At 37.4% G+C, this 55685-nt stretch carries 52 protein-coding genes; 35 read left to right on the forward strand and 17 right to left on the reverse strand.

Translation table 11 applies throughout. The features are described 5' to 3' along the window. Positions 1-382: 382 nt before the first annotated feature. The 5 genes from ACTB0Y_RS14015 to ACTB0Y_RS14035 all read right to left on the reverse strand — a co-directional run bounded on the left by ACTB0Y_RS14015 (position 383) and on the right by ACTB0Y_RS14035 (position 6446). A complete protein-coding gene (locus tag ACTB0Y_RS14015; RefSeq protein WP_463207460.1) occupies positions 383-1690 on the reverse strand; it encodes a DUF2059 domain-containing protein in 1308 nt (435 codons plus the stop codon). A gap of 208 nt (positions 1691-1898) precedes the next feature. After that, positions 1899-2480, reverse strand: a complete 582-nt coding sequence (locus tag ACTB0Y_RS14020; protein WP_463207461.1) for a hypothetical protein — start codon at positions 2478-2480, stop codon at positions 1899-1901. A gap of 114 nt (positions 2481-2594) precedes the next feature. Next, on the reverse strand, positions 2595-3392 hold the full coding sequence (locus tag ACTB0Y_RS14025; RefSeq protein ID WP_463207462.1) for a DUF4384 domain-containing protein: 798 nt from the start codon (positions 3390-3392) through the stop codon (positions 2595-2597). A 164-nt stretch (positions 3393-3556) separates the two neighbouring features. Beyond that, on the reverse strand, positions 3557-3829 hold the full coding sequence (locus ACTB0Y_RS14030) for a hypothetical protein (protein WP_463207463.1): 273 nt from the start codon (positions 3827-3829) through the stop codon (positions 3557-3559). 7 nt (positions 3830-3836) lie between these two features. Continuing rightward, entirely contained in the window at positions 3837-6446 is a 2610-nt protein-coding gene (locus tag ACTB0Y_RS14035; protein WP_463207464.1) for a hypothetical protein, read from the reverse strand. A 192-nt stretch (positions 6447-6638) separates the two neighbouring features. Between ACTB0Y_RS14035 and ACTB0Y_RS14040 the strand changes: the two genes are divergently transcribed. From ACTB0Y_RS14040 to ACTB0Y_RS14050, 3 genes are read left to right on the forward strand one after another with little or no spacing between them, the layout of a single operon-like run. Beyond that, positions 6639-7391, forward strand: a complete 753-nt coding sequence (locus ACTB0Y_RS14040; RefSeq protein WP_463207465.1) for a polysaccharide biosynthesis/export family protein — start codon at positions 6639-6641, stop codon at positions 7389-7391. Then, positions 7392-9824, forward strand: a complete 2433-nt coding sequence (locus ACTB0Y_RS14045) for a GumC family protein (RefSeq protein WP_463207466.1) — start codon at positions 7392-7394, stop codon at positions 9822-9824. A gap of 57 nt (positions 9825-9881) precedes the next feature. Beyond that, complete coding sequence (locus ACTB0Y_RS14050) at positions 9882-11777, forward strand: Na+/H+ antiporter NhaC family protein (protein WP_463207467.1); 1896 nt, start codon at positions 9882-9884, stop codon at positions 11775-11777. A 5-nt stretch (positions 11778-11782) separates the two neighbouring features. Here ACTB0Y_RS14050 and ACTB0Y_RS14055 read toward each other — a convergent pair whose 3' ends face one another. Beyond that, positions 11783-13462, reverse strand: a complete 1680-nt coding sequence (locus tag ACTB0Y_RS14055) for a T9SS type A sorting domain-containing protein (protein ID WP_463207468.1) — start codon at positions 13460-13462, stop codon at positions 11783-11785. A gap of 256 nt (positions 13463-13718) precedes the next feature. Between ACTB0Y_RS14055 and ACTB0Y_RS14060 the strand changes: the two genes are divergently transcribed. The 15 genes from ACTB0Y_RS14060 (at position 13719) to ACTB0Y_RS14130 (ending at position 28157) form a co-directional block, all read left to right on the forward strand. Next, positions 13719-14258, forward strand: coding sequence for a TetR/AcrR family transcriptional regulator (locus tag ACTB0Y_RS14060; RefSeq protein WP_463207469.1), 540 nt, complete (start codon positions 13719-13721; stop codon positions 14256-14258). A 17-nt stretch (positions 14259-14275) separates the two neighbouring features. Beyond that, the gene (locus ACTB0Y_RS14065) at positions 14276-14485 is read left to right on the forward strand and encodes a hypothetical protein (RefSeq protein WP_463207470.1); all 210 of its coding nucleotides are present in this window, start codon (positions 14276-14278) and stop codon (positions 14483-14485) included. A gap of 16 nt (positions 14486-14501) precedes the next feature. After that, a complete protein-coding gene (locus ACTB0Y_RS14070; protein WP_463207471.1) occupies positions 14502-15044 on the forward strand; it encodes an outer membrane lipoprotein-sorting protein in 543 nt (180 codons plus the stop codon). 35 nt (positions 15045-15079) lie between these two features. Then, positions 15080-16297 (forward strand): ABC transporter permease, encoded by a 1218-nt coding sequence (locus ACTB0Y_RS14075; protein ID WP_463207472.1) that lies wholly within the window; start codon positions 15080-15082, stop codon positions 16295-16297. Between the two features lie 28 nt (positions 16298-16325). Next, positions 16326-17549, forward strand: coding sequence for an ABC transporter permease (locus tag ACTB0Y_RS14080; protein WP_463207473.1), 1224 nt, complete (start codon positions 16326-16328; stop codon positions 17547-17549). Between the two features lie 30 nt (positions 17550-17579). Further along, positions 17580-18272: an ABC transporter ATP-binding protein gene (locus tag ACTB0Y_RS14085; protein ID WP_463207474.1), complete on the forward strand. Its 693-nt coding sequence runs from the start codon at positions 17580-17582 to the stop codon at positions 18270-18272. Positions 18273-18295: 23 nt separating this feature from the next. Beyond that, positions 18296-19465: a hypothetical protein gene (locus ACTB0Y_RS14090; protein ID WP_463207475.1), complete on the forward strand. Its 1170-nt coding sequence runs from the start codon at positions 18296-18298 to the stop codon at positions 19463-19465. 111 nt (positions 19466-19576) lie between these two features. After that, positions 19577-20293 (forward strand): glutamine amidotransferase, encoded by a 717-nt coding sequence (locus ACTB0Y_RS14095; RefSeq protein ID WP_463207476.1) that lies wholly within the window; start codon positions 19577-19579, stop codon positions 20291-20293. 84 nt (positions 20294-20377) lie between these two features. Continuing rightward, on the forward strand, positions 20378-20920 hold the full coding sequence (locus ACTB0Y_RS14100) for a thioredoxin family protein (protein WP_463207477.1): 543 nt from the start codon (positions 20378-20380) through the stop codon (positions 20918-20920). 63 nt (positions 20921-20983) lie between these two features. After that, entirely contained in the window at positions 20984-21556 is a 573-nt protein-coding gene (locus ACTB0Y_RS14105; protein ID WP_463207478.1) for a nitroreductase family protein, read from the forward strand. Between the two features lie 156 nt (positions 21557-21712). Beyond that, positions 21713-21934 (forward strand): hypothetical protein, encoded by a 222-nt coding sequence (locus tag ACTB0Y_RS14110; RefSeq protein ID WP_463207479.1) that lies wholly within the window; start codon positions 21713-21715, stop codon positions 21932-21934. 3 nt (positions 21935-21937) lie between these two features. After that, positions 21938-22675, forward strand: coding sequence for an SIR2 family NAD-dependent protein deacylase (locus tag ACTB0Y_RS14115; protein WP_463207480.1), 738 nt, complete (start codon positions 21938-21940; stop codon positions 22673-22675). Between the two features lie 288 nt (positions 22676-22963). Beyond that, positions 22964-24058: a 6-phosphofructokinase gene (locus ACTB0Y_RS14120; RefSeq protein WP_463207481.1), complete on the forward strand. Its 1095-nt coding sequence runs from the start codon at positions 22964-22966 to the stop codon at positions 24056-24058. A gap of 13 nt (positions 24059-24071) precedes the next feature. After that, positions 24072-26381 carry a patatin-like phospholipase family protein gene (locus ACTB0Y_RS14125; protein ID WP_463207482.1) on the forward strand — a complete coding sequence of 770 codons (2310 nt, stop codon included), beginning with the start codon at positions 24072-24074 and terminating at the stop codon, positions 26379-26381. Between the two features lie 135 nt (positions 26382-26516). After that, positions 26517-28157, forward strand: coding sequence for an AMP-binding protein (locus tag ACTB0Y_RS14130; RefSeq protein ID WP_463207483.1), 1641 nt, complete (start codon positions 26517-26519; stop codon positions 28155-28157). A 62-nt stretch (positions 28158-28219) separates the two neighbouring features. Here the strand turns inward: ACTB0Y_RS14130 and ACTB0Y_RS14135 are convergent, their stop codons facing one another. Then, positions 28220-29632: an OmpP1/FadL family transporter gene (locus tag ACTB0Y_RS14135; RefSeq protein ID WP_463207484.1), complete on the reverse strand. Its 1413-nt coding sequence runs from the start codon at positions 29630-29632 to the stop codon at positions 28220-28222. 112 nt (positions 29633-29744) lie between these two features. Then, positions 29745-31085 (reverse strand): hypothetical protein, encoded by a 1341-nt coding sequence (locus tag ACTB0Y_RS14140; RefSeq protein ID WP_463207485.1) that lies wholly within the window; start codon positions 31083-31085, stop codon positions 29745-29747. A gap of 156 nt (positions 31086-31241) precedes the next feature. Between ACTB0Y_RS14140 and proS the strand changes: the two genes are divergently transcribed. The 7 genes from proS to ACTB0Y_RS14175 all read left to right on the forward strand — a co-directional run bounded on the left by proS (position 31242) and on the right by ACTB0Y_RS14175 (position 38528). Then, on the forward strand, positions 31242-32717 hold the full coding sequence (gene proS, locus ACTB0Y_RS14145; protein WP_463207486.1) for a proline--tRNA ligase: 1476 nt from the start codon (positions 31242-31244) through the stop codon (positions 32715-32717). 138 nt (positions 32718-32855) lie between these two features. After that, positions 32856-33551 carry a hypothetical protein gene (locus ACTB0Y_RS14150; protein WP_463207487.1) on the forward strand — a complete coding sequence of 232 codons (696 nt, stop codon included), beginning with the start codon at positions 32856-32858 and terminating at the stop codon, positions 33549-33551. Between the two features lie 19 nt (positions 33552-33570). After that, positions 33571-35220: a dipeptidyl-peptidase 3 family protein gene (locus tag ACTB0Y_RS14155; protein ID WP_463207488.1), complete on the forward strand. Its 1650-nt coding sequence runs from the start codon at positions 33571-33573 to the stop codon at positions 35218-35220. A 166-nt stretch (positions 35221-35386) separates the two neighbouring features. Continuing rightward, complete coding sequence (gene panB, locus ACTB0Y_RS14160) at positions 35387-36202, forward strand: 3-methyl-2-oxobutanoate hydroxymethyltransferase (protein ID WP_463207489.1); 816 nt, start codon at positions 35387-35389, stop codon at positions 36200-36202. A 15-nt stretch (positions 36203-36217) separates the two neighbouring features. After that, positions 36218-36901 (forward strand): RluA family pseudouridine synthase, encoded by a 684-nt coding sequence (locus ACTB0Y_RS14165; protein WP_463207490.1) that lies wholly within the window; start codon positions 36218-36220, stop codon positions 36899-36901. Beyond that, the gene (locus tag ACTB0Y_RS14170) at positions 36898-38154 is read left to right on the forward strand and encodes a choice-of-anchor L domain-containing protein (protein WP_463207491.1); all 1257 of its coding nucleotides are present in this window, start codon (positions 36898-36900) and stop codon (positions 38152-38154) included. Before ACTB0Y_RS14165 ends, ACTB0Y_RS14170 begins: the two co-directional genes overlap by 4 nt. A 167-nt stretch (positions 38155-38321) precedes the next feature. Beyond that, positions 38322-38528: a hypothetical protein gene (locus tag ACTB0Y_RS14175; RefSeq protein ID WP_463207492.1), complete on the forward strand. Its 207-nt coding sequence runs from the start codon at positions 38322-38324 to the stop codon at positions 38526-38528. Here ACTB0Y_RS14175 and cdd read toward each other — a convergent pair. Next, positions 38493-38972, reverse strand: coding sequence for a cytidine deaminase (cdd, locus tag ACTB0Y_RS14180; RefSeq protein ID WP_463207493.1), 480 nt, complete (start codon positions 38970-38972; stop codon positions 38493-38495). The genes ACTB0Y_RS14175 and cdd overlap by 36 nt on opposite strands. A gap of 302 nt (positions 38973-39274) precedes the next feature. Between cdd and ACTB0Y_RS14185 the strand changes: the two genes are divergently transcribed. Further along, complete coding sequence (locus ACTB0Y_RS14185; protein WP_463207494.1) at positions 39275-40213, forward strand: glucosaminidase domain-containing protein; 939 nt, start codon at positions 39275-39277, stop codon at positions 40211-40213. A gap of 193 nt (positions 40214-40406) precedes the next feature. On the opposite strand, the gene ACTB0Y_RS14190 is transcribed toward ACTB0Y_RS14185, so the two are convergent. The 7 genes from ACTB0Y_RS14190 to ACTB0Y_RS14220 all read right to left on the reverse strand — a co-directional run bounded on the left by ACTB0Y_RS14190 (position 40407) and on the right by ACTB0Y_RS14220 (position 47439). Continuing rightward, positions 40407-41282, reverse strand: coding sequence for a PepSY-like domain-containing protein (locus ACTB0Y_RS14190; protein ID WP_463207495.1), 876 nt, complete (start codon positions 41280-41282; stop codon positions 40407-40409). Positions 41283-42052: 770 nt separating this feature from the next. Then, complete coding sequence (locus ACTB0Y_RS14195; protein ID WP_463207496.1) at positions 42053-43126, reverse strand: S41 family peptidase; 1074 nt, start codon at positions 43124-43126, stop codon at positions 42053-42055. Beyond that, a complete protein-coding gene (locus tag ACTB0Y_RS14200; protein WP_463207497.1) occupies positions 43119-43988 on the reverse strand; it encodes a hypothetical protein in 870 nt (289 codons plus the stop codon). Before ACTB0Y_RS14200 ends, ACTB0Y_RS14195 begins: the two co-directional genes overlap by 8 nt. A gap of 88 nt (positions 43989-44076) precedes the next feature. Continuing rightward, a complete protein-coding gene (locus ACTB0Y_RS14205) occupies positions 44077-45012 on the reverse strand; it encodes a C40 family peptidase (protein WP_463207498.1) in 936 nt (311 codons plus the stop codon). Continuing rightward, the gene (locus ACTB0Y_RS14210; RefSeq protein WP_463207499.1) at positions 44996-45679 is read right to left on the reverse strand and encodes an ABC transporter ATP-binding protein; all 684 of its coding nucleotides are present in this window, start codon (positions 45677-45679) and stop codon (positions 44996-44998) included. Before ACTB0Y_RS14210 ends, ACTB0Y_RS14205 begins: the two co-directional genes overlap by 17 nt. Further along, the gene (locus tag ACTB0Y_RS14215) at positions 45666-46607 is read right to left on the reverse strand and encodes a hypothetical protein (RefSeq protein WP_463207500.1); all 942 of its coding nucleotides are present in this window, start codon (positions 46605-46607) and stop codon (positions 45666-45668) included. The genes ACTB0Y_RS14210 and ACTB0Y_RS14215 overlap by 14 nt, the downstream gene beginning before the upstream one ends. 25 nt (positions 46608-46632) lie before the next feature. Then, complete coding sequence (locus ACTB0Y_RS14220) at positions 46633-47439, reverse strand: hypothetical protein (RefSeq protein ID WP_463207501.1); 807 nt, start codon at positions 47437-47439, stop codon at positions 46633-46635. Between the two features lie 172 nt (positions 47440-47611). Here ACTB0Y_RS14220 and ACTB0Y_RS14225 point away from each other — a divergent pair, with 172 nt between their 5' ends. After that, positions 47612-47845 carry a hypothetical protein gene (locus ACTB0Y_RS14225; RefSeq protein WP_463207502.1) on the forward strand — a complete coding sequence of 78 codons (234 nt, stop codon included), beginning with the start codon at positions 47612-47614 and terminating at the stop codon, positions 47843-47845. A 443-nt stretch (positions 47846-48288) separates the two neighbouring features. Here ACTB0Y_RS14225 and ACTB0Y_RS14230 read toward each other — a convergent pair whose 3' ends face one another. After that, positions 48289-49089: a hypothetical protein gene (locus ACTB0Y_RS14230; RefSeq protein WP_463207503.1), complete on the reverse strand. Its 801-nt coding sequence runs from the start codon at positions 49087-49089 to the stop codon at positions 48289-48291. 511 nt (positions 49090-49600) lie between these two features. Here ACTB0Y_RS14230 and ACTB0Y_RS14235 point away from each other — a divergent pair. The 8 genes from ACTB0Y_RS14235 to ACTB0Y_RS14270 all read left to right on the forward strand — a co-directional run bounded on the left by ACTB0Y_RS14235 (position 49601) and on the right by ACTB0Y_RS14270 (position 55349). Beyond that, a complete protein-coding gene (locus tag ACTB0Y_RS14235) occupies positions 49601-50659 on the forward strand; it encodes a hypothetical protein (protein ID WP_463207504.1) in 1059 nt (352 codons plus the stop codon). 18 nt (positions 50660-50677) lie between these two features. Next, positions 50678-51184, forward strand: coding sequence for a hypothetical protein (locus ACTB0Y_RS14240; RefSeq protein ID WP_463207505.1), 507 nt, complete (start codon positions 50678-50680; stop codon positions 51182-51184). Beyond that, complete coding sequence (locus tag ACTB0Y_RS14245) at positions 51185-51391, forward strand: hypothetical protein (RefSeq protein WP_463207506.1); 207 nt, start codon at positions 51185-51187, stop codon at positions 51389-51391. A 254-nt stretch (positions 51392-51645) separates the two neighbouring features. Next, positions 51646-52395 carry a hypothetical protein gene (locus ACTB0Y_RS14250; protein WP_463207507.1) on the forward strand — a complete coding sequence of 250 codons (750 nt, stop codon included), beginning with the start codon at positions 51646-51648 and terminating at the stop codon, positions 52393-52395. A 29-nt stretch (positions 52396-52424) separates the two neighbouring features. Further along, positions 52425-53183, forward strand: coding sequence for a hypothetical protein (locus tag ACTB0Y_RS14255; protein WP_463207508.1), 759 nt, complete (start codon positions 52425-52427; stop codon positions 53181-53183). A gap of 76 nt (positions 53184-53259) precedes the next feature. Further along, positions 53260-53919: a hypothetical protein gene (locus tag ACTB0Y_RS14260; RefSeq protein ID WP_463207509.1), complete on the forward strand. Its 660-nt coding sequence runs from the start codon at positions 53260-53262 to the stop codon at positions 53917-53919. Next, positions 53912-54484 (forward strand): hypothetical protein, encoded by a 573-nt coding sequence (locus ACTB0Y_RS14265; RefSeq protein WP_463207510.1) that lies wholly within the window; start codon positions 53912-53914, stop codon positions 54482-54484. Before ACTB0Y_RS14260 ends, ACTB0Y_RS14265 begins: the two co-directional genes overlap by 8 nt. Then, positions 54474-55349 carry a helix-turn-helix transcriptional regulator gene (locus ACTB0Y_RS14270; RefSeq protein ID WP_463207511.1) on the forward strand — a complete coding sequence of 292 codons (876 nt, stop codon included), beginning with the start codon at positions 54474-54476 and terminating at the stop codon, positions 55347-55349. The genes ACTB0Y_RS14265 and ACTB0Y_RS14270 overlap by 11 nt, the downstream gene beginning before the upstream one ends. Positions 55350-55685: the final 336 nt, after the last annotated feature.

The following is a 55685-nucleotide window of genomic DNA, read 5'->3' on the forward strand; positions in this document are numbered from 1 at the left end:
ACAGCCATAATTTTAAACACCGCCCATATGTTAGAAAAACAAAAGTAGTCCCCCAATTGTAAAAAACAAAATCATAATGCACTCAATGGAAGTTATTTATGCGTTTGTGTTTTCAAGTTGGGTTAAAAACTTTATGGCCAGATACAGAATCGGTTTTCAACAAAATTGTTGAATCCTATACCAGAAAGGTCGTTGGGTGTGATGATATCGCAGATGCCATGGCTTTAGCATTATCCGCCATTTTTTATTATCCAGATTATTATCTTGTACTTCCTGAAGTGCATAACTCACAGCAATCAGAATACCAATCGAAAATTGTTGTACCACAAAAAAAGCTACCCCAATTTTTGAGGTAGCTTTAGTTCATTTATTTGCTTTTTATCTAAAAGTTTGTCGTAATGTTATGTTTATAAAGCTTATAAGTATCCCTTTCTCCGGAATTTTTTCCTTTGTAATAAATCATTCCGTTCACCATAGACTCTTTATTGGAGCTGTATTTATCTATTTCCAGTGGTTTGTCAAGCTCCAGTTTAAGTTCATGTTCACCTTTTCCGCTAAAGGTCCGGTTAATGTTATTGAATGAAATGGGGGCCAGGTTATCATATTTAAGCACAATGCTTTCAATCGTAAATGGACTCTCATATTTTGATGCAATATTGAATGTAATTGTAATGTCTTTTGCCAAAGTATCTTCAATTGTTTCTGCATTCATTAGTATGTCAGAGTGCATGTAAATTTCAACCTTTTCAGCGTTGATGTTGAAATGAAAATCATGTTGCAGTCGGTTATACCTGATGTTGTGCATTACACGGATCAGGTTATTGGGATCTTCATAGCAATACTGTGGGTCGTATTTTATTTTCCAACCACTTTTTGTAGGCTCTACGGTTTTTATAGTAGCACATTTGTTCGGATTCAGGACTCTGGGCTTTTGTGAAGCTTTAATAATTTGATCTCCAACGCGCAAAGAGTAAACGATTTCCCCCAAACGATTTACTTCCGGGTGTATAGTAATAGATTTTAATCTGGTAATGATGCGGCTTATTCCTGTAGCTGCCGTGTTTTTACGTGGTCCAATAAAACGATCTTGTAATTGTTGCAGCTCTTTTATGGCACCCTCCATACGTTCAACGGAATTCATATTGGGCACTTCGGCAATAATGGCATTGAGTTGCTCAGTGAGTTCGCGGTCCATTTTTTCAAAAGCCATGACCAATTTCTTAAGCTCTATGGATGAGAAAGGATACTTCACATGATAATGAGCTATCACTTCATCCGTGCTTTTATCTTTAACTTTTTCCCAATAAAATTCTTCTGCTTTATTGAGTGATATTCCTTTCACAAATGTAACTTCTGTTGCTTGTGTTTTTGTTGTAGACTCGTAATTTTCAGCATAATTGCTGATATTATTATACATTTCTTCTTTCCGGTTCATTTGGCTTTCGAATTGGACATTTTCTGCCACAGCCCGAATGATTTTTTCCTTTATTCTGAGTACTGCGTCCTGTTTGGCGTCTTCGAGTGTTGCTCCCGTGCCCACAATGATGATATAATTTTTTTCAAGACCATTGACCCAATCAGGGGCTCTCCGCTCACTACTTTCTATAACTTTTTTGCCTTTTTGGGCCTGGGCCGGGGCAAATGCAAATAATAGCATTGCGAATAGGAGGATATGTGTAATTTTTTTCATGCGACTAAATTTTGGTAAATAATCATACAATTTACAAAAACCGATATTTGATACAAAAATACTTCACTGATTTTTTACACAGATTGGTGTGACTGTGTATATGGCAGGTATAAAAGTTAGATTTTATGCCATTTAATATCGGTAGCATACAAAAAAATCAGTATTCGGCGTACCGGAATACTGATTTTTTTTGTATAGTTCAGTTTCATTATGGATTTTCTCTTTCGAGTTTGTCCATTTCGTCGTCAAACTTCTCTTTAAACTTCATGCGGTCATACTTCAACTGAAGTTTTTTGTCTTTCGAGATTTTTTCATCAATTCCGTTGTAGATGTGGTCTTTTTTAACCTGGATAGCAAGATACGTACGGTAATTTCCGTTATCTAACGTACCTGTTTTTTCGCAGGTAACAGCAACTTCAACGAGTTCTTGTTTTACAACGTCGCGAGCCATTTGCTCAAAACTTTGCTCAAACTCCATAGCATCACCAACGTCGATTTCGTTAGTATACTGTTCTGTTACAGACTTAATTGTAGAATTAATAAGTCCGGCAAGACGAGTTTTTGCATTCATCATTGCTTTGTCTTTGGAAGTAGCCAAATTGCGGCTATCTCCATTGCCTGTAGCACGGAAATATTCCGAATCAGAGTACCCTTTTTCCTTGCAGGGTATGTCGACTTCCTGGAATCCTGAATCTGTTTTTGCTGTTTCCTTGGGGCCTCCGCAGCTCATAAATGTAACTACGGCGAACATCATTGTAACTGATAATAGTCCTGTCAATTTCATTTTCATAACTGAAAAATTTAATGATTACTTGGTAAATTTGATAAATATATTCTTTTTAGACAAAATATTTTGGTGAATAGCTGTGTTAATGATATATTAAATTTTTTAAAGTCCTGTTTGTTAGTTTTTTACAATGGTTGTTCCAAAGCTCTTTACAATGCGTTTTTCTGGTGAAATACTGAATATCCAATCCAAAATCGGTTTATAGGCCACTTTTCCGGTAAAAGGAATTGGTTCTTTTAAGAGTACTATGATGATACGATGTGGTTCTTCTTTAAGTTTAGTTGAAACCTCATAATCAATGTATGTTACTGTTGGGAAATTTTGCATGGAATAAGCCTGGAGTAATTGGCTCTTCTCATATTGGTTAGGATATAACTGATAAGATTCCTGCTCCCTGGCTATGAGAAATATGCGGGCGTAACAGTCCATTGTAGGTTTTACTGTGAAAGTGATGCTGGAAGGACTTGTATAATAACTGTTTAAACCTTCTACCCAGGCATCAAAAGTTCGGTCTTCTTTTTTATCGTACTTAATGACTTTGGCATCTGTGAGAACTGTAATTTTTAAAGCAAAATTTTTGGCTTCGAATTGGGCTAAAGTGTCTTTCACTTTTACCGATTGCACAACACCACTAATATTTGTAAACACATCAGACATGAATATTTCTTCGTATGCTTCTGAAGTCTCGCTCTTGTACAGGTTTTGGTAAGTATTAATTTGTTCATGAATACCTGCTTCGGAGAGTGCATTGAGTTTGGCGTTACTTATAGCTTTTTCAATAATTTCTGCCGGGGCTGTGTTTATCCCACCAATTGCCTGACCTTTAATGTTCTCAAGTTCAATAATTTTGTTTTTTTGAGCTTCAGCATCAAAAGTAGAGCAGATTATCAAGCATATTAATAATGCGTTCTTCATAAACCACTAAATCTACATATAAAAATAATATAAAAATCAAATTTTACTGACTATCTGAAGTATTTTATGAGAAATATTAAAAACGGACATTTTTTAGGTAGAGCTCTTGACGGACAAAAGTTAATTCATACAAACAAGAAGGGCAAAAAAAAAGATGCCTTTGGTTAAGCATCTTTTTTTCTGTTTCTGTATATGGAATAAACTAATAATCCTCCTGCCAACAGGAATGCACCTCCCGAAATGGGAACCGGAGTTCCACCGCCTCCTCCTGGAGGTGGCGGCGCAGCTTTGGTTCCTGAACTGTTATTCTTACCAAAACCATCTTTTTTAAAAGTACTTTCCTTCTTTCGCTTGAACTGCGAATCATTTTGTCCAAAAATACTACCAGTAAAGGAAATAAGAAATATAAAAGTAAGTATGTAAATTAATCTCCGCATAATTGTTCTATTGCTTGCTAACTAACGTTTTTCGGTACAAAAATGTTTTATCGGTAAAAATATTTACGACAAATATATCTGTTTTTTCTGGAATGGGAAATTGAAAACGTTCTTTAGTTGTTAATTCTCTGTTAATTACGGTTCTACCCATCATATCACTTACAATAATCCTTCCATTTTTTATCGGTGTTGTTGTTTCAATAATTAGCTGATTGTTATTAATATAAGCTAACACTTCTTGCTTTGGATTATGTATCCCGGTTTGTGAAGAAGCATTTTTTGTAACAATGATTGAAAACCGGTCGTTTACCTGGTTTAGGTCTGTATCGACGAATTCGTAATCTGAACTTCTTAGATCTATAGTATCAAATGTATAATGGTCGGCCAGCAAAATATCAATGCTGTCTGGCATTTGATCAACTTCACTCATTGAGAGTGTGATGGAACCTTGCTGGTTGTTTTTAAACCCAACAGGGATTTCGTAATAAACAGGTTCTTCATCCAGAATGGCAGGATCAAGTGTACTTATTGCCAGCTGGTCATTCTCATTGGTAATGCTGTATAATTGTGGAATATCGGCATTTGAGGTAAATAATTTATGTCCATCAAGCGAATTATCGTAATTTGCTGTTCCTCCCGGATAAAAGACAATATAAGCATTGTCCTGTCCAATACCGTTATCAATATGTAGTGTAAAAGCAGATTTGTCTGGATTCTTTTCAACTGCCGGTTTTTTATAGTAGCTGGTACCTGACTTTATTCTTAAACTATTGGAAAGTGTAAGGGTTGCTGATGCAACGTCTGCAAAGACAAAGAAACCCTGACAAGGCTGTATATAGTTGGCGTTGGCATCACCACTACTTGTCGATGTATTGTATTGTATATAGTTAGAACCATTCCATTGATAAACGGTACCGCTTATTCCTGTTTCCGGAGTGTATAAGTTCCAGTCAATAGGACTCGGGTAGGGGTTGCCTATTAGGTTCCAACCGTAAGCCGTATCACTTGTGTTGCTATTGGTTACACCTATGCTTTGGTTATCATTATTGAAACTTGAACCGGAGAATTCAATTGTTCCGTCTGCCGCAGTTGCGTACTGAACACTGTAGCCCTCCATAGGGCTTAGTGTACTGGAAGAGTTGAGTGAATTCCACGCCGCATCAGGTTCACTCCAGGTAGCAGTAATGTAACCAATAAATGGATCTACAGCTGCACCATTGGTCGGATTCCCAACCAGATGCCAATTGGCATCATTCATATGCCGGTTGTAAATGGCGTTGCTTGCACTAACAGAGCCTGTACCACTTATAATTAAAGCGCCCTGATCCGTTCCATCAGATTCGATTGTTAAGTCACCACTTATTGTCAGGTCACCACTATTATCAATAGTTAAGTTGCCACCAGACGCTATTGTCATTGAACCAATGCTTTGCGTAGAGTTAAGCTGTGCATCATTGTTTGAACCAGCATCAGCTATAATTACTTCTTGCGCGGAGTAAGGAGCTTTGGATGTACTCCAGTTGGCATCATCAGTCCATGTTGAACTGACAGATCCGTTCCAGGTAGCCTTCCCTAAGAGTATTCCGGAATTGATGGATGGGTATACTTTATCATAATACTTAGGATCATTATTATTGTATTCAAAAACTGTAAAGTGATAGTTCTTAGTTTCATCTAATCCACTTACTGAGACCGAGGTTCCAGTACCGCTATAAACACACTGTTCACCTGAATTATTCCAGGTGTTGTCGGCAGTGTATGTAGTCCCATCAGTTCTTTCTGTTAGTTCACTTGTATTCATAAATACCACACAATTATCTCCATTTCCTCTAGTCCAGTTTACGGTTGCAGAGGTTCCTGTCACATCTGTAAAGTTAACATTAGAAGCATGTGTCCGGGGTTTTCCTTTTAGGGTTGTTCCTTGAATGGTAGCGGGGTAGTCTTGTCTTACGTTACAATTAATTCCGTCTATATCCTCAGCTTTTGCCGGTAAAACCACAAAAGTATAATTTGTGTTCGAAGAAAGAGTGTCATATAGTTTAGAAGTAGAATTTTCAACCGTTGCATTGGCAAATGTTTCATAATAAGCTTTTGCTTCACTACCTGGCATGTCAATGATGTTATCAATTGAAGGTTGACTTGTGCCCTCAACTCCTTTGATTACCCAAAATGTAACCCCAATAGAGTTGCTCCATGAAAACGATAATGAAGTACTATCCTGTGATGAGACACTTACACTTTGAGTAGAAAGCGTTGGCTGCGGCCATGGTTGTGTTGTAAATGATTGTACATCTGAGTATGTTGTATCAACTCCTGTTTCAATAGCATATACCCTGAAGAAATATTCTGTACTGGTGCTTAAACCTGTAACACTGTCCTGATATACACTGCTTGAAGGTGATGTGTTAAAAACTTTATTGGTGAAGTCAGGATTACCACTACTTGACCAAATAACGCCACACTCACCCATACTGCTTGAGTTAAGCGTGTACTCTATTATAGCAAATTTGCCTTCTTTCCGGTGTTGGCTTATGTCTGTAATGGTTTGCCCTTTAATTGTTAAGGCTCCGAAAAACAGAATAATAAAAGTCAGTTGCAGGGGTAGTAATTTTTGCATATCTTGATGTGTTTAATGGTCTGATTTTATGATATCTTGTAGTTTGGTTACATTATACAAATATACGAAAATTGAGCCAAAATGTTTAAATGAATTGACTAATTGGCTTTTTATTAGGATTAAAGGTTTTGATGCTAATATTTTATTTGTCATCTTTGCCTTTTAGTACTACTTATTAGAAATAACTTGAGAATGCGAGTCATATATATCCTCCTGGTTCTGTTATTGTTTACGCAATGTACACAATATAAAAAACTTGTTTACCTGCAACAAGATGAAACATCAAGTGATTCCACCCGTTTGGCAGCTATTGATAAATATGAATTGAGTCCCGGTGATTTGTTACATGTAAGGGTTTACTCTCCCGATCCCACCATTAATGCCATGTTTAATTTTGAAACGGAGCAAGGCAGGTCCAATTATAACGATATTTCGCTGTATTTAAATGGGTTCCAGATCAATGACAGTAGCCACATAGAATTGCCGGTTATTGGCGTTATTGATCTTGAAAAACAAACTATGGCTGAAGCACGGCAGACAATTACCGATAGTGTTAATACCTATATTAGTGATGCCTCAGTCAGGGTAAAATTGCTGAGTTACCGGGTAAATGTAATCGGAGAAATATCACGACCCGGTATTGTGAATGTTTACAGGCATCAATCCAATATTTTTGAGGTGCTTGGTATGGCCGGCGATATTAACCCAATGGGTGACCGAACACAGGTAGAAGTATACCGACAGCACGAAAGGAGCAAACTAAAAATGACCATTGACCTAACACAGTACGAAGCGCTAAGTAGTCCGGCTTATCATATTTATCCCAACGATATTATATATGTAAGACCTTTGAGAGCAAAGGCATTCAGAGATAATATTCCCATTATTTCTTTATCGCTTACAACCCTAACTACTTTTTTGTTGATCTTAAATTATTTCAGATAAATGCAAGATACACAAACACATAATGTTACCCTAAAAGAGGAGACCATTGATATTAAAAAATATCTTTGGCTCATTATACGAAACTGGTTCTGGTTTACTTCTGCAATTTTAATAGGTCTGGGAAGCGCTTATATCATCAATAGATACTCCGATCCTATTTATCGGGTAAGCATGACCATTATTGTCCAAGATGACGATGGTAGAGGGTATTACAGTGGTGGTAAAAACCTCATTGAGGGGTTTGATTTGTTTCAACAAGGGAAAAAAATAGAAACTGAAATAGCGATTTTAAAGTCGTATAATTTAACGAAACGTACTGTTGAAGCACTCGATTTTCAAATTAGTTATTTTGGTCAGGGGCGAATCCGAGAGCGTCCCCGTTATTTTTTAAATGAGTTTTATGTAGAACTCGATACTTCACATAGTCAGCTTACTTATACACCTATATCTATTACACCTAACGGTACAAATGGGTATCATCTCGAGATTGAAGCGCATGATGTTGAGAAAGACATGAAATATGGAGAGATTTATGAAAGTGAAGCTTTTCGTTTCAGAATAATGATCCGAGACACTCATGCTATTAAAAACCCAAGCCATGATCAGTATTATTTTTATGTCAATTCTATAGAAGGGCTAACCAACAGATACAGGGGAAAGCTCTCTGTGGAGCAAACGACCGAGGAGGGTAGTGTTTTAAGGTTATCAACTGCGGGACCGGTTCCACAAAAGGAAATTGACTATTTGAATAAGCTTGCAGAGGTTTATATTCGGTCGGGCCTGGAAGAGAAGAATATAATAGCTGAAAATACAATTGAGTTTATCGATGAACAGCTTTCTGGCATTGTAGATTCACTTAAAAGGGCTGAACAACAGTTGCAAAATTTTCGCTTAGCCAATGAAATAATAGATATTGAGCAACAAGGCCAGGCATTGTTTGAAAAAATAGATCAGCTACAAACCCAAAAAGCACAAGAGATAGTTCACCGGAAGTATTACAAATACCTGAAACAATATATTGAAAAACCCACAATCGATTCAGAATTGTTGGTACCTGCACTGGTTGGAGTAAATGACCAGGTGTTAGCGGGACTTGTGCAGCAAATTAACAGGTTATATCAGGAAAAACAGTCATTGAAATTTGCTACCAAAAAGACAAATCCAAAACTAAGCCTTATCAACGCCCAAATTCAAAGCACCCAGCAAGCTCTGGTTGAGAATGTATCAAACCTTTTGAAAAAGAATGATATGGTGATCAGCGATTTGAATGAGCGTATGAGTGAATTGAATGAGGAAATTAAAAAGCTTCCGGTAAATGAGCGCCGCTTATTAAATATACAACGCAAATTTAATCTAAACGATAACATCTATACTTATCTCCTGGAGAAAAGAGCGGAGGCCGGTATTAAAAAGGCTTCGAATATAAGCGATTCTAAAATACTGGATAAAGCCCGGGGTAGTGGGGTCTATCTGATCAGCCCCAAATATAAGATGAATTATATTCTGGGCTTGATCATTGGTTTTTTGATCCCATTGGTTATTATTTTGATAAAGGATTTCTTCAATAATAAGATCGTTGATAAAAAGGATATTGAAGATAATACCAATGTGCCTGTTTTGGGTGTAGTGGGGCACAATGTTTTAGCTTCTGAGTTTGTTGTTAAGGATAAGCCTAAATCCTCACTGGCAGAGTCATTTCGCTCTGTGAAAACCAATTTGCAATATTTGTTGCTCGATGAAAAAAGTAAACTCATAAATATCACTTCTGCCATGAGCGGCGAGGGCAAAACTTTTTCATCTATCAACCTGGCTGCAATTATGGCGATGACCAATAAAAAAACACTTCTTGTTGGTTTGGATTTGCGTAAACCTAAAATTCACTATGAATTTGATATCGATAACACCATCGGGCTTTCTACCTATCTGATTGGAAAGCATGAAATCGATGATATTTTGATGGAAACCTCTACTGAAAATCTCACAATTGTACCATCGGGTCCAACACCTGTGAATCCTGCAAAGCTTCTGGAGACAGATCGCTTCCAACATTTTATTAAAGTAATTAGGAAAAGGTACGATTTTATTGTTTTTGATACACCACCAGTAGCCATGGTGAGCGATGCCATTGTTTTGGCCAAATATGCCGATGCCAATATATTTGTTATACGACAGAATTATTCTACTAAAAATGCGCTGGAACTTATAAATGACCTGTACAAAAACAATCGACTCCAGAACATGAGTATTCTGGTAAACGATGTAAAATTAAAAGGCTACTATGGTACTTACGGTTACGGTTATGGATATGGATATGGATATGGGTACGGCTACGGTTATGGCTACGGTTACGGAGAAGATTATCATGAAGATGATGACAATGGTAAAATTAGTTTGAAAGATAAACTGCTTATGCTATTAAATATAAAACACTAGTTTTAATATTTTTTATTAGATTGCATTAAGTCAATTCTTGTGAAATTTAATTCAATAATGGCCCGGTTATTTTTTTTAATCTTTGGATTGTTATTTCTGTCAAATGGGGTTTTTGCTCAGTGTGAGTTAAATAACGTAACCAATAAAGAAAAAGTTAAGATTGAGTGGCCGGGTTTTATCATACAGGATATCCCTTCAAGCATTAAAATTGTATCTGGAGCTACCAATGATTCACTACAGATAAAATATCCATCAGGAGAATGGCAACAAGTTGTTGGAAGTAATGGTACTTATGATGTATCATTTTCTCAAACAGGAACTTATGAGATAAAAATTAAAGGTGAAACCTACAGAAAACACCTGCGGGTAATGCCTTTGTGGTATTCCATATTACCCCCATTAATTGCAATTTTGTTTGCCATGCTTTTTAAGGAAGTACTAACTGCTTTACTAATTGGATTGTTAAGCGGAACAGTTGCAATAGCATGGTATTCCGGCGATAGTCACTTCGCAACTGCATTTATAACGGGTTTTTTTGATATTATTGATAATCGGGTAATTCATACTATCGCAAATACAGGACATGCATCGGTCATTGTTTTTTCACTCATGATAGGGGCAGTGGTGCAAATTATCAGAAATAATGGTGGAATGCATGGGCTGGTTCAACGCCTGGCCCGCAAGGTTAGTACACAGCGCAAAGGAATGTTCTTTACATGGCTCATGGGAATATTGATTTTTTTCGATGATTATGCTAATACTTTAGTTGTTGGCAACACAGTTAGACCAATTACCGACCGACTTAAAATTTCTCGTGAAAAACTCGCTTATATCGTAGACTCTACTGCAGCGCCTGTAGCATGCCTGGCTTTTGTAACCACCTGGATAGGTGTAGAGCTAAGTTACATTCAGGAAGGCTTAAACCAATTGAGCACAGATATCAGCCCTTACCAACTGTTTTTACAATCCTTGCCGTACCGTTTTTATCCTTTCCTTGCATTGATCTTTATTTTATTTATGATATATCAACGCCGTGACTTTGGCCCAATGTATACAGCAGAAGTAAAGGCCAAAAAAATGGACGTAAATGAGGAGGGAATAAACGAATCTGCCGATAAAGACCCTCAAGCATCTCATTGGCTCAACGCCATTATCCCGGTTGGTATTATTGTGTTTGGTACATTTGCCGGGTTAATTATAACAGGCTATGATTCAGTCTTATGGAATAATGGGGATTTATCGTTTATCCGAAAATTGAGCGTTACAATTGGTGATTCTGATGCATTCAAGGCCTTACTTTGGTCGTCAATGCTGGCAGTATTGGTTGCGTTTATCATGAGTGTCACACAAAAACTACTCACTTTACGTCAGTCTTCTGATGCAATAATAGATGGGTTTCGTTCTATGTTGAGTGCCATTGTGATTCTGATACTGGCATGGTCGCTGGCTTCAATTACGCAGGAATTGCATACGGCACAGTTTTTAGCCGGTATGCTTTCGTCGTTAAAATCGCTTCCCGGTTTGCTGCCAGCAATAACATTTATTCTTGGTGCTTTGGTAGCCTTTTCTACTGGTTCCTCCTGGGGTACTATGGCTATTTTGTACCCTTTGTTGATGCCGGTAACCTGGAAAATAGGAGAAATGGCAGGGATGCCCATTCAGGATATCAATCTTTTGTTGGCCCAAATGGTTTCTGGAATACTTGCCGGGGCGGTTATGGGCGATCACTGCAGCCCCATTAGTGATACTACTATTCTGAGTTCACTGGCAAGTGATTGTGATCATATCGACCATGTAAGAACCCAAATGCCATATGCACTAATTGTTGGTGGCGTTGCGTTGTTTATCGGCTTAATTCCCCTAATATGGAATGTGCCACTCTGGGTAACATATCCGGTGGCTATTGTAATTTTATTTTTTATCCTGAAGTTTTTTGGTAAAAAAGTTCAATAGGTACTTTATTTTATAACTATTTTTTTACTGTACGTGTTGTTTGAAGCGTAAACTGTAATTAGATAAATCCCTGCAGGTAAATTTAATAAACTTAGCTTATGCGTGCCCTGAGAAAGATTAGGCCATGCTTTAACTTTTTTACCACTATAGTCAATTATCTCCACCATTGCAGAATGCTCCGATTTAGGTATTTGAATCTTTGTAAAATAACTGGCTGGATTGGGATAAATACTAATTTCTGTTTTTTCTGCCGGTGACTGTATGTTTACAGTGTCATCCATCTGATTATAAAAAATGTAATTTTGAACATCCCAGTTGCTAACCACCATGTCGGGGTAGGGGCTGTACGTGTATTTTAGAATTAAAGTATCACCTGAAATTACGTTTTCCCTGGTACTTATCCAGTTTTTGCCGGGTACAAAGCAATAATCTCCGTCGTCCAGCAGCGTGGCGTTATGCTGAATCGATACTAAAGTTTCAAAGGGTTTCTTACTTGTATAAAACATCGAAGCAGAATCCTGTGTTACTAAGATTGTATCAACAATAACAACAGTTCGTTCCTTGCCAAGATCAGAAAACATTATGGCTTCTACTACCGATTCACTTTCCGATATAAATTCAACTGTGTTGCTGAAACCTCCGGATATTCCATAAACTATTTTTATAGGTTCCCACCATCCCCCGGTAATCAAGTCAAGTTTATCATCTTTATTAATATCGTACAAATAAATACCCGATTGATAATTCCAAACATCAGATTCCCAGGCTGCAGAAGTTGTAGGAGGTAAAACCTCGTTTTCAAACAGGTAAGTTTTCATTTTACCATCGCCACCTTCCTGGTTATTGTTGCTAAACACTATATCCGGGAACTCATTCGTGTCTATGAAACCAATGTCAAGAGAGTTTACAAGTAAAGTTTCTTCTGCATTTTCCCAGCTATGTTCATTTGCCACTATCCCAGAAGAACTGTCTGAGAGGTAAATTCTACTTTTGAAGCCATTGTTGCCAAAAACAATATCTGCATAACCATCTTGATTAAAGTCCGCAAAATCCACATCATAACTACAAGCCATGTCGTTCGTTTTCCAGTTGGCGGAATCAGTAAAAGAACCGTTATTATTGATGAATATCCGGCCCTGATCATTAATGCTATGATATGATTCTCCTCCAGTAGCTGCAATATCAAGATCTCCGTCGTTATCAGCATCTCCCAATGCACAACTGAAGGTGTAAAAAGATTCAGAAATGTAAGCGGGCAAATTTTCCATCCCAGCTTCACTGTTGTAATAAATTTTTAATTTGCCCGGTGAACCAAAACCGGATTCTCCAAGATAAACACTTACCACAATGTCGTTCCATCCGTTTTTATCCAAATCACCAATAGAAAGATGTCCATGGTAGTCGATATCTTCCGATTGCCAGCCGGGACTGGTTAAAAATGTTCCATCACCCTGATTGTAATATATTTGCACTCTATCTCTGAGCATGTCATTCCCGTTTGCTACCACAATATCTTTCCAGCCATCATTGTTCATGTCGGCAATGCCTAAACCGGTTCCATATTTATTTGCTTCTGAAAATTGAGAGTCAGGTGTGGTATTATAGTACCCAAATTGTGCAATACCCTGGCTCAGGGGACCTAACAAGAGTAAAAAAGTTAGTTTATAATGTAATAGATGAAGCATAGTTTGAATTTTGAAAGTCAATTTACAATTTTTTTTTAATATGAGGTTTTAACCTTTTATCATGGCATATAAAATTGTATGACCGATTAGTCAACCAACAATGTCGTAAAAATATATATTTCAGAAAAATTTAATATGTTGATTAATAGCATTTAGAAAAGTAATTTTAAAATTTTTCCAAAAAAAACATTGAACGTTTGGTCAATTTAGATAATTGATTTATATTTGACCGACCGTTCAGTCAAAGTGAATTATAATGAAAACAAAAAAGGAAAAAATTATTGATACAGCCATTCAGTTGTTTGCAGAACAGGGTTTTCACAACACCTCCATTAGCAAGATAGCTGAAGCCGCTGGCGTGTCGAAAGGCTTGATGTATAACTATTTTACAAGTAAAGATGAGTTGTTTAAGCATATTTTCGATATTGGCGCTGAAAAACTTACAGAAAATTTTGATCCTAACAGGGATGGTGTGCTTACCCGTGATGAATTGATTTATTATTTACACGACATTTTTTATAAAATGCAAAGGGAACGTGAGTATTGGATTTTGTTTTTTAGCGTAATAATGCAGCCAGGAATTCATGAAATTGTGAAGGACAGAACATATGAAATTATTGGACCCATGATGGACGAACTCACAAAATATTTTGCTGAAAAAGGATGTGATAACCCGGAAGCGCAAATGCGGTATTTTGTAGCCACTATGGATGGCGTCGGTATGCATTATTTACTAGACCCTGAAGGTTTTCCTGTAAAAACTGTGATTCAGAAAATAATCAAAGACTTTGTTTAACCCTTAAAACCATTCTTATGATATCTAAATTATTTTCTCGCACCGTTACAACGATTATGCTGCTCACGATTTTAAACCCAATATACGGGCAGCAGAATCATGCAACAGAAATTGTTCGAAAATCTGACCAGCTTATGCAAGGTAATTCATATGTAAGTACCATGACTATGAAAATAGTAAGACCCTCATGGGAACGTACCATTGTTTTTAAAAGCTGGGTGGGGTAAAGATCGCGATCTCGCTATGACCTATATAAAATCTCCTGCTGCAGAAAAAGGTCAAAGTTTTTTAAAGCGTGGTAACGAAATGTGGACCTGGAATCCCAAAATTAACCGGCTTATTAAACTTCCTCCTTCCATGTTGTCGCAGGGATGGATGGGATCTGATTATACAAACGATGATATTCTTAAAGAATCCAGTATTGTTAAAGATTATAAACATTCTGTAAAAAATGTGGAAAAATATCAAGGTTATGAGTGCTGGGTCATAGAAATGACGCCCAAGGAAGATGCAGCAGTAGTTTGGGGAAAAATAGTCAGCCATATTGCCAAAAAGAAATATTTCCCACTTAAAATCAGATATTTTAATGAAGATGGCGAACTTGTAAAGAGCCATTTGAATTCGGAAGTTAAGGAAATGGATAACCGGGAGATTCCAACTAAAACAATAGTGCAGCCGGCCGATGAACCGGACAAAAGGACCATTGTGTATATTAATCAAATAGATTTCAATATTAACCTGAGCGATCAGTTTTTCTCCCAACAGAATATGAAAAGAATTAGATAACCCAACCTGTTCTCGCAGGATAAAACCTTAAAACTATGAAAGATCTAAAGATGGCATGGCGCAATTTGTGGCGGAATAGACGTCGTACATTAATTACGGTAATGTCTATATTCTTCGGAGTTGTTTTAAGCACCATGATGGGGTCAATGCAGGAAGGTATTTACGGTAGTATGATTGATAATGTTGTGAAAAATTATTCCGGTCATGTGCAAATACAACATACAGAATATAATGAACATAAAAGTATAAACAATACCATGGAACAAACCGAGGGCTTGCTCGATTCGGTTTTGAGCCTAAAGCATGTTGTGGCTGCTGTGCCCAGGCTAAAAAGTTACACACTGATTTCTAATGGCGATAAAACCCGGGGCGGAATGCTTATCGGCATTAATCCAGTTAAAGAGAACAACCTCACTGAGCTGAAAAAGTGGGTTGTAGAAGGAAATTATTTAAGCAAAAATGATCAGGGTTTGCTTATTGCTAAAAATCTTGCAACACACCTCGAAGCCAATATTGGAGACACTATTATTCTTATGAGTCAGGGATACCATGGGGCAAGTGCTGCAGGGCTTTATCCGGTGCGTGGAATACTCGAGTTTCCTACACCCGAGCTTAATAGTATGGGGGTATATTTGGATTTGCAGACTACACGCCAATTCTTTTATGCATTTGGGAAAATGACAGAAATTGCTTTACTGGCAGATGACTATGAAAATGTGCCCAAGATTGAATCAGAATTGCAAGAGGTTTTTAGCAATCGCTTTAATTATCTGTCATGGAAAGAGTTGTCTCCCGAACTCGTACAGTTTATAAACTCTGATAAAGCTAGTGGTGTGCTCATGAAAGCCATTCTTTATCTCGTTATTGGGTTTGGAATTCTTGGTACCATAATGATGATGATGGCCGAAAGACGAAGAGAAATGGGTGTTATGGTAGCGGTTGGTATGCAGAAATATCGCTTAAGCAAAATAATATGGTATGAAACCATGATGATTGGTTTAATAGGAGTACTAGCAGGCTTTGTGTTTAGTGTTCCCCTCGTAGCATGGTTTAGCGCAAACCCAATACCCATTACAGGAGAATATGCCGCCGCATACGAACAATTTGGCATGGAACCGCTGCTATATTTTAAAATGGCTCCAAGTGTATTTGTTAATCAAGTGCTTATTGTATTTTTCATAACTTTTGGTATATCTATTTACCCTTATAGTTTAGTTCGAAGTCTTAATACAATTGAAGCCATTCGCGGATAAAAAATGTAAAACCTTTAAATTCAAAAAAATGATTTGGTTTATAGCATGGCGAAATATTTGGAGAAACCGTACCAGGAGTCTCATTATTATGATCGCTATTATCATAGGCATTTTTGCCGGTACTTTTGCATCAGCCCTTATGCGCGGTATGATGGAACAAAGGGTGCAAAATGTCATCAATACAGAGTTGTCACATATACAATTTCACCATCCTGACTTTCTTAAGCTTAAGGAAGCTGATAAATACATGGAACATATGGATCAGAAGATTTCAGCAATTGATACTACCTCCGGTATTGATGCTCATTCAGAGCGAATAATTATCAATAGCATGGTAAGTTCAGCAGAAACCGGGTCGGGAGTGCAATTAAGTGGGATTAATCCTAAAAAAGAAAAACAGGTTACAAATTTGCACGAACAGATTATTTCCGGAGATTATTTCGAGGATGGAAAGTCGAAGCGCATTGTCATCGGAAAAAAACTTGCAGAAAAACTCAAAGTTAAGGTGAACTCAAAAGTTGTACTTACTTTTCAGGCGCTCGATGATACCTTGGTATACGAGGGTTTTAAAGTAGCAGGAATATTTGAAACGGTAAATTCTACATACGACGAAACCCATGCTTTTGTAAGGTACGACGATTTGTCTAAAGCATTGGAAATGCCCGGGGATGCCTGCCATGAAATAGCCATCCTAATGAAGCAAAGCGAGCTTGTTGAATCTACAAAGGCTGAATTTGCCAGTGCTTTTCCGAACTTAGATATACAATCGTGGACAGATCTATCTCCCGAAATGAAAGTGCTAACTAAAAGTATGGAGCTTATGACCTATATTTTTATTGGTATAATCTTATTGGCACTTCTGTTTAGTATTATCAATACCATGCTCATGGTTGTGCTTGAACGTACTAAAGAAATCGGAATGCTGATGAGCGTTGGAATGAATAAGTTGCGTGTATTTACAATGATCTTGCTTGAGAGTGTTTACTTGTCAGGTTTTGCGGGAATTATTGGAATAGGCATTGGTTATGGCATTGCAAAGTTAACCTCGGTGAGTGGTATTGATCTTACCGGTCTTTATGGCGAGGGATTACGTAATTATGGTTACGACCCTGTTATTTTTCCTGATATTGATTTTGCAATGGCCATAAATATTACCCTAATGGTGCTTTTTACAGGAGTGGTAGCCTCACTGTTTCCCGCTCGTAAAGCACTAAAACTGAATCCTGCTGAGGCTGTCAGGACAGATATGTAAAACCTTTATTAACCTTAAAAATCTAATAAAATGGCAATCATAGATCTTAAAAACGTAAAGAAAATATACAACGATAGCGAAGTCCCTGTTCATGCCGTTAATGGAATAAACCTCGAATTCGAAAAAGGTGAATTTGCGGCAATTGTTGGACCGTCCGGGTCTGGTAAAACAACTTTACTTAATATGCTTGGCGGTCTCGATAGTATAACCGAGGGAGAAATTACTATTGATGGCATGAGGGTTAATGACCTTAAAGGTTCAAAACTTATCAATTTCAGGTTAATGAATATTGGATTCGTTTTTCAGGCCTATAACCTTATTCCGGTGCTAACTGCACGAGAAAATATTGAGTTTATAATGGAGCTGCAAGGTCGTTCGCCCAAAGAACGTGAAAAAAGAGCTCGCGAGTTATTGGAAGCTGTGGGGTTGGGCGATCGAGCAAATAACAGGCCCAATAAATTATCGGGTGGTCAGCAGCAGCGGGTAGCAGTTGCCAGAGCACTTGCTCCTAAACCCAAATTTATTCTTGCTGATGAACCAACTGCAAACCTTGATTCTAAATCGACCGAGAACTTGTTGGATATTATGGAACGGCTGAACAAAGAAGAAAACATAACCTTCATATTCTCGACACACGATGCACGTGTGGTCAAAAAAGCCCATAGGGTTATTACTGTAGAAGATGGGAAAGTGATTAACGATGAGGTAAAAAAACAAGGCTAATAAAACATTGAATATCATTTTTTATGAATGCAAAATATTTTGTCTTACTGGCTTTTTTAATAAGTGGAGTGCACTTGCAGGCACAAGACAATTATAGTTTACCACCATACGAAATTTCAGGATATGTAAAAGATGTGCAAACAGTTTTTGTCCCCGAAGCTATGCAAGAAAGCTGGTTGAGCGACAATGCTATACATAATCGCTTAAAATTTACGTACTATCCAACAAATTGGTTAACTCTGGATGTGCAGGCAAGAAACCGGTTCATTTATGGCGATTTTGTAAAGCTATTCCCGGATTACACTAAATATGCACTTAATCAAGATTATTTTGCTGATTTAGACTGGGTTTGGTTCGAGAATGAATCTGCCGTTGGTATCTCAGAGATAGACAGGTTTAATATACAGTTTGTAAAAGATAAGTGGGAGCTTACATTAGGTCGCCAACGTATTAATTGGGGCATAAACCTGGTTTGGAACCCGAACGATGTGTTCAATACCTTCTCCTATTTCGACTTTGAGTATGAGGAACGTCCAGGAACCGATGCAGCCCGCATTAAATATTATGCAACATTAACAAGTAGTGCCGAATTGGTTTATCAGGCTGGCGATAGTATTGAGGAGATGGCGATGGCCGGATTATACCGGTTTAATAAATGGGGATACGATTTCCAGTTTTTGGGCGGATTTATGGGCGAAGATTATCTTGCCGGATTTGGATATTCCGGTCATATAGCTGGAGCTGCTTTTCGTGGCGAGTTAACATGGTTCCGGCCACGTAAAAGTATTGCTGATACTTCTTCCATAATAGTAGCTTCATTCTCAGCCGACTACACATTTTCTAATACACTTTATTTACACGGAGGTATACTGCTAAATAGTAATGGGAAATCTGGCAATGCCGGCGGAATAGGCATGTTTTCTTCTAAAAATTTATCACCTAAAACACTTAGCCGGGGCAAAGTCAATTTATTTGGGCAGGTATCTTACAATATTACCCCGCTTATTAAAGCAGGAATCAATACAATTATAAACCCACAAGATATGTCTGCCTTTGTCAGTCCATCATTAAGTGTCTCTATGTCAGATAATTTTGAATTGTCTGGTATTGGTCAACTGTTTTATGGTCAGCAGCAGACAGAATTTGGTAAAATAGGCCAAATAGCTTACTTAAGATTCAAATATAACTTTTAAGTTTTGTTAATTTTTGTATGGTTTGAGCTAAAAAGTTAAAATCTTATGGTGCTTAGTAATTTATTTTTATATTTGTCAAAGAAAGAATAGGGAACTTATAGGTATCACTTTATGAAAAAGTTGTTGATTGTTAAGACAGGATCAACGTACGATTCTATTAGAAAGAATCACGGGGATTATGAAGATATGATCATTGCTGCTTCGGGTATAACAACAAAAAAAACTGACGTTTTTGATGCCAGGGATGAGTCTTTGACTTTTCCATTGCCTGACAAATATGCCGGAATTATCATCACTGGTTCGCATGACATGCTGACATTTAATGATGATTGGATGCAAGATCTTAAAGAGTGGATTCTTACTATTACCGATACAGACACCCCAACACTGGGTATTTGTTTTGGACATCAGGCTATGGCTGAGGCTTTTGGTGGGGTGGTTGATTACCGCGACTGGGGCCCGGAGGTGGGCTACGTAAAAGTTTTGTTTGAACCTGAAGCCTATAACGATCAGTTGTTTAGTATGTTGTATGATAAATGTTCGGTTTATCAGTATCATGCGCAATCAGTGAAAGAGTTGCCGAAAAATGTAAGCTTATTAGCAACCAATAACATTGATGTTAATCAGGTTATTCGTTACAACAAACATATGTGGTCGTGCCAGTTTCACCCGGAGTTTAATAATGAAATAGTTGCAGATTACATCAACCAGAATGCCTTGCATCTTACCACCGAAGGCCTCGATCCATATGAATTGCTCACAAGGTTAGCGCCCGATGAAAGTGGTAAGAAATTGTTAAAACAGTTCATTAAGATTTGCGGACTTTAGGATTTTAATATTTTTTGCACAATATTTGTTTTGTAGTTATTCAAATATACAAATATTGAAATATATTAATAAATTACATAAACTATGAAACTGAAGTCCGAACAAATCTCGAAAACACTGATCTTACTGGTCTTAGCGCTATTCTCATTTAATGTACAGGCCCAGGAAATTAAATGGCTATCGTTTGAGGAAGCTATTGAAAAATCGAAGGAAAACCCTAAAAAAATAATCATAGACCTTTATACCGATTGGTGTAAATGGTGTAAGGTGATGGATGAGAATACCTTTGCACATCCAGTAATTGCTAAATATATTAATGAAAATTATTATGCCGTGAAGTTTGATGCCGAAGGTACCAAGCCGGTAACTTTTAAAGGGCACAAGTTTGAGAATCAAGACCGGGGCAGTAGATCTCCGCACGATTTGGCCATAGCCTTAACCGAGGGTAAACTTTCTTATCCCACCTATGTTTTTATGGATGAAAAACATCAAATTATTCACGTTCAACCCGGTTATATTAAACCAAAACAGTTCGAGCCAATGATTACATATATTGAGAAGGAACTGTATCGCCAGCAAAAACCTTTTGACAAGTTTGTCGAAAACTTTGAATCGAACATTAAATAAAAGACAGGTAATAATTATACACAAAAGAAGCTTTTTCTTATTTTGCAAGAAAAAGCTTTTTTTATGAACCTACTCGAATTAATAAGGAAGAACAGGAGTTTTCGACGTTTTGAGGAAAACGTTAAAATTGAAAAAGACCAGTTGCAGACTTTTGTTGAACATGCCAGATTAAGCGCAAGCGCCCGTAATCAGCAAAGCCTGAAGTTTTTATTGGTTAATCAGCCCGAAGATAATAAAAAACTATTCACCTTGCTTGGATGGGCTGGCTATCTCAAAGACTGGGATGGGCCGCAGGAGGGAGAGCGGCCATCGGCTTATATTGTTGTATTGCATGACAATAATATAGCCACCACCCACTTTTGCGATGAAGGCATTGCTATGCAAAGCATAACCTTAGCTGCTGCCGAGGCAGGTTTTGGATGTTGTATTATAGCCTCTGTCGACCGCAAAAAATTACGATTAATGTTTAATATTCCTGAGCATCTCGATATTTTAAATGTAGTTGCTATAGGAAAACCTGCAGAGAAAATCGTATTGGAAGAAATATCCGGAGATAATTATGAATATTGGCGCGATGAGCAAAGTATTCATCATGTTCCCAAACGTGCATTGAACGATATTTTATGGCCAAAATAATTAAAGATAAAGTATAGAGAAAGGTCGTTGTAACAGCAATTCATGTTAATAACTTGTGCACTAAATGTTAATTACTTGTGTACATCCTGTTGGTAAGTGTTGATATTTGAATGTAATTTTGAACCCAATATCATGTCCAAATAAACTACTTGATGCATGAAACTAAGAGATGGCCGCCGCTACAGGCGAAAGTACCGAAAGTCAATTTTGTTAAACGACCGGGAAATAAGTGCGTTGGAACAATATTGTGAGCGGTATAAAGTAAAGAATCAAAGTCAAATTATCAGAGAGGCTTTATTCAAAAGTATTTTACAGCACTACGATGAGGATTATCCTACATTATTCAGCAAACAGGAATTAGCAAGATTGGAGCAATAATTTATGTCAACACAAATCGACAAGGCAGCTGAAGTGATTAAAAATGCCAAACATCTGACAGCTTTTACAGGTGCCGGTATTTCAGTTGAAAGTGGTATACCTCCGTTTCGTGGCGATGATGGAATCTGGAGTAAATATGACCCCGCTATTCTCGAATTATCTACCTATCTTGAAAAACCAGAGACAGTATGGCCTGTAATACGGAAATTATTCTATAATTATTTTGTTGCAGCAAAGCCCAATAATGCACATAAAGCACTTGCATCAATGGAACGCAAGGTGATGCTTAAAGGCGTTATTACCCAGAATATAGATAATCTGCATCAGGAAGCCGGCAATACTGAAGTAATAGAGTTTCATGGTAACTCCAAAACTTTTATTTGTACCCATAACCCATCACATGTTGCATCCTCTCAAGATGTTGATTTTGAACAGCCTTATCCCAAATGTCCCAAATGCGGGCATTTAACAAAGCCATCTTTCATATTTTTTGGTGAGGTAATACCAACCGGGGCTTTCATGAAATCGGAAAAACACGCCCGGGAGTGTGATGTCATGCTGGTGATTGGATCTACAGGCGAGGTTGTTCCAGCCTCCAATATACCATGGCTGGCCAAACGAAATGGGGCCACCATTATTGAAGTGAACCCGCAACCCACAACCTTCACCTACAATATTTCTGACATCACCCTCAAAGGCAAAGCTGGTGAGGTGCTTAGTGAACTTGATGCTAAATTATAAAGGCTAAATGCATTCAAACGTTTGCGTAGTTTTTAAGCGTTTTTAATGCTAAATTTTTGATCAATTTCAATATTATTACGTACCTTTACTTTGCCAAAATTCGTGCTTTAAGCCGTAGAGTGCAAAATCAATGCTGTCGATATGGTCATTATGCCTGCAGTTATTAATGTTCGGGTATGAATAAAAACATAAGATTAATTTAATATACATTCGTTCAGGTTTTTTTACTTTGTGCGAATTTTAATATAGCAAACAGTAAATCAATAATACAATAAAATTAATTGACAGATGAAGAGAGTATTAGTCGTTACCGGAGGAGGAGATTGTCCTGGATTAAATGCCGTAATAAGAGCTATCGTGAAGAGAGCATCGCAGGAAAAAGCATGGGAAGTAGTAGGTAGTATTCAGGCATTTAATGGAATTTTGTGGGAACCCACAGAAATTAAAGTTTTGGACGAAGAGTCAGTTGCTGGTATTCATTACCGTGGCGGAACCATATTGGAAACTACCAACAAAGGAGGCCCCTTTGAGTGGCCTGTGGAGAATTCCGATGGCAGTTGGACAAGTGTAGATCGCTCCGATGAAATGATTCGCAAGATTAACTATTTGGGAATTAATGCAGTTATCAATATAGGTGGAGACGGATCTCAGCAAATCTCACAAAAGTTGTTTGAAAAAGGCCTTAATGTTATTGGTGTGCCGAAAACAATCGATAATGACCTTTCAGCTACAGATGCAACTTTCGGATTCCAAACAGCCGTGCAGGTGGCTACTGAAGCCGTTGATAAATTAGTAACTACAGCCGCAAGTCATAACCGAATATTGATTCTCGAGGTTATGGGACGCGATGCAGGTTGGATTGGCTTGCATGCTGCTGTTGCAGGTGGAGCAGACATTTGCCTGCTTCCTGAGATCCCATACGATATAAATGAAGTATTGGAAAAGGTAGAAGAGCGTTTTACCAAGGATCGCGGTTTTGCGATTATTGTAATTGCTGAGGGAGCAAAGCCAAAAGGAGGTAACGTTAGTCAAAAAGAAACCGAAGAGGTCGGATATGGCAAAAAGAAATATGGTGGAGTTGCTTCTGCTCTAAAAGAACAATTGAAAGAAGCAGGTTGTCCGCATGATATAAGAGAGACCGTTTTGGGCCACTTACAACGTGGAGGTATACCTGTGGCATATGACCGTGTTTTGGCTACACAATACGGTAGTAAAGCCTTTGAAATGGTATTAAGCGAAGACTATGGACATATGGTTTCATATCGACATCCGGATATTATTTCTGTACCACTTAAAGAAGCCATTTCGCATTATAATACCGTCGAAGAATCCAATTATCTAATGCAAGCCGCACGTGGTATAGGTATATCATTTGGTGATTAGTGTATAGCAACTTATGCTTAAAATCCAGCTACTGATCGTATTGCTTTTCTTTGCGATTGGTGTGCCCGCCCAAAAAGTAGGTTTAGTTCTAAGTGGTGGCGGAGCCAAAGGGGCTGCCCATGTAGGTGTACTTAAAGCGCTGGAAGAACATCATATACCTGTAGACTATATTACAGGCACATCTTTTGGCGCCATTGTTGGCGCCTTATATGCATCGGGCTACACGCCCGAGCAAATGGAACAACTGCTCAAATCGGAGCGGTTTCTATCCTGGGCATACGGTGAGGTTAAGGAATCCAATAAGTTTTATTACAAAAAGGGAGCCCCTGACCCATCGTGGTTCCGTTTTAAATTGCAAAAAGGTCTCGACCCCCTCAAAACACTTATACCTTCAAGCTTAATCGAAAATCATCAAATGGACCTCCGGCTCATGCAAACTTATGCAGGTGCAGCAGCAGCAGCCAATTATAACTTTGATAGTTTGATGATTCCCTTTCGGTGCGTTGCAACCGATGTTTATAATTCTAAATCTAAGGTGCTTCAGCGTGGTAGTTTATCTTCTTCAGTGCGAGCATCAATAACTTTCCCACTGGTTTTTAAACCTATTAAAATTGATAGTATTCTCTACATGGATGGAGGAATGATGAATAATTTTCCATCCGATGTAATGATTCAGGATTTTAATCCGGATGTTGTGATTGGTTCAAAGGTCGCTTTCAACTCAAGCATTCCTGACCCGGATGACATTCTTTCACAAATTGAAAACATCTTTACAATAAATACAGATTTTTCATTGCCTGATACAGCTTTATTAATAGAACCTGCCGTAAAATCTTTTGGCGTATATGATTTCGATTTAATTGATACCCTTGTTAAATTGGGCTATCAGGCCACCATAAATAAGATAGAATATATTAAGAAACTTGTAGCTCGCCGGCAGAGTCAAAAAGAACTTAAGCAGCTCAGAGTTCAATTTAAAAAGCGTATACCCCCATTAGTTTTTAATGAGGTTTATATCTCAGGAGTCAATGATAGACAAAAACAATATGTTGAGCGGATGATTAAGGCCAATCAGGATACTTTTTCGTATGAATTACTTAATCGAGAATATTTTCGGTTATTAAGTGATAATAAAATCAGAGAGTTATATCCCGAAGCCGTGTATAATCCTGCTACTGGTTACTTTGATTTATACCTCAAAGTAAGGGCTGACTATAAGTTGGGCATACAACTGGGTGGCCAAATCAATACAACCAGTAAAAATTTTGCTTATATAGGTGCATATTATAAAAAACTGGGTAAAAGGGCTTATGATTTGAGGAGCTCTCTTCATTATGGAAAAATGTACAGCTCACTTCGCGTTAAAGGCTCCGTAGATTTTCCTTATTTTAGGAATAACAAAGGTAAAAGGTTGTTTCCACTTTTTGCCGATGCATCCATAACCTACTCCAGAAGAGATTATTTTAATTCTACTAAAGAGTGGTTTTTTGAAGATGCAACTCCTTCATATATTACAAGAAGAGAATCTTATTTTCAGTTCAATATGGGAATTCCACTGGCTACAAATGGTTATATTACTGGTGGAATTACTATTGGGGCAGCTGCCGATAACTATTACCAGACAAATTTAATAAAAAGAGAAGATGACCCGGATTTAACCCGGTTCGATTATGCCAGCGGCCATGCAAAATTTGAATACAGTACCCTCAATGCCAGGCAGTTTTCGAATCGAGGGAGCTTTTTTAAGGTTTTGCTTCGTCGTGTTTATGGTAAGGAGATGTATTTTCCCGGCACTACAGCAGACTTTACCGGTTTAGTAAAAGAAGAAAAAAATCACAGTTATAACGATATTGAACTTAGCATAAAACATTATTACAAAATATCCGACCGGTTTTATGTAGGAGCTGCTTTTCAGGCGATGTATACAGAAAAAGATTTCTTTAATAATTATATAAGTACTCAATTAGCCAGCGATGAATACAAACCTTTTCCACACGCTATATTGTTTTATTTACCCAATTTCAGAAACTATTCATACGCATCTATTGGAGCCATGCCAGTGATAAATATTACAGAGAATTTCACATTACGTTTGGAAGCTTATTTGTATCAACCTTACCAAAAAATTGATTACGATTTGTATAAGCCAGTCTACAAAAAACCATTCAAACATCGTTCTTATATTGCTAACACCTCTTTGGTCTATCAAACTTTTATGGGGCCGATTTACTTGTCTCTGAGTTATCTGGACAGAGAAAACACTCCGTGGTTCATGCATTTTGGTTTTGGATTTCTGCTTTTAAACCCCAGGGGATTAGATTGACAGTACTGACGAATTTTCAACATAATGAAATTTTATTGGTATAATTAGTCATGGATCACATTCGCCCAAAAAAAATATTATATTTGTAGTTTTATGTAAATTTTGCTGTTGCTACAGCATCCAAATTAATGAAAAATGCAGGTAGCGAATTTCGTTGAAATGGTTGGTGACAGCATCCGGGAAAACTGGGAACTGGATGCATTGAGTAATTTTAAAGGGGAAACACGCTCTTTTAAAGAAACAGGAGAAGAGATTCTCAAATTTCACCAGCTATTTCGCAATTTAGAAGTTGAACAAGGTGATAAAATTGCCGTTATAGGTAAGAATAATATTAACTGGGCAGTCACTTATCTGGCCACAACTTCATACGGAGCAGTTATTGTTCCGTTACTTCAAGACTTTCATTCCAACGACATCATTCACATTTTGCAACATTCAAATGCATCTTTGCTTTTTGTTTCTGATAGTATTTATGAAAAGTTAGACCAGGAATCACTGAAAGAATTGAAAGCTATTTATAGCCTCGATGATTTAAGAGTGCTTCATACCAGTAATTGTGAGGAATGCAGTTTTAGTGACATTAAGCTTGAAAAAGAGGTAACCCCGGAGAATTTTATATTACCGGAAATTGCTGAAGATACACTTGCTGGTATTCTTTATACATCAGGAACATCTGGCTTTTCGAAGGGTGTAATGTTGCCGCACAAAAGCTTGGCTGTGAATGTGGAGTTTGGCATAAAGCACATACAATTAGAGCCGGGAATGCGCATTGTCTCTTTCCTTCCATTGGCTCACGCCTATGGTTGTGCTTTTGAATTCTTAGCCACTTTTATGATGGGTTGTCACATCAACTTTCTTGGTAAAGTACCCTCACCCCAAATTATACTTCAAGCATTTGCTCAAATTAAGCCACACTTAATTTTTGCCGTTCCACTCATTATTGAAAAAATCTATAAAAAGAAGATTAAACCGGCTATTAGTAAACCATTACCTAAATTTATGCTGCATATACCGCTTTTGAAGCGAATTGTGTATAATAAAATCAACAAGCAGGTAAGCGATGCTTTTGGCGGTAATTTCAGGGAAGTGATAATTGGTGGCGCTGCTTTTAACACGGAAGTAGAAAGGTTTTTTCGCAAATCGGGTTTCCGGTTTACTGTTGGCTATGGTATGACAGAGTTCGGGCCACTTATTAGTTACGTACCCTGGGACAAAGCACGTTTATATTCTTGCGGAAAGCCCATTCCATACGTCGAGGTGCGCATAGATTCTCCTAATCCGCGCAAAACAGCAGGAGAAATTCTTGTGCGCGGCGACAATATGATGAAAGGCTATTATAAAAACGAGGAAGCAACGGAAAACGCCATCGACCGGGAAGGCTGGCTTCATACAGGCGATCTGGGTGTAGTTGATAAAGATGGTTACATATACATCAAAGGAAGAAGCAAAAACATGATTTTAGGTGCTTCCGGGCAAAATATTTATCCTGAAGAAATTGAAGCAAGGTTAAATAATATGCCATACATACAGGAATCAATTGTTGTGGAACAGCAAGGTAAGCTGCACGCACTGATTGTGCCAGATCAGGAAATTGTTGAAGCAGAGCAGTTATCAAGGGAAAAGCTTGAACAGGAGATGGAGAATAACCAAAAACACCTCAATCATCAATTACCCGGATACATGGGTATTTCGAAAATAATTCTATTCGATAAGGAATTCGAAAAAACGCCTAAAAAAAGCATCAAGCGTTACCTTTATACAGTTAGTCAAAATTAATCTGAATCATATAAAAAAAGCGGCTGAAAATTCTCAGCCGCTTTTTTTATATTTTAATGTAATTAGAATCTAAAGCCAATTGTACCTATTATTTTTGTGTTTTCACCTTCAATCTTTCCTGCCTCGGTGTAATAATAGGGCGAATATTTGAAGTCTTCGTTCATTTTACTGTAAGCCATATCAAAGTACAACGATCCTGACCGGATGCCTATCCCTGCTGTATAACCGAGGCGATTATTATTTGCATTTGGGTAGCCACTTTGGTGAGGAGAATCATAATAAAAACCACCAGCTCTAAAAGCCAGCATATTCCATTTATACTCAATCCCCACGCGGAATGAATGGGTTGTCTCGTAAAACATATCTATGTCATTATTGGCATCGGTAAAAGTGCCTTCTTCAGAACTTATTTGTGACATAGAATAATCTGCAAACTCATAATCGACCGAAACCAATGCCGTGCGCATAACTAAAAATGATGCACCTGCCTGCAGTCTCATGGGCGAAAGGATTTCATAATCAGGTACATAATATTCTTCTGACCAGTTATTTACGGCCGGGCCCTCGGTGTATTCGATTGAAGCTTCTAAATCTTCGCTCCAGTCGTCGGTTAGTTGGAAACTTGTAGGTGTATGCAGCGAAACTCCAATTTTTGACCAGTATACAGGCGAATAAATAAAGCCAATTTTGGCATTTAATCCTACACCCCTTGTGGTAATATTCTCCTGATAATTGAAATAATTCAGTGCTATGTCATTGGTCGGTGTTTCACTATAATTAAAAGTACGGCTGTAATACACGCTTTGTATGCCAATAGTACCACCTACATAGAAATTATCATTAAAGTTGGCTGCACCGGAAATGTAGTATTCTCCTATACCGCCAGTTTCTGTTACATAGGCTTCCTGGGTTGCACCATATCCCTGCTGTAGGTAATCGTGCGTGAAGTTCCCATTTTCTTCATATACCACATCTGTTTCTCTAAAAATACCGTAATAATTCACATCATCAAGCACCATGTCGAGGAAACTGCTTTGGTTATTGTTCCCCACAAGTCCAAAAGAGCGGTTATATGTGTGAATTTGGTTGTAGCCAATGGCAAAGGTGTAGGACTTGGGCCCATCGTTATTGTCCATATTCCAAATGTTTGGTGCACTAAAAGCTACACCAAATGTGGGCATTACGGTTCTGTAATGGTGTGTTTTATTGTTGTTGCCAAGGTACATGGCATTATTACGGTTCATATTACCTGCAATTGAAAAATTAAAATCATTGCTTCTGTATAGTCCAAGTCCTGCTGGGTTAAGACTTGCAGAAGTCAGGTCCCCACCAAGGGCAGTAAATGCTCCGCCCATGGCTGTTGCCCGTGCTGATCCATCATAAGTATATCTCGATAGCATCAGTGCATCATCCGCGATTTGAGCCATTGATTGTTGTGCAATCAAGACCAGAATTATTATTGCTATTCGTTTCATTACCTTTTGTTTTATGTAAAAGTTATCTTTTTAATTTACACTTTCTGTACCTCTCTTGATTTCTGTCAAACGTACTGTTTAACAAAAGCATTATTTATTTCAGAATACGAGTTTATCGTCTTCTTGGTGACCCAGAAGATGAACTCCTTGATGAACTACCAGATGAAGATGAACTGCTTCTGCTCACATTACTTTTACTTGAAGAACTTGAGCGCACAGATGACCGGTTGCTCGTGTTGGAGCGTGAACGATTATAACTGCTTCGATTGTTGCTATTATTCCTGATTACTCTGGAATTGTGATTTTGATGCGTTGCATTATGATTGCCTGAACGTACCGTTCTTGTTCGACTCCTGTTTATATTTGACCGGCTGTTTACACCTGAACGCCTTATTTGGGGTGGAGTATTAGTAGTACGTATGTTTCGTTTCTGACGTTCATTTAATTGCAACGTTCTGTTGTTTCTAATAAGAGATTGATTCCTGTTAACATTCAAATTATTTGAATTTCTGGTTGTATTCAACGAACGGCTTGTGCCTTCTCCGGCCGGGCGCGTCAATCTAATCTCATCTTTCTGACGAGCAAGTCGCGAAGTTTGAATATTTCGCTTATCTGCAACCTCCCTGTTATTACTCTCTGTATTTGAGCCAAGGCGGCTTAAACTCGAGCTCTGAGTTGTTTCACGCTGGTCAAGCTTTTTGTTGGATGGTCTTACTTTTTCGTGCACAACCTCTTTTGTTCCAACACCTCGTGAGTCGACAGTTTTTCGTGTCTTCCCTGAGCTTCCGGGTGTAGACGAAGAATAACCAGAATATCGATTGTATCCACGTCTCCTGTCAGTATATTCCGTAATCGGGCTTCCCGAAGATCCGTAGTAATTATTATGATAGCCTGCATAATAACCATCATGAAAACCCCACCAATAGTTCCCGGGTGTATACCAGCCTGCATAATATCCTCCGTAATATCCCCCGTAATATCCTCCATAATAGGCTCCATAAGGGTAATTCCAGTTGGTACTCCATCCTAGGTGCAGACGCCAACGGCTGTTCAGGTGATTATAACCAAAACCCACGTATGGGTAATACGAACTTCCGTAGTAGGAATAATTATTGAACCAGGGGTCGCTATAATAGTATGGGTCATAAACATATACATCGTGGAACCTTTGTAACCGCGATGAATAATCCATTACCACATAATCATCGTCGTATTGATTATCCGGGTCCTGATAGCTATCGGCAAAACCATCATATGATTCTGCGTTTTTATGCTTAAGCTCATTTTTATTTTCTACTATACCCTGGGATTCTTCATTTTGATCCTCGTTAGTTACTGTTACCTTTTCTTTTTCAGGTACATAATACAAATCGTCTGAGTAGGCTGTATGCTGCGTTGTGGTACAGGCTCCCAGCGAAATGAATAAAAAACTTATTAAAATTAAACGTATCATAGTTGTCTCCTTTCTCATTAACTGTTTCCGAAAATTAAACCTTTTATTTATTTATACAAAGTTCAAGCTTGTTAAGTTTCAAATTAAGTCAATATTATGTTTCTTTGTGGTTTATTATTAAAACTAACAATAACCTACAAATATTATACAAAAATCATGGCAAAAGTACTTACCTCACGTAAAGATAACTATGCCCAGTGGTACAATGATCTGGTAATAAAGGCTGGACTGGCTGAAAACTCTGCTGTTAGAGGCTGCATGGTAATTAAACCTTACGGATATGCTATTTGGGAAAAAATGCAAGCAGAGTTGGACCGAATGTTCAAAGAAACCGGACACGAGAATGCTTATTTTCCACTTTTTATACCCAAATCGTTTTTCAGTAAGGAAGCTGACCATGTGGAAGGATTTGCAAAAGAATGTGCTGTAGTTACCCACTACAGGTTGAGAAACAATGAAAACGGGAAAGGAATCGAAGTAGATCCTGCAGCCAAGCTCGAAGAAGAATTGATTGTACGTCCTACATCAGAAACCATTATCTGGAACACCTATAAAAACTGGATTCAATCATACCGTGATTTACCTATTCTGATAAACCAATGGGCCAATGTGGTACGTTGGGAAATGCGTACACGCTTGTTTTTGCGTACTACAGAATTCCTGTGGCAGGAAGGGCATACTGCACATGCTACCCGTAAAGAGGCTGAAGAAGAAACACAGCAGATGATTGATATATACGGTGAATTTGCTCAACAATTTATGGCCTTACCCGTGATACAAGGACATAAATCAGAAGGGGAACGTTTTGCAGGCGCATTGGACACGCTCGCCATTGAAGCTCTTATGCAGGATGGTAAAGCACTCCAGGCAGGAACTTCACACTTTCTGGGACAAAATTTCGCCAAAGCTTTTGATGTAACTTTTACCGATAAAACCGGCAAACTCGATCATGTATGGGCTACTTCATGGGGCGTTTCCACCAGACTTATGGGTGCGCTAATTATGGCTCACAGCGACGACAATGGTTTGGTGTTGCCCCCAAAACTGGCACCACATCAGGTCGTAATCGTTCCTATATATAAAAACGATGAACAGTACGATACCGTTTGCGAGAAAGGTGAAGAAATAAGAAAAGCACTCCTTAAAAAAGGTATTTCTGTTAAATTCGATAAACGCGATACGCAAAAACCGGGGTGGAAATTTGCCGAATACGAATTGAAAGGTGTACCAATTCGTCTGGCACTTGGTATGCGCGATATTGAAAATGGCACAATAGAGGTTGCCCGTCGCGATACAATGGAAAAAGAGGTTATGCCTGTGGATGGATTACCCGAAAAAATATCCACGCTTTTAAATGATATTCAGGAAGGTATTTACAACAAGGCGCTCAAATTCAGAGATGAAAATATCCGCTATGTAGATACCTGGGATGAATTTGTAGATACCCTCGAAAATAAAGGGGGCTTTATTATGGCCCACTGGGATGGTACCACAGAAACTGAGGAGCGTATCCAAACTGAAACAAAAGCTAGCATACGTGTAATCCCGTTTAAAAATAAGCAAGAGGATGGAAAATGTATTTATACAGGAAAACCATCGAAACAGCGAGTACTTTTTGCGAAAGCTTATTAAAATAGATGTTGTTTCAAATAAAATAAGGGAGGTCGTTTTTTCCGTCTCCCTTTATTTATGCATAAATGGTTTTTTTCTTACATTTGTATAATCAATGGGTTATTGATAATTGGTTATTCCTGAATTTAATTATTATACATGGATCGCGATCCAAATAGTTTGATTATCAAAACGCTGGCAGAAAAGTCGCTGGTGAAGCTTGATATCTACAACAATACATTTGAAGCTTTTAAGCTTATGAAGAAGGTCGCCCGCTATCTCGCCGGCAACTTCAGAAAACAAATCAAAACCATAGACGAACGTATTGTAGTGGAATTTAAAGATCAGGGTCCATTTCAATTTGGCTTCAAGATCGCAGGAGATATGCTGGTTTTTTCTATGCATACCAATGTTTTTGAGTTTGACCGAAAGCATTCTTTATGGAACACTCCTGTTGTAAAAAATGACGAGAGGGCTTCATACTGTGGCTTGATCCATATCTATAATTTTTTGGCAGATTCATTCAAATATAACCGTTCCGAGGATCTGGGCTACCTAATTGGTCGCATGTTCATTAATAAAGACAATTACTTTTTTGTAGAAGGAAAACGTCAGTTGGGCGTTTTATTTAATAAATTTGGACAGGAAACCATAGATACTAAACATATAAGGGATATATTACAGGCAGCCATACTTTTTTCTCTTGATTTCGATTTGCTGGTTCCACCTTATGATAAGGTAGCTGTGGCTTCTGTAGAGCAACTAACACGGAAAAATACCAACAATCAACTTAAAACAGCCAAAAGGCTGGGTTTTAAGTTTTACCAGGACGATGAAAATTTATCATATTTATAAACAATCAAATATCTAAGTTATGATCAGGAAAATATTCATATTTACACTAACCGGAGCTCTTTTATTCGGTGCTTGCAATAAAAGCACAAAAGAGGCTGATGAAGAAAAACAAACCAAATCTGAAATGCAACAAAAAGTTGAGCAATATGCTGTTGTAGATTTAACGGCAGACCTTAGTCACCTTTCAGATAACCAAAAGGAGATGCTGAAAATATTATTTGATGTGGCCGACATTATGGAAAAACTTTTCTGGCAAGATGCTTTTGGAGATAAAGAAGCACTCATGGAAGATATTGATGATAAGTGGACTAAGCAATATGCTGAAATCAATTATGGCCCATGGGATCGCCTGGATGGCAATAAACCATTTGTGGAAGGTTATGGCGAAAAGCCTGCAGGCGCCAATTATTATCCGGCCGATATTACAAAAGAGGAGTTTAAAGCATGGGACAACAAAAATAAAGACAGCTGGTACTCCATGGTTCGTCGCGATGATGAAGGTAACCTCATTAATATCCCCTATCACGAATATTATGCAGAGGAGGTAGATGAAGCCGCTATTTTGCTGAAAGATGCCGCAACTTATGCCGAGAGTGAAGGATTAAAGAAATATCTGAACCTCCGCGCTGATGCTCTACTCACCGACAAATACCTGGCCAGCGATTTGGCCTGGATGGATATGCAGGACAACATGATTGACTTTGTAGTTGGTCCCATAGAAAGCTATGAAGACAAGTTTATGGGTTATCGCGCAGCACATTCCGGTCAGATTCTGATAAAAGATATGGAATGGAGCAACAAACTCAATAAATACGGGAAACTTTTGCCTAACCTTCAAAAATCGTTGCCTTGCGATGAAAAGTACAAGCAGGAAGAAGCTCGTGCACATGCCGATATGAATGTTTACGACGTAGTTTATTACGCAGGTGATTGCAATGCAGCCAGTAAAAACATTGCCATTAACCTTCCAAACGATCCTCGAGTACATGCCGAAAAAGGTAGTCGTAAGTTACAGTTGCGCAATGCAATGAAAGCCAAATTTGAAAAGATTTTGGTACCGATAAGTGAAGTGCTGATTGCTGAAGATCAACGTAAGCATGTGAAATTTGATGCATTCTTTGAGAATACCATGTTCCATGAAGTAGCACACGGCCTTGGAATCAATAATACTGTCAATGATAAAGGAACTGTAAGAGAAGCTCTTCAGGATCATTACAGTGCCATTGAAGAGGGTAAGGCAGATATCATTGGTTTGTTTCTGGTAACCAAACTTAACGAGATGGGGGAGTTTGAAAACAAAGACCTGATGGACAACTACGTGACCTTTATGGCCAGTATTTTTCGTTCTATTCGTTTTGGTGTAACAAGTGCACACGGTGTAGCCAATATGGTACGTTTCAATTATTTTAACGACACAGAAGCATTTACCCGCAGCGAAGAAGATGGTACTTATCGTGTTAACTTCGAGAAAATGCAGCAAGCCATGCGTGACCTGGGCGGCGAGATACTGAAAATGCAGGGAGAAGGCGATTATGAAGGTGCTCAGATGTTGATTGAAGAAAATGGAGATGTTGGTGAGATGTTGCAAAAAGATTTGGAAAGAATAACAGCAGCTGGTATACCGGTAGATATCCGTTTTAACCAGGGACCTAAAGTATTGGGTTTGTAGGAGATTAAATAAAATATATAAAAAGGGAGTTGTTGTAGAACAGTAACTCCCTTTTTCTGTTTATTCTCTGTATTACCATTTTATTTCAAGACTACAAGCATTCAAAAAACGCCCTTCTTTGTTTATTTCTTGGAAAAGCCTGTATCTTTGTAAAAAATAATTCGATATGTCAGTTTACGGAAAACCCAGGATAGTGACCACGCACGTATTAAACGGAATGAAATTGCGCGGTGAAAAAATAGCCATGTTAACGGCCTATGATTATTCAATGGCCCGCATCGTCGACCAGGCAGGAATAGATGTAATTCTGGTAGGCGACTCTGCCAGTAATGTGATGGCCGGTCATAAATCTACGCTGCCCATCACGCTCGACCAGATGATCTATCATGCACAATCGGTGGTAAGGGCTGCCAAAAGAGCCTTGGTTGTGGTAGATATGCCATTTGGAGCCTATCAGGGAAATAGTAAAGAAGCTGTAAGTTCAGCCATTCGAATAATGAAAGAAACCGGAGCCCAGGCTATAAAAATGGAGGGTGGAGAAGAAATAGTCGAGTCCATGCACCGTATTTTATCTGCCGGTATTCCTGTAATGGGTCACCTGGGTCTTACACCCCAATCCATACATAAATTTGGTACTTACGTGGTGCGCGCCAAAGAAGAGGCCGAAGCCAAAAAATTAGTAGAAGATGCCAGGTTGCTGGAGGAAACCGGGTGCTTCTCAATTGTGTTGGAAAAAATTCCTGCAAAACTGGCCAAAGAAGTAACTGAAAGCTCTAAAATTCCTATGATTGGTATCGGGGCGGGCCCTGATGTTGATGGCCAGGTGCTTGTGTTGCACGACATGCTGGGCATTACACAGGATTTTTCTCCACGTTTTTTACGTAGATATCATAATTTATTCGCCGAAATATCCGGATCGGTGGAGGCATATGTAGAAGATGTGAAAGACCATAGATTCCCGAACGAAAAAGAACAATATTAAAAGGTACAAATTCTTATGAAACTAGACATCCTTTACGAGGATAACCACCTGATAGCAGTTAATAAACCTATAGGTATGCTGGTGCAGGGCGATGAATCAGGAGATACTTCCTTGCTGGAAGAAGTGGCAGATTACCTGAAAAAAAAGTACAATAAACCCGGAAAAGTATTTACCGGATTAGTGCATCGTATCGACAGGCCGGTTAGTGGAGTGGTGCTTATTGCCCGCACTTCAAAGGCCCTTGCCCGTATGAATGAGTTACTCCGCAACCGGGAAATAAAAAGGGAATACTGGGCCCTGGTAAAAGATAAACCCGAAAAACTAAAAGATACCCTGCAGCATTATCTCCGCAAGGATGAATCTAAAAATAAATCGTTTGCCAGTTTTAAGGAGAAAAAGGGAAGTAAACTGGCTATACTCGATTATGAAGTAGCCGGACGTTCATCCAATTATTATCTCCTAAAAGTGAATTTACGCACCGGAAGGCATCATCAGATTCGTTGCCAACTGGCTAAAATAAAAACACCCATACGAGGCGATCTTAAGTATGGTTTTCCACGCTCAAATAAAGGTGGAGGAATAAATTTGCATGCAAAAAAGTTAGCATTTATCCACCCTGTAAAGAAGGAAGAGATAATAATTGAAGCACCTTTGCCGTTGGATGATAATCTATGGCGCGAATTCGATCAACTGGCATGATACGTTTTGCAGTAATTGCTTTGTTTATTTTCTTATCAGTGAATACATCTGCGCAACTTTGGGTGAGGTACCATTACACACCCGATGAACTCGTACGCGAAAAGCTTGTAAAAGCCGGCAGTGGGGTGAAAATATTGAATGTGAGTTATCACGGATCTCGAAATTCTATTGCTTATTTCAACAACAATACACCAGGTTTTAACATCAAGCGCGGTATTTTGCTCTCAACCGGTTATGCCCGAAATGTGAGTGCACCTAACCGAACTGGTAATTCGGGTGCGCCAATGGGGTATCCCGGCGACAGAGATTTAAGCCGGTTGGTAAATAATCGTACAAACGATGCGGCGGTGCTCAGTATTGAGTTTATATCCTATGCTGATTCCGTTCAATTTCGTTACTTCTTTGGTTCCGAGGAATATCCCGAGTATGTCAATAAAGGTGTGAATGATGTCTTTGCATTTTTTATTCGCAAAAGCGATGAAATGGAGTACCAGAATCTTGCCCAACTTAAAGATGGCACACCTGTAGCCGTGGATAACATCAATAACCAAAGAAACAATGAGTATTACATACCCAATACCTATTTTACAGGTTACGATTACCATGAAATGCAGGATGATCCGGTAAATGCTTACCGATCGCAGGAGTTTACGTTTGATGGTTTTACTACGGAGCTTGTTGCTGCCACAAAGGTAGAACCCTATGTGAAGTATGAGCTGAAAATTGCTATTGCAGATGTGGGCGATGATTTATACGATTCCGGTGTTTTTCTGGAGCAAGGTTCGCTTGAAGCTCCTGAATTTAAGAAACTCGCCATTCATGATGTAGAGTGGGGCCTGGAAAAAGTACAGGCATCTTTTCAGGATAAAATCGATTTGCGCTATGAGCAGGATACACTTGTGGTAACATCGCACATAGGGTTTGAGTTTAATAAACATGATATCAGCGCAACTTACAATGAGTTTTTAACACAACTGGCCCAGATAATGAACAAAACAGAAGGGGTAGTATTGAATATCAATGGTTACACAGATTCAGTGGGGACCGATACTTATAATTTTAACCTTTCGCGTAAACGGGCATTGTCTATTGCCAACTTTTTGGTTAACCAGGGTGTGGCGCGTAGCCGTATGAAATGTAATGGTTTAGGTAGTAATGAACCAATAGCTCCCGACAGCACCGAGGCAGGAAGGGCCAAAAACCGCCGTGTTGAGTTTCATATCATTCAATCTTCTGAAGAGGTTGCTTTTTAGATTAAAATATTTAACCTGGCTTCTTCGTTCTCAGTGAGTTGGTTTTAATCAAAGGCCAGTGAAATTTTTTCAACAATTTGTTAATAAAATTTTAATATTAAGATTTTCTTTTATTAACTTTGACATAGCTGAAACTCATTAATATTTCACCTGTAAAAGCACTGATAATGAAAATTTTTGATATAATCCTCTTTGTCACACTTATAAGCATAGCTGTCGGGCAATTTGCTTTTGACCTTATTGGTGTTTATGGCATGTTGATATTAATTGCCATTGCCCTTGTTGGTTTAATGCCTACAAGAATGATTTTTAACAAAAATTCATTTGTCCGTCATCTATTACAGCGCATCACCAGTAAAGCTCAAAGGCAATAAATAATGAGCCTTATCGACCACCCAAAAACCATTTTGGCTACCCATAATAATTCTTATTGGTTTTTTAAACCGGGTTTCCGTTTCCAACATGGCTTGTCGGCAATTTCCGCAGGGTGTGACCACTGATGGCACCATTTTACCTTCTTTAAGAGCAACGATGGCAATAGCTTTTACGCGCTGCTCAGGATAATTGGCGTTGGCATAAAACAATGCCACCCTTTCAGCACACAGTCCGCTGGGATATGCTGCGTTTTCCTGATTATTTCCCATCAGTATTCTCTCATCCTCCAGCAAAACAGCAGCGCCTACGTTGAATTCTGAATAAGGTGCATAGGCATTTTTTGCAGCTTCTATGGCTTTTTCAACCAATCGCGCATCTTCTACCGGCAGTTCCTCTGCATTTTTATATGCTTCGTAAGAAAAATTAAATTCTGTTTTTTTCATATTTATGACTTATGAAGTTCAAATATGCAAAAAAAACGCCATGTTTAAAGCGAATTGGTACTAAACTTGCCTTTTTACAACTTGCAGTTAAATTAATAAACGCTAAATATTGCTGTAAAACAATAGGTTTGAGTAAGTATTGGATGATAAATACAACACATTTTTTCAACCTAAAAAAAAATTGAAATGCATTGGTGCTACAATACATTGGCCATTTTGGGGTAAATGAGTTTTTAAAGCATTTTTTATATTGCCAGTGTAATTGTACGAAAAATATTAGATTAGCAACAAAAAAGAGTTTCATGTTACGTATTATTATAAGTTTTTCTTTGTGGAGTATTTTGTTAGGTGTAAATGCACAACATTTATCCCATGAAGATTATATTGAAAAATATAGCGACATCGCTATATCTGAGATGGAACGCACCGGTATACCGGCCAGCATTACTATGGCGCAGGCCATTTTGGAGTCAAATAGTGGCAATAGCCGGTTGGCCCGCAAAGCAAACAACCATTTTGGGATTAAATGCCATGGAAATTGGGCTGGCCCAACCATCAAACATACTGATGATTCCCACAATGAATGTTTCCGTAAATACCGTAACGCAGCCGAATCTTTTAAGGACCACAGTGCGTTTTTGGTTGATGGCGAACGATACCGGTTTTTGTTCGATTACAAAGCAACGGACTATAAACGATGGGCGCGAGGATTGAAAACGGCAGGTTATGCTACAAATCCAGGGTATGCCAGGAAGCTTATTGAGCTTATTGAACGATATAATTTACATAAACTGGATGAGGGAGTGAAATTACAACTGGCTGATAAAAAGGATGGAAATGCATCGGATACAAATAATGATTCTTTTGTTTTAAGTACAGGTAAACATCCGGTTAAAGAACAAAACAGGGTGGAGTATACGGTTGCCAGGGCTGGTGATACTTTTGCCTCGCTCACCGAGGAGTTTGAGAAAATGCGCTGGGAATTACGTAAGTACAACGATGTACCCGAAGGTATTGAGCCCGAACCAGGCCAGATTATTTATCTGCAACCTAAACGAAACAGGGCTTCAACGGACAATAAACAACACATTGTTGAAGCGGGTGAGACCATGTGGTATATTTCTCAAAAATATGCTGTTAAGTTGCGTAAGCTCTATAAAAAGAACCGTATGGAACCTGGTGCTGAACCTGAAGTAGGCGATACAATATGGCTACGCAGAAAGAAACCGAGAAATAGATAAAATTCGTGTGCAATTGTGTTTGTTGCAGTTCTGTTAAAGAAGCAGGTAATAACTAAACACACATGATTGGTTTGACGAAAAATAAAAATGTCCCGAAATTATATTTGCAGCGTGGCTTGCTAACTAATTTACACCTATGGTTTTATTTCAGCTGCTTGTATTTTCGGGACATTTTATGGGAATGTTTTAGCAATTAGTTATTTTCCATGTACAGGAAGTTTCCGTCCATGTCGAAATACAACTCAATTTCATTATCCAGTTCTATTTCATACATTTGCTGGCCATCCTCATATTCCAGTTCTGCTTTAGCAATGGTATTGTCCGGGTAGTTCGATTCAACATAATCAATGATGGACTGCGGTAAATCAGCAATTGGTATGTGATTATCGTCACTTGACATGTAATTTCCATTACCGTCGAATTCGAGTTCCATACCATTGTCAAGTTTTATCTCATATTCTGTGGCACCATCTTCCACATCCATTTCTGCAGAGATGATTGTCGCATCAGGGTAATTTGCTGTTACATAATCTAAAATACCCTGTGGTAAATCATTGATACTGACGTGTGAACTGTCATCGTCAAAACCCAGGAAGTTGCTGTTTGCATCAAAGTAGAGCTCAAATCCATTGCTGAGCGTTATTTCATAAACCTGCATACCGTCTTCCATTTCCAGTTCGGCCTTGATGATGTTTTGGTCCGGATAATTGGTGGTTACATAATCTGCAATTCCCTGTGGAATGTTTTGCATGCTCATATTCATATTGCTGTCGTCCATTCCCAGGAAATTACCGTTGCTGTCAAAATACAATTCGTTTCCGTTGCTCAACTCAATTTCGTAAGTTGTGGTACCATCATCATACGTACGCATGTATATTTCAAGAATACTTGCGCTGGCGTAATTCTGGTTGATGTAAGTTGCAATTGCATCGGGATATCCGGTGCTGTCTACCGCTTCAAATTGGGTAGATTTCGGCTGACTGCTGGTTAGCTGGTTGTTTTCTTCATCTTTTTCGCATCCTACTGTGGCCAGTACAATTGCCGCTAAAATTATTAAGTGTTTGATCATTTTTTAATTATTTTAATTTAGTCTTATTATATTTAACGTTTGTGGCTGGGTTTTGTTTTAACTTAAAGCGGTATCCGTTTTAATCAGTTTATCTATGATATTTCTGTCAACTGCACAAAAAACTTAATGCCAAGTGATTATTCTTTCGCGGATATATCTTACTGGATTTAACAGTTTAATCCGTGTTCGATTTTTATCGTGACTTCAAGCTAAGAGATTTCATTGAAGGTAGATCGGTGACAGTGGGGATGCATATCTTAAACCCGGAGGGTTTACATATCTATTTATATGTAAAGATGTTACAGGGACTCCGGAGTCCAATTATAATGAAACTATAGATCACCGATTGAAATGTCTATTTGTTAATCACCTGGGCATCGCGGTGATTTTTATAGCTTGCTGTAAAGCTATAAATATGTGATTCCTCCGGAATCAGGAAAATCGGTGTAAGCTGTGGAACATAGAACGCGGATTAGGCATATTGATATTTTCTTCTCACCGTATTATGCTACAATGCATTAATCTGGAATTGAAAAATCGATATTGTTAATAAGCAGATTTTCGGGAATAAGACTTAAAGCGGATTCCGTTTTAATCAGTTTATCTATGATATTTCTGTCAACTGTACAAAAAACTAAATACCAAGTGATTATTCTTTCCCGGATATTTTTTATTGGATTTACCCGTTTAATCCGCAACTTTATGGATAGATTCAGCTTTTTTCCACTACAAATGCGATCAATTAAGTTCTTTGGAAATACGCTGCTTTTCTACTTTGTCTGGTTGACGAGTAGTGTTATCGCAGTATCAATCATGGTATCGTGGCCGTTGGCTTCGTCTGCAGGGTCCATGTTCACGTAAACATCGGGTGGTACGCCGGTTTCAAAATCGTAAAGTGTATCATTGGCAGGGTAGCCTGAGCGGGTTACGCTGAAACGGTAATACCAACCATTGGGCATTTGGCCGCCATGCGGGGCACCTGCACCACCTCCTGTGGTGTCGCCTACCTGGGTAACTTGTGGATAGGCTTTAAGTGCTGCAGCAAAAAAGGTAGTGGCGCTGTAGCAATTGCGATTGGTGAGAATGACCACTGGTTTGTTATATTTTACCTGGCCTTCCGGTTCATTGTATACTTTCATCAGCTCGCCGAAATCATCGTGCGCGGGCCCGTCTTTTATAACTGTGCCATAGATGTAATACTTTTCTTCAGTCAGCCGGTTGATCATCTGAAATATGTTGGTAATGGCTCCACCGCCATTTTGCCGCACATCAATAATGAGGGCTTTTGTGGGGCGCATTCTGTTGAGGGTATATTCAATGTCGTAATCACTAATCGGATTGCTGAAAGAGCCATAGTGAATATAACCTATGAACTGTCCGTTTACCGGAAATATCTGGTGTCTTAACGGTCCGGTGATGTAGGAGTGTTCTGAAAGGTTAAAATGGTTGAGCTCGTTGGGTTCGAGATAATAATCTTCGAGTAGCCGCCCATTGAAATTTTCAGGTGCATCATACGAAATGTTGTACCTCGATACATTAAATGATGAACGCAGGTTTACATGGCCATCTTTCAGTGTGCCCAGCATTTCGAACATCAGGTTAAAAAACGCTTCGTTGGGCATGTTCGAATGCACACGAGCCGAGTATTCCGTGTAAACCTCGTCCCAATCTATGTTTTTAACATCGAAATAGCTGTATTTTTCGTCAACCTGCTTCCACAGATATTCAAAGTTTGCTTCCGGGCTATAGTTGGGATCTCCGTCCATAAGGTTTTTTTCACAAGTGCTGAATGTCACCAATGCCAGGAGAGTTAGTGTGCTTATGTAAAATGATCTTTTATTCATGAGCTGTTTTGTTAAGTTTGAATTTGAAGATCAATTGAAACAGATGCTGCGTGCCACGCACCGGACTGTACCCGGGATCGATTTTGTAATATTTCCAGATATATCCAAAGCGAATAATGTTGCTGTTGCGTAAATGGTAGTTGATGCCTGTATTGAAATTCAGAAGTACGGCTTTACCAATGGCTGTAGATTCACTGCGATCCACGTCATACGGATCTGTTCTGCCATCGACGAAATTTTCAATAACCACGTATGTTGGCCTAAGATAAACGAATCCCAACGGAATGTCAAAAGCTGTTTCAAAACTTATGCGATGCGGATGATATTTTATTTGCCAGCGCCATAAATTGATTTCAAATCCTTTGAGATGAAGCACTTTGCTCAGCTGGCCCGAAATCCCTATCCCGTTTAGTACATCGTATCCGAATGCTGCATTGAACAATTGTTCATTGAATCTAAATCGCATCAGATAAGTTGCGTTGAGTCCTGCAAAAATGTTAAATGGTAATTTTTGGCCGGGATCGGGGTTCCACAAATATCGAGCTGAGAGGTCGATATTGTATGCCCTGAAATAGCCCAAATCATTAATGGCATCGCTACCCTGATAACTCATGCCTACGGCGGCTTGCATATCCCAGATGCGGTTCATTTTTTCTGATCGATATCCCAACAGCCCTCCAAAATTAAGTCCTTCATAGAGCAGCGGAGATACGCCTTCATCTATTGTTTTTTGTTGGCCTACATAGCCACCCGAAAGGATGTAGTTTGAACGATCGCTGTGGTCGAATAATCTGATTGTATCCTGGGTCTTTCCTAAAAGAGGAAGCAGTAATATGAGTGCGGGCAGAAGAAGCTTGTTCAAGGTGAATTTGGTTTTGGTTATCTGCAAATTTACACATTGTGTGCAGTAAACCAAATTAAAAATAAGCGCGTATATTTTTTTATTTTTATTAGTCATTGATGAAGCTTGCAATATGTTTTTTGCGTGGGTTCCAGTAACTTTTCCACGAGCCACCGGAGCGGTCATCGATAATAACACCGCGGCTCGTGCTGTGAATTACTTTTTTTATACCTTGTGTATCTGTGTCGAGAATAATTGCAACGTGATTGATATTGCCGCCTGATTTGTTTTTGGTAAAAAAGACCAAATCGCCCGGTTGTGCTTTTCTTTCCCTGATTTTTTGTCCGGAAACGGCTTGCTGTGCTGCGGTGCGTGGCAGATTAATACCTGCTTCGGCAAATACGTGCCCGGTGAACCCGGAACAATCAAAACCCCGTGAGGTTGTGCCTCCATATTTGTACGGCGTGCCCACGTAGTCCTGTGCTTTTTTTACTATGGTTTTGCGCAGCCCTTCTACTTTATAAGATGCTACTTTTTTAGATGCGCTGTTTGTATAAGTAATTTCTCCTTTTGCAAATTTAATTTGCGGAGCCTGTTCCAGTTTTTGTGAAAGTTCATGGATTTTTTGGCTGGTAAGTGTTCCTGCTTTTTCTTCAATTGCAGGCATGTCTTTATTTACTGTTTGAACCAGTTGGTCGGTCAACTGCTGAATATCGTCTTTTAAATAATCAGGTATATTTTTTTGCCGGGCCTGGTCCAAATACATTAGTGCGCCTTTTAGGTCGGCCGGCTCATGCGTATTGGAATAAAAATGTGTGTGAATTAAGGATTTGAAATAGAGTGGGGTAGGGTCGGCCGGATTTTTCTGAATGTAGCGGTTGGCCTTTTTTAATACTTTTTCGTATTGGGCTTTGTCGTATTTCTTATTGAGCTTTTGATATTGGTTGGTTGTACCGCAAGATGCTGTAAGCAACAGAAATAGTATCGTTACCGGAATTGTTATAAAAGTATTTCTTATGCTATTGCCACTAACCAAATAATTCATTCAGTGCTGCTTTATTTCTTTCTTTAATGCTTTCAAAAAGCGATTGTTCAAAAGTATCAAAATTAGTTTTTTCTGCTTGCATCTGTATATTTTTATCAGACAAATAATGTAGCTTATCGCATAAATTCGTCAAAGTTTCCAGTACATGAGAAGTAATAATGATTGTTTTTTCCTGCAACCTAAGCTCCAGGAGGATAGACCTTACTATGCGGGTAGTTTCGAGGTCAAGGCCATTAAAGGGTTCATCTAAAATCATTATTGGTTTGTCTTGTTTTATTACGCCCATCAGCGCCAGCTTTTTTTTCATGCCTGTGGAATACGTTTCTATTAAATCTTTAAGGGGCAACTTAAACAGGGCATTCCATTTATTTACATCGAAATTTGGGATTTTAAATATGTCAAGATATTCTTCTCCGGTAATATTGTCATAAAAAAATGGTTCTGTGGGTAACATACAAATGCTGCTTCTTTTTAGTTTTTCACTTTGCCGGTTAATGGTTCCTGAATGGATCTTTTTTATTCTGAAGAGTGCATTTAAAAGGGTCGTTTTACCAGCCCCATTCAGCCCTACTATACCATGAATCTCGTTTGGTGGAATTGATAAACAGAGGTTTTCTACTACGGTTTTTTTACCGTATTTCAGTGTCAGGTTTTTAATTGTAATCATTCAGGTATGATTTAAGGGTTTGCATGGCTCTGAGATAAAAATATATGGTCAAAATAATCAGTAAAGGGAGTAAAACCGGAATAAAAATGCTCAGTATTCCAAGACTCACAAAGATCTGTCCTGCTGTGTTTTTTTCATTTGGCTCATAGAAGGCATATTTCAGCATTATCATATAGGCTATTGTAAGAGCAAAAATGAGTGTTTCCATCACCGGGATATACCAAAATTCAGCATTGAAAATCGGGTAGATAACTATGAGCGGGGCCATGAACAAAAAATAAATTTTGAGTGCAGTAGTTATTTTGTGATGTATAAAATAACGGGGCGGCAATTCAGTGGCAAAAAGTATTTGTAAAGGTTCGCCTTTTTCATAAAACCCAAGCGGAAAAACACTTAAAATTAATATCGAAATTGGGATAGCAGCCGGATGAAAAGAGGTTGCCAGGGCAATCAGATAAATTATTATGATGAACAATGCGCCTCTTCGGAGACCGCTTTTCCACTCAAAAGCCCGTGGCGGAATCAATGCGGAGAGAAAATTGATATTGATATGTTGATATCGAAGCGGTGGAATAATACTTATTAGGCTAATTATGCCTGCATAAGTTATTAGATGCACAAAATTTTCATGAACACCGAGCGATATTAAAAGGGGTATGGAAATTAGAAAGTATTCTAAAGCCATAAGTGCAGGCGGCCATTGAAGGATGCCTTGAAGAAATGTCTTATCGGACCGTTTGAGATGAATCAAAGCAATTAGAAACCCATAAATAGAAATAAGCCAGATTGGATATTGATAGGCTGCATTGTAGATAATGTAAATAACAAAAGATAATGGCAACAATAAAAAAACAGCACGTAAAAATCCAATATCTTTCAGGGCTCGTAAACCCTGTACGAATCTTATCCTGATAATTTGTAGTTGCACTTTATTGCAATTGTTTTTTTAATGGTTACTCCAATTCGGGGTCTATATCTTCAATTCCATTGTTCCAGTCATCATTTTGATCAAGGTTTATGTTGAAATCTTCACCTTTCGCTTCCGATTCCAGAAATTCCTTGATTTCATGAGTGGACATTTTCTTTACATTGGTTATCAGGAAGTGCTCCTGTATGAATTTCCCGAAACTATTGCACTCCTTTGTTGCATTGGTTAATATTTCCTGTACAGGTTTCTCAATGGGTAGCAAGCAGGTGAGCATGGCAAATTTTTCCTCAAATTCTACTTCTTCCAGTTCACCGCCATTTTTCTTTATGTTATACGCAAATTCTTTACCTATCAGTTCTCTCTGAACTTCAGAATAATTTTCGTTATCGTTGTTTATTAGCACCACAAAATACCGTAAGTTGGTGCCTTTACCGCCCAGACCGGTAGAAACAAATAATTGTTTTTCGTCGAGTAATTCGCTTTCTAAAAGCATGCGACTTTCCTGTAGCCCCAGTGTTACCCATGCCTTCATGTCTTCATCTGCATGTGCTTTGTATTTTTCAAGGGCTCTAAAATATTCTACCTTGTCAAAAGATGCCAGTTTGCATACCAAAGCCTGTTTCTCCTCCACAGGCAGCCCGGGATCATATAGTTTTTGCACCTCTGTAAGGTAATCGTATGCTTTATCGAGTGTTTTTTTTACATCTTTAGCTTTTTGAAAATACTTCATTTGCAGTTTTATATCTATTTGTTCCTGCAATATGTTGATATTGGCAGATTTATCGCCAATCATCTTCTTCAATTTATCGTACAAATTATTCTGCTCTTCCATATGCCCTCCTGTTGCCCTTACATTATCTTTTTATACTAAATCTATCTTTTTTATTTTATTGGTTTAATCAAAGAAACAAAAATTATACAACTCTTACAATTGTAGAGCATAAGTCGGATTCTTATTTCCCTTTTCGTATATTATTTAGTATTTTCCCATAAAAGTGTAAACAATGAACTTTCAAAGTCAAAAATTGGATTTAATCGAATGGATTTCAAAACTAAACGACTCTTCGGTGATCGAGAAACTTCGGTCAATTAAGGAGAATTATGCCAAATCAAAAGATTGGTATGCCGACTTAAAAGACGAAGAACTTGCATCCATAAATCGTGGATTGCAGGATATCGAAGAAGGACGATTAAACTCTCATGATTCAGCCAAACAGATTTATGGAAAGTACTTATAAAATCATTTGTACTTACGAAGCCCCGCTGCCCCATGTATCCGCACGTGTGGTTTTCCTGCAAATTGACCGCACACTGTTTTTTTACGAAAAAATAGGAATCTCCAACAACCTTTGTTAAATTTGGATGGTTAGGGCATGCGTTTATTAAGCGTTTACCAAAAACAGATAGCCGCATCCAAAAGGTGCAGTTAGCCACAAAACGGTAGATGGCTATATGGAAGATCGGATGTGGTTATTACAGTTTTCTGTTAGTTGGCGGTAATTAAAATAAAACAGAACTAATGAAAAAAATTGACTTACCCCCAGCTACCGCGCTTGTATCGGGTGGTGTTTTAACTATCGACATACGATCTTTAATATAAGAATTACAAGCAGCAAACTAATGACCAAACTATGACATTTTTATGCAAAAGTAACTAAAGCTATTAAACACAATACCAGGGTTATCCGTTTAATCTTTCTTTCTTTTTACTAACAAAGAAATAATTGTTTAATTTTTCAACAATTTGTCTGGCACGGGTGATGTTCTTGTGCTTTAATGTGAGTTTATAACCATTCAATATCCCGATTATTGTATTATCAGTTGGTTCCTCGGGATTTCGCTTAACTGTAAATTCTTTCTTAATGCCCCTGGCGGCTTTCTTTTTATTGAAAGTCGCAATGTATTTTCTAATCCTGCCATCTTCTATATCAAAAGGTGCTTTTGGGGCTTTTATTTTCCTTTTTCCACTACCCCAGTTTTCACCTGTCTTAATTCTGTTGATTTGCATTTCGGAAACACCATAATCCAAAGCTATTTTTCTTAATGGAAGCCCTTGTTTAATTTGTTTTTTTATATGCTTTACATCTTCATGCGTAAGTTTAGTGTTGGTGAATTTTCTTTTTTTAACGATTAAATTTGTGTAATGAAGATTTTTTTTATTGCCATCCCTGTAACCAATTTCTTGTTTTTTCTTATTTACCCCTTTGGGTAATTTGCCAAAGGCGATTGCAACTAACGTGGCTACCGGAACACTACGTGGTTTTCCATTATCGTCAGTAAGGCTGGCATATCCATGTCTAAGCTTACCATTTTGCACTCTAAATTGGACTTCTAGCTCGGTTATATAGACTTTTCCCTTTGTACGCCAGGATCTTTTTCTACCTGTATCGGTCCTGTATATTCGTCCTGACTCACTTATATGGTATCTTTCAAAACCTTTTACACTATAGCAAACTTCACTATTGATTATTTTTTTGCTCATCCTTATTATGTTGCCTTTTAATTTACTACGATAAAACAAAGATAATAACTTTCGGGATTTTAGGTTTCAGGTCCCGAAAAACACAAATTTTAAATTTGTTTGTTTTTCGTGGATGCTCGAAAAATTACATAAATCAAAGATTTATAATTTTTGGCATTTCATGTTTCAGGTTTGTTTTGACAGTTTCCTCCACTACCGATCGTTTTCCCGTAATTTCATTTGCATATAAAATTTTTGAACCCACCGCAGCCATTTTTTTACAAAAAAATAGGAATCCCCAACAACCTTTGTTAAATTTGGATGGTTACGATAAACGTTTTAATAAACGTTTATCAAAATCAGATAACCGAACACAAAATGTTCGCTTATCGCCGGAAAATGGAATGATAAGTGCTATTAATAGCACTTATTTATATGTTAGCGGTAATTAAAGAGTTTGTAACTTTTTAGGGAAATTTAAGAAGAATGTTTAAATTTAATAAAATCAAGAAACATCAATAAACAATAGATAATGAGAATTTATACTTCAATTGTAATTATATTCATTTTTTTTAATTTGTTTGGACAGAAGGACACAATTTCAATAGTAGATAGTAATCGAGTTAAAAAACAATCTACATCCACTAAAAATAAGCATGAGAATTTATACTCAAGTCAAGTTCGAATAGATTCTATAATAGGTGTAATTCTTAGTGAGCAAAGTCAATTAAAACAGAAAAACGATATTCTAAGAACAACTCTTGAATCAAATACGAATATCTTCAATGGTATTTCTTCATTTTTTGCAATTATTTCAATATTATTGACGATAGTTGTGATAGCAATCCCATTAATTAATTACTTTCTTGTTTTAAAACCCAACAAAAAAATTGTTGATAAAGTCAAGAATCTTGAAGAAGATGTTTTAAAAACATTAGAAGGAAATTTTGAAAATTACTTTGAAAAACTTAGAAAACAAAAAACAACAAAAATTTTAAACCTATTAAATGATAGATTAAGACTATCTGAAGTAACAAATTATTTTGTGTTAAACGATACGGATAATTTGGAAGAGGAAGATATCGCAAAAATCATTGATTTTTTAGATGAAAACGATGATATTGAAGAAATAGATGCATCAATATTACACTCTATTGTTATTGAATCTGATTTTTTTATTGCCGAAAAATATTATAAATCTATATTTGAAAAAGATGAAGAAAATAAATATGAGTTTGCTGTTAAATATCTTGTTGATAATGATTTTGAAAATCATATTTCATACATTGAGAAAATAATCAAAGCGAATGATAAGGGTCATCATTTATTAATTAGATTTTTCGAATACATTAAAAATAACTTTATTGGAAATCTAATGGAAAAAAAAGTTTCGGAGAAGAAAGAAATTGGAGTGAAATATATAAGACTTCTTTTTGATAATGTTAAAATTTTAAACTCTATTAAGGATAAGGAAATTCCAAAAACCTCTGGATTTGAAGAGCACCCAATTTCTAGAAATATCCTAAATCATAACCCGTTTTTAAGAGAAACAAATTATTATGAAGAATATTTAAAAGGTTTAGATACATAATATTAATACAAAGAAAATATGAAGAAATCAGATGACGAATTGACGAAAATAATTTCTCGTTGGCACACAGCTTTTTTCATGGGTCAAGCACTACTTGAAGATTATGCTGAACGAATGGCAAAGCTTGAAGGAAGTGACCCAGAAGATATTAAAAAGTCGGTAAAAGAATTGGCAGAAAAGAAATTTGACGAATTCAAAAAATCAAGTCCGCTTATGGCGTTACCACAGGAAATAAAACATATACAAGAAGTATGGATACCTTATGCAATTAAAGCTTGTAAAAAACTTTCAATTCCATACAATGTAAATCACATTGATATTGACAAAGCATTTAAAGACATTAAATCAACTGATCCTGATTTATATCAATTTATGATGGATTATTTTTCAGCATTTGAATCCTATAGTTTATACTATCATGCTCTAAAAAAAGGTGAATCTGGAACAATGGATGAATATTATAAAGTTGAAAAAGAGATGAATGACAAGCAAACAATCCTTGACAATCAATTAAATAATCATTAAATGAAATATAGTTTTGAGCAACTCAATGTTGGTGATGAAATCTTTTTTGAAAATGAGTATCTTGATAATTTTGATCTCTATTGGAAAATAATATCTAAAAATATCAATGATACAATTACCGTTGAAGTAAACGAAATGGGTAGACATGACAGAATTACGATTGAACTAAAAGATATTAAATATCATATTCCATCAGGAAAAGCCTAGTACTATGGATATTATAAACTACCGCTAACAAAGGCGAGTGGGAAAAAGGCGCTTGCGTTTAATTTAAACGATATTTAAGCTAAATTTGAGTTGTTGTAAAGAGAAAGGTTTGTAAATATAATCCTTTCTCCCACCAGCCAAACCGTTGTATGCTAGTGCGAAACTTGCAACGTAGATTTTTCAAAAAAACAAAACGGGTGTACCGGTTTTGGGTATAGTCGGATTGTACCTTTGTAGAAACAAAGGGAAATATTATGAACAAAGAAAGTAAAATAACGGATTCCGATGACTTACAAGTTCAATACGAACATTGCGAATTGACTGCTCAATTTGAAAAGTCATTTATTCATTGGGAAGAGCCGATTGATAAAGAATTGATACTTCAAATTCTTGACAAAAATAGTAAAATTGACACTCCTTTTAAACTTGCATTCGCTTACGACTTAATTAAAACGTGTAACGCTGACAATGTAGTTCTTCCGAAAATACACGAAATTATTGAGGAAATGCAGGAGGACAAAGAGTTTAAAGAAATTTGGCTCAGCTATAATAATTCCGGTGAAAATTTAGATTTAACAAAGACAAAAGAAGAAATTAGAAAGGATTGGTTAAATTTAACAATTGAATACGATGGGAAATTAAATTGTCCAAATAATATGAATCTATTGACAACCCCTCATAATCGGATAAACGATATTTGGGGCAATCCAGCTAAGGTTTGGACAAAAATGCTTAATCGTAAAATGTTTGTCATAAAAGTCTTAGACGAAAAAATTGGAGAGATGTTGTTTCCAGTACAAAGAGATGAAAACGACTCGTTTTTTGTTTTAGGCAGGGGCTTTTCTCCAATGCGAAATCAAGAATATATAAATCTTTGCCGTGAGTTGTGGGAAATTATCATTAAGCCTGAAAATCAACAGTTTTTTCAACAAAATTACAGGCATAATAATGAACAATTGCGGCATCAACATCAGGAGGTGTTGGATTTACTTGATGAATTGTAAATAAAATATTAACATGAAAACTTAATAGCATGCAAAAAGAATTATTTCAAGAATGGCTCTTTAAAAAATACACGAATAAAACAACGGTGACCATATTGTCACAGTGTAAAAGAGTTGAAGAATTTCATGGTGATTTAGATAAGCACTTTTCAAAGAACAATTGTGAGGAGTTAATGTATTTATTGTCATACAATACAAATGACGAGAGTCTAAAAATAAAACCAAGGCATAAAATCCCCATTAATGGTAATATAAAGAATGTTTCTGCATCTTATAAAAAAGCAATTAAGTTATACAGAACCTTTTGTTTACAAAACTCAAAAGAATTTATAAATGGTAATTCTGTAAATAACCAGAAAGGATTTGAAAACACTAATTATAAGAATAAAGGAGAATGCAGCTTAAGATCAATCGATTATTCTTTTGATAACTTAGATAAATTAGATGAATATTTTGTATGGAATGTTGGTCAATGTGCAATAGTTGAGCCTGAAACAGAAAACTTGTTTGATATTGCTCTTAATTATTTTAAAAATTTAGAAGGAGAATGGTTCTTTAAGAAAGATAATAGCAGTTTTTTCACTAGAATAATTCCTTCTTTAGTTCAAAAAGATTCGACACTCAAAAGATTTTTTCATGAATTATTTGAAAGGACTGAACCGCTGATTGAAGAATATATTCAAGAAATTTCTTCAGATGAAGAGGATTATGACTTAACAATTACTGATGATGATATTTACTTAGCTATGCGTGATGAAGATGAAACTCGAAAAAGTATAACGGGATGAAAATGGTTGGTTAATTTAATAAAAGGCAATATGCTATCTGAAAATAAATTAAATATTAATTTTAAAAATATAAGTAATGGCTATTTTTAACGGAACTTTGGAAGAGTTTAATAAGTATTTGGGACCACACATGAGAAATTTAATTCAAACTTCAGTAGCTCGAAAATACAGATCTGATGTAGGAAAATGTGAAATATGTGGAACAAAAAAGGGATTACAAGCTGCCCATAAACATGGAAAAGATAGGGTTGATCTCATAAAAGAGGCGGCTAAACCCTATATTGCTGGAAATGATATTGTAAATGGAGACTTGCAAACAATTGAAGCTAAATTCAAAGACTTGCATCAGCCAGCAGAAGAAACGTTTTATATACTTTGCGGTAAATGCCATAAAAATTATGATAGAACTCCCACTACTTCCTTTGATGAATTAAAAATTCAATATGAGATTATAAAAGTTGAAAATAGATTCCCAGATTGGTTGGAAAAACCAAATCAGCAAAACACAGTCTTAATAAATACATTTTTTCAAATTCAAAAAGATTTTGTGACCACTATAGAGATGCTAAAAGAAAAGGCTTTGGATCTAAATAATTTTGATTCAACTCTACGAAACTTATCTTTTATTGGAACAAATAATTATGGGAAGGTTTTTGAGATTGATGGAGATCACATTCACTTATGGGAAGAAGTGAGTGATTACATTATAGAACAATATAATAAAAGTAATGAATAACCTTTTCTACCTACTCCATGGTACAATTTTCCGCACAAAGGAAGATTTGAACGATTTAATTGAAATCAATGAGGTTTTCAGCGATGAAAGCCTCATTGTTGCCCGCCGGAATGCTTTTCGGAAATACCAAAGCTACGTGGATGTGTTTATGGATGGTATCGGAAAAAAATACAACACATACAACGACTCCGTTCAGAAATTGCAAGACTTTGTCAATTCATATCGGGTTGAGCATCCGTTAAATAATCCGGATTTGGGTAAAATAGAGGTTGATTTTGATAAAGGCCTGTTTATTTATCTTGTTATAGACCCATCAGATACATACACGACAAAGGAGGGCGATCTGATTTACAACAAAAAAATCTTAATCCATTTCTTCAATGCCGATTTTGAGAACTATTGGAAAGCTGCTTTAAAGGGTTTGCAATCGGAGGCGGACTTCTATTTGTCAAATAATATCGATGTAAACAAAGAGCTGGAAACAATAGCACATGCAAACAAAAACAGCATTAAAATTATCAATACACCCATAAACTATCAAAAGCTAATCGACAATGGATTATAAAAAATTATGGCGAAATATATTCGTTTATGAACACTTAAAGAAAAACCCTTATTCATCAACAGCAGATTTAATTGAAGAAATCAGGACAAGTTTCAGTTTTGTAGATAATGTTGATGAAGAAGTGATTACTCCGAGAGTATTAAAAAGTAATTTAGGGGAAATAGAAGACCTTTTTTGTATTAATATTGAATATTCACCCTCCAAAAAGGGACATTACATTGAAGAGTCGGATCAGACCAAAATTGCTGAGCGGGCTCTGGAGTCGTTGCAATTTTATTATCTTATGAAGAATGTTCCTGATGCGCTTAAATACATTCGATTTTCACCACGCAAAGCATTTGGCACTGAGTTTTTTGTCGATATTTTAAAAGCCATTGAGGATAATAAAAAAGTCAGGTTTTTATATGAACATTACGAGAAAAAAGAGATAACCGAGCGCATTGTTTCACCACTTGGTTTGAAAGAGTTTAAAGGCTTTTGGTATTTGATTGCCGATGACAAGGGAATTATTAAAGTGTTTGGGTTGGACAGGATTACTGGTTTAGCAAAGTATAATGAAAACGCAAGAAGGCCAAAAGATTTTGACATGGACGAGTATTTTAAACACTGCTATGGCATCGTCCGTTTTCCTGATTCTGAACCGGAAGAGGTTTTAATAAAAATGAAACCCATTAAAGCTGCATATTACAAAGCCAATCCGTTGCACCATTCGCAAAAAATCGTTGAAGAAAATAAAGATTACGTAGTTGTTTCACTTTATGTGTATTACACCTACGATCTAAAACAAGAACTCCGCTCACATCTCAGGGAGGAATTAGAAGTAATTCAGCCTAAAGATAGTCTTAATTCAGAGCGATATTATTAGATGCAAAGAAACCAAGGCAAAAAACACCAGCATATAACACGGGCGAAGTGGGAAGAAGGCGCATGTGGCTGATTGCGTCGACAGTGGAGCTAAACAACCACCGCCAAATTTTAAGTATTGTTGAGAAAAGTTGTATATTGTAAAATGTAAAATTTGGCTTGGTGCAGTTATGAAGGTTTGCGTAAGCAAATCTTCCTCCCACTAGCCCAACCGTTAGGGGCAAGTGAAAAAGACACAACGACAACCTGAAATGATAATTATAAAAAATGATATATCAGTGGATTTAGCTTTATGATAAGACAGTGCAAATTTGATGGAAATTTATTTTGTTTTTTT

Source organism: Salinivirga sp., from assembly GCF_055145285.1.

Excerpts from the sequence above, each read along its gene's own strand:
- ACTB0Y_RS14015 (WP_463207460.1), bottom strand. The coding sequence starts at position 1,690 with ATGAAAAAAATTACACATATCCTCCTATTCGCAATGCTATTATTTGCA.
- ACTB0Y_RS14020 (WP_463207461.1), bottom strand. The coding sequence starts at position 2,480 with ATGAAAATGAAATTGACAGGACTATTATCAGTTACAATGATGTTCGCC.
- ACTB0Y_RS14025 (WP_463207462.1), bottom strand. The coding sequence starts at position 3,392 with ATGAAGAACGCATTATTAATATGCTTGATAATCTGCTCTACTTTTGAT.
- ACTB0Y_RS14030 (WP_463207463.1), bottom strand. The coding sequence starts at position 3,829 with ATGCGGAGATTAATTTACATACTTACTTTTATATTTCTTATTTCCTTT.
- ACTB0Y_RS14035 (WP_463207464.1), bottom strand. The coding sequence starts at position 6,446 with ATGCAAAAATTACTACCCCTGCAACTGACTTTTATTATTCTGTTTTTC.
- ACTB0Y_RS14040 (WP_463207465.1), top strand. The coding sequence starts at position 6,639 with ATGCGAGTCATATATATCCTCCTGGTTCTGTTATTGTTTACGCAATGT.
- ACTB0Y_RS14045 (WP_463207466.1), top strand. The coding sequence starts at position 7,392 with ATGCAAGATACACAAACACATAATGTTACCCTAAAAGAGGAGACCATT.
- ACTB0Y_RS14050 (WP_463207467.1), top strand. The coding sequence starts at position 9,882 with ATGGCCCGGTTATTTTTTTTAATCTTTGGATTGTTATTTCTGTCAAAT.
- ACTB0Y_RS14055 (WP_463207468.1), bottom strand. The coding sequence starts at position 13,462 with ATGCTTCATCTATTACATTATAAACTAACTTTTTTACTCTTGTTAGGT.
- ACTB0Y_RS14060 (WP_463207469.1), top strand. The coding sequence starts at position 13,719 with ATGAAAACAAAAAAGGAAAAAATTATTGATACAGCCATTCAGTTGTTT.
- ACTB0Y_RS14065 (WP_463207470.1), top strand. The coding sequence starts at position 14,276 with ATGATATCTAAATTATTTTCTCGCACCGTTACAACGATTATGCTGCTC.
- ACTB0Y_RS14070 (WP_463207471.1), top strand. The coding sequence starts at position 14,502 with ATGACCTATATAAAATCTCCTGCTGCAGAAAAAGGTCAAAGTTTTTTA.
- ACTB0Y_RS14075 (WP_463207472.1), top strand. The coding sequence starts at position 15,080 with ATGAAAGATCTAAAGATGGCATGGCGCAATTTGTGGCGGAATAGACGT.
- ACTB0Y_RS14080 (WP_463207473.1), top strand. The coding sequence starts at position 16,326 with ATGATTTGGTTTATAGCATGGCGAAATATTTGGAGAAACCGTACCAGG.
- ACTB0Y_RS14085 (WP_463207474.1), top strand. The coding sequence starts at position 17,580 with ATGGCAATCATAGATCTTAAAAACGTAAAGAAAATATACAACGATAGC.
- ACTB0Y_RS14090 (WP_463207475.1), top strand. The coding sequence starts at position 18,296 with ATGAATGCAAAATATTTTGTCTTACTGGCTTTTTTAATAAGTGGAGTG.
- ACTB0Y_RS14095 (WP_463207476.1), top strand. The coding sequence starts at position 19,577 with ATGAAAAAGTTGTTGATTGTTAAGACAGGATCAACGTACGATTCTATT.
- ACTB0Y_RS14100 (WP_463207477.1), top strand. The coding sequence starts at position 20,378 with ATGAAACTGAAGTCCGAACAAATCTCGAAAACACTGATCTTACTGGTC.
- ACTB0Y_RS14105 (WP_463207478.1), top strand. The coding sequence starts at position 20,984 with ATGAACCTACTCGAATTAATAAGGAAGAACAGGAGTTTTCGACGTTTT.
- ACTB0Y_RS14110 (WP_463207479.1), top strand. The coding sequence starts at position 21,713 with ATGAAACTAAGAGATGGCCGCCGCTACAGGCGAAAGTACCGAAAGTCA.
- ACTB0Y_RS14115 (WP_463207480.1), top strand. The coding sequence starts at position 21,938 with ATGTCAACACAAATCGACAAGGCAGCTGAAGTGATTAAAAATGCCAAA.
- ACTB0Y_RS14120 (WP_463207481.1), top strand. The coding sequence starts at position 22,964 with ATGAAGAGAGTATTAGTCGTTACCGGAGGAGGAGATTGTCCTGGATTA.
- ACTB0Y_RS14125 (WP_463207482.1), top strand. The coding sequence starts at position 24,072 with ATGCTTAAAATCCAGCTACTGATCGTATTGCTTTTCTTTGCGATTGGT.
- ACTB0Y_RS14130 (WP_463207483.1), top strand. The coding sequence starts at position 26,517 with ATGCAGGTAGCGAATTTCGTTGAAATGGTTGGTGACAGCATCCGGGAA.
- ACTB0Y_RS14135 (WP_463207484.1), bottom strand. The coding sequence starts at position 29,632 with ATGAAACGAATAGCAATAATAATTCTGGTCTTGATTGCACAACAATCA.
- ACTB0Y_RS14140 (WP_463207485.1), bottom strand. The coding sequence starts at position 31,085 with ATGATACGTTTAATTTTAATAAGTTTTTTATTCATTTCGCTGGGAGCC.
- proS (WP_463207486.1), top strand. The coding sequence starts at position 31,242 with ATGGCAAAAGTACTTACCTCACGTAAAGATAACTATGCCCAGTGGTAC.
- ACTB0Y_RS14150 (WP_463207487.1), top strand. The coding sequence starts at position 32,856 with ATGGATCGCGATCCAAATAGTTTGATTATCAAAACGCTGGCAGAAAAG.
- ACTB0Y_RS14155 (WP_463207488.1), top strand. The coding sequence starts at position 33,571 with ATGATCAGGAAAATATTCATATTTACACTAACCGGAGCTCTTTTATTC.
- panB (WP_463207489.1), top strand. The coding sequence starts at position 35,387 with ATGTCAGTTTACGGAAAACCCAGGATAGTGACCACGCACGTATTAAAC.
- ACTB0Y_RS14165 (WP_463207490.1), top strand. The coding sequence starts at position 36,218 with ATGAAACTAGACATCCTTTACGAGGATAACCACCTGATAGCAGTTAAT.
- ACTB0Y_RS14170 (WP_463207491.1), top strand. The coding sequence starts at position 36,898 with ATGATACGTTTTGCAGTAATTGCTTTGTTTATTTTCTTATCAGTGAAT.
- ACTB0Y_RS14175 (WP_463207492.1), top strand. The coding sequence starts at position 38,322 with ATGAAAATTTTTGATATAATCCTCTTTGTCACACTTATAAGCATAGCT.
- cdd (WP_463207493.1), bottom strand. The coding sequence starts at position 38,972 with ATGAAAAAAACAGAATTTAATTTTTCTTACGAAGCATATAAAAATGCA.
- ACTB0Y_RS14185 (WP_463207494.1), top strand. The coding sequence starts at position 39,275 with ATGTTACGTATTATTATAAGTTTTTCTTTGTGGAGTATTTTGTTAGGT.
- ACTB0Y_RS14190 (WP_463207495.1), bottom strand. The coding sequence starts at position 41,282 with ATGATCAAACACTTAATAATTTTAGCGGCAATTGTACTGGCCACAGTA.
- ACTB0Y_RS14195 (WP_463207496.1), bottom strand. The coding sequence starts at position 43,126 with ATGAATAAAAGATCATTTTACATAAGCACACTAACTCTCCTGGCATTG.
- ACTB0Y_RS14205 (WP_463207498.1), bottom strand. The coding sequence starts at position 45,012 with ATGAATTATTTGGTTAGTGGCAATAGCATAAGAAATACTTTTATAACA.
- ACTB0Y_RS14210 (WP_463207499.1), bottom strand. The coding sequence starts at position 45,679 with ATGATTACAATTAAAAACCTGACACTGAAATACGGTAAAAAAACCGTA.
- ACTB0Y_RS14220 (WP_463207501.1), bottom strand. The coding sequence starts at position 47,439 with ATGGAAGAGCAGAATAATTTGTACGATAAATTGAAGAAGATGATTGGC.
- ACTB0Y_RS14225 (WP_463207502.1), top strand. The coding sequence starts at position 47,612 with ATGAACTTTCAAAGTCAAAAATTGGATTTAATCGAATGGATTTCAAAA.
- ACTB0Y_RS14230 (WP_463207503.1), bottom strand. The coding sequence starts at position 49,089 with ATGAGCAAAAAAATAATCAATAGTGAAGTTTGCTATAGTGTAAAAGGT.
- ACTB0Y_RS14235 (WP_463207504.1), top strand. The coding sequence starts at position 49,601 with ATGAGAATTTATACTTCAATTGTAATTATATTCATTTTTTTTAATTTG.
- ACTB0Y_RS14240 (WP_463207505.1), top strand. The coding sequence starts at position 50,678 with ATGAAGAAATCAGATGACGAATTGACGAAAATAATTTCTCGTTGGCAC.
- ACTB0Y_RS14245 (WP_463207506.1), top strand. The coding sequence starts at position 51,185 with ATGAAATATAGTTTTGAGCAACTCAATGTTGGTGATGAAATCTTTTTT.
- ACTB0Y_RS14250 (WP_463207507.1), top strand. The coding sequence starts at position 51,646 with ATGAACAAAGAAAGTAAAATAACGGATTCCGATGACTTACAAGTTCAA.
- ACTB0Y_RS14255 (WP_463207508.1), top strand. The coding sequence starts at position 52,425 with ATGCAAAAAGAATTATTTCAAGAATGGCTCTTTAAAAAATACACGAAT.
- ACTB0Y_RS14260 (WP_463207509.1), top strand. The coding sequence starts at position 53,260 with ATGGCTATTTTTAACGGAACTTTGGAAGAGTTTAATAAGTATTTGGGA.
- ACTB0Y_RS14265 (WP_463207510.1), top strand. The coding sequence starts at position 53,912 with ATGAATAACCTTTTCTACCTACTCCATGGTACAATTTTCCGCACAAAG.
- ACTB0Y_RS14270 (WP_463207511.1), top strand. The coding sequence starts at position 54,474 with ATGGATTATAAAAAATTATGGCGAAATATATTCGTTTATGAACACTTA.